Genomic DNA, 57,671 nt, shown 5'->3' with positions numbered 1-57,671 from the left:
CTGATCGTGGCATTGAATGCCTGGAATCGGACATGGGCGAGTACATCGTCCAGCTCGACCACGAGAAGCCTTCACACATTATTATGCCGGCGATCCACAAGAATGCCGGTCAGGTCGCGTCCTTGTTCCACGACAAACTTGGCGTGGAATACACCAAGGACGTTGACCAACTCATTCAAATCGGTCGCAGAGTCCTGCGGCAGAAATTCTTCGAAGCGGACATCGGCGTCTCCGGCGTCAACTTCGCAGTGGCCGAAACCGGCACCTTGCTGCTGGTGGAAAATGAAGGCAACGGGCGCATGTCGACCACCGTGCCGCCGGTTCACATCGCGGTCACCGGCATAGAAAAAGTCGTCGAAAACCTGCGCGACGTTGTCCCGCTGCTGTCCTTGTTGACCCGCTCCGCCCTCGGCCAGCCGATCACCACCTACGTCAATATGATTTCCGGCCCACGCCAGGATCATGAACTCGACGGCCCGCAGGAAGTGCACCTGGTCTTGCTCGACAACGGTCGCAGCCAGGCCTTTGCCGACAGTGAGTTGCGCCAGACTTTGAACTGCATCCGCTGCGGCGCCTGCATGAATCATTGCCCGGTCTATACCCGAATCGGCGGTCATGCCTACGGCGAGGTCTACCCGGGTCCTATCGGAAAGATCATCACCCCTCACATGGTCGGGCTGGCAAAAGTTCCGGACCACCCCAGTGCCTCGTCACTGTGCGGCGCCTGCGGCGAAGTCTGCCCGGTAAAAATTCCTATCCCAGCCTTGCTTAGGCGCCTACGGGAAGAGAACGTGAAAGCCCCGGATACGCCCCATAAAGTGATGCGCGGCCAAGGCAGCAAATATTCACGCAAGGAACGGTTTATCTGGAATGCCTGGGCAAGGCTCAATAGCTCGCCGACGCTCTATCGGCTGTTCGGTTTCTTCGCCACACGCCTGCGCGCGCTGGCGCCGAACAATGTCGGGCCCTGGACGCAAAACCACAGCGCACCCAAACCCGCCGCCCGCTCATTGCATGACATGGCCCGCGCGCACCTGGCCAAACAGGGAGACCGTTGATGAGCGCCAAGCAAAACATCCTCGCCAAATTGCGCAACAGTCTGACCGGCACCACGCCGGTGGCTGACAACTTCGACGTCGAACTGGTGACAGCGCCTTACACCTACGCCCCCGAACAACGCATCGCGCAACTGCGCAAACAGATGGAAGCGGTGCACACGGAAATCCACCTGACTTCAGGTGCCGAGTGGCCGACACTGCTCGCGCAATTGCTGCAGGATCGTCAATTACCGAGCCTGTTGATCGCACCCACGACGCCCCACGGCGAACGTGTCACTCAGCACTGGGCGAACAATCCCACGCTTCCAACGCTCAAAGCCTACGACCGCCCGGTCGAGGAATGGAAAGCCGAATTGTTCAACGACACTCCGGCCAGCCTGACCACTACACTCGGTGCAATCGCTGCCACGGGCAGCCTCATTATCTGGCCGACGCGAGAAGAACCGCGCTTGATGAGCCTGGTACCGCCGGTGCATTTCGCCCTGCTCAAGGCCAGCGAAATCCGCGACAACTTCTATCAGGTGCAGCAAGAGTTCGAATGGGCCAAGGGCATGCCGACCAACGCGCTGCTGGTGTCCGGCCCCTCGAAAACTGCCGATATCGAACAAGTGCTGGCGTACGGCGCGCACGGGCCGAAAGACCTTGTGGTGCTGATCCTGGAGGATCAATGAGTTTACCGACGGCTTTCCTGCGAGATACGCAGCAACTGATTCCCCAGGACCGGCGTTTCGATGATCCGCTGTCGACCCTGGCCTTCGGCACCGATGCCAGTTTCTACCGATTGATTCCGAAACTGGTGATCCGCGTCGAATCCGAAGATGAGGTGGTGGCGCTGCTTAAACTGGCGCAACGGGATCAGGTCCCGGTGACGTTTCGCGCCGCAGGCACCAGCCTCTCCGGCCAGGCCATCAGCGACTCGGTATTGATCGTCCTCGGGGATAACTGGAACGCGCGCGAGATCCGCGGCGAGGGTCTGCAGATCCGCCTGCAACCGGGCGTTATCGGCGCGCAGGCGAACGCCTGGCTGGCCCCCTTCGGACGCAAGATCGGGCCGGACCCGGCGTCGATCAACGCCTGCAAAATCGGCGGCATCGTTGCCAACAATGCCAGCGGCATGTGCTGCGGCACTGCGCAAAACACCTACCACACGCTGGCTGGCATTCGTTTGGTGCTGGCAGACGGAAGCCGTCTCGACACCGAGGATGCAACCAGCGTTGCAGCCTTTCGCACAAGCCATGGGCAATTGCTGGAACGTCTGGCAACCCTGGGCCGTGAGACACGCGCCAATACCGAACTCGCCGCACGAATTCGCCACAAATACCGTCTGAAAAATACCACTGGCCTGTCACTCAATGCCTTGGTCGATTTCGATGAGCCTGTGGATATCTTGAGCCATTTGCTGGTCGGCTCCGAAGGCACCCTTGGCTTCATCAGCGCTGTGACCTACGACACCGTCATCGACCACCCAAACAAGGCGTCGGCGCTGATCGTGTTCCCGGACGTGGAAACCTGTTGCAACGCTGTCACCGTGTTGAAAACCCAACCGGTGTCCGCCGTGGAACTGCTGGACCGGCGCAGCCTGCGCTCAGTGCAGGAAAAACCCGGCATGCCCGCTTTCGTACAACAACTGTCGAATAATGCCTGCGCCCTGTTGATCGAATCCCGCGCCGCATCGTCCTCGCTGTTGCAGGAACAGCTCGGGCAAATCATGGCGTCGCTGGCCGGTTTTCCCGTAGAGAAGCAAGTCGATTTCACTGAAGATCCGGTCGAAAACGCGCGCCTCTGGGCGATCCGCAAAGACACCTTTCCCGCCGTTGGCGCCGTACGCCAAACCGGCACGACGGTGATCATCGAAGACGTGACGTTCCCGGTGGAACAACTCGCGATCGGCGTGAACCGCTTGATCGAGCTGTTCGACAAGCATCACTACGACGAAGCCATCCTTTTCGGACACGCACTGGAAGGTAATCTGCACTTCGTCTTCACCCAAGGCTTCAACAGCCCGGAAGAAGTCGCACGCTATCAGGCCTTCATGGACGACGTCGCACAGCTGGTTGCAGTGGAATTTGGCGGTTCTTTAAAAGCCGAGCACGGTACCGGGCGCAACATGGCCCCCTTCGTCGAACTGGAATGGGGCAGCGACGCCTACCAGTTGATGTGGCAACTCAAACGTCTGCTCGATCCCCATGGGATTCTCAACCCCGACGTTGTGCTCAGCAACGATCCGCAAATTCATCTCAAGCACTTGAAGCCGCTGCCGGCCGCCGATGAGATTGTGGATAAGTGCATCGAGTGCGGCTTCTGCGAACCCGTCTGCCCGTCGAAGGGCCTGACTTTGAGCCCGCGCCAGCGCATCGTGATATGGCGCGATATTCAGGCGAAGAAGCGTGCCGGCGTGGACACTACCGAGTTGGAAGCGGCCTACGACTACCAAGGCATCGAAACGTGTGCCGCCACCGGGCTGTGTGCGCAGCGTTGTCCTGTAGGAATCAATACCGGCGAGCTGGTGAAAAAGCTCCGCAGCCGTAAGGCGACGCATACGAAAACTGCCAACTGGCTTGAAGGTAATTTCGCCACGGCACTGCAAGGGGCGCGTTTTACCCTGCACGTCGCCAATGGTGCACGAATGATGCTGGGGGCGCCGCGTCTGGCAAAGCTGTCGGCGACACTGAACCGCTTATCCAAAGGCCAGGTCCCGCAATGGACCAGCGCCATGCCGCAACCGGAAAAAGCCATTCGCTTCAGCCCGACCGTCTCGGACGAGCGCCCTCGGGTGGTTTATCTGGCGGCATGTGTTTCGCGAGTCATGGGACCGGCAGCCGGCGATAACGAACAAATGTCGCTGTACGACAAAACCCGTGGGCTGCTGGAAAAAGCCGGTTACCAGGTTGTCTTTCCGGACAATCAGGACAACCTCTGCTGTGGCCAGCCCTTCGCATCCAAAGGCTACGCAGAGCAGGCCGAGCACAAACGCCAGGAACTGATCGGCGCGCTGCTGCACGCCAGTCGAGGTGGGCTCGACCCCATCTACTGCGACACCAGCCCCTGCACCTTGCGCCTGGTCCAGGATGTGGGCGATGTGCGCCTGGACCTATACGACCCGGTACGTTTCATCCGCACCCACCTGATGGATCGCCTCGACTTCACCCCACAGGAAGCGCCGATCGCCGTTCACGTCACGTGCAGCACCCAGCACCTGGGCGAGAGCCAGGCGCTGATCGATCTGGCGCGCAAGTGCAGCAAAACCGTGGTCATTCCCGAAGGCATTCACTGCTGTGGGTTCGCCGGCGACAAAGGCTTTACCACCCCGGAGCTGAACGCTCATTCACTGCGAACGCTCAAGGATGCGGTGCAACAATGCAGCGAAGGGATTTCCACGAGCCGCACCTGTGAGATTGGTCTGACACAACACGGTGGAATTGACTACCACAGCCTGGTCTATCTGGTGGACCGGGTGACACGGTCGAGGTCACCTGAAGAAAAAATAGAACCCTGACGCGCCGCTGTAGTCCACAGATTAAGCCCGGACATCGCCGGGCTTCCCCCAATCGGCAGCCCGTCCTGATGGCCAGCAAATGCCTGGACCCTCAGCTCAAGGAGATACACATGAAACGTTCTGTACTGTTAGGTCTATTCGTTACTGCTTCCATGATGGCGTCCACTTCGTTCGCAGCCGAAGACCTCTGTGCGGTCAATTTGAAAACTATCGAAAATGCCAAGTCGCAAATCTCTCCGGAGATGACTGAACAGGTGCAGGCGTCCGTCGAAAAAGCCAAAGCTGATCACGCGACGGGTACCAAAAAAGGCACGGAAGATTGCATCGCCGAAACGACCCAAACGATTCAGGATATTCAGAAGTCCAGTGATGGCGGCAAGCAGTAGTCCCGACAAGGCCAACCTTTGGGATGGCCTGCTTCGCAGACGCTGATGTAAATCACACAGGCTTGTTGCTCATCTCGATTGACAGAGCAACAGGCCTGTCGTCGTTCACGATTCTCTAAAACCGAATTACTTTGCAGTGGCGTGGTCTTTTGAGTAGGCCTCAAGCATCGCGGCCGGTCGATCGACCTCGGCCGAGCCCGCTCATGCGATAGCACCGAGACCATCATTCTTAGGAGATATCCATGAAACGTACCGCACTGGCTGGTCTGTTCATGTCCGCTGCAATGTTGACCTCTCCCGTATTTGCTGCGGATAACAACCTGTGTACGAGCAAGCTGCAGGAACTCGAAGCCAAAGTGAATTCGCTGCCAGCGACCTCCGCCAACGCACCGGAGATCAGGAGGTTGCTGGCCAGCGCCAAAGCTTCACAGGCTGCCAATGATGAAAAAAAATGCGCCACTGAGGCCACCCAGGCATTGTCGATGGCAAACTGAGCAGCGAGCACATAATCACTCGCGGCCAACCTTCGGGTTGGCCTTCTGAGTCGCGTTGGCGTACACTGCGCAGGTCTGTTGCTCACTTGATTCACCGAGCAACAGACTCGGGGCCGTTTAGGATTCGACGCCGGTTGCGAAACTTTAGGTGCATGCCGAGTTGGTAACAGAACTCGTAAATCCACTGTTGCAACTACTTATAGTTGCCAATGACGAAAACTACGGCCAGGAATTCGCTCTCGCTGCGTAAGCAGCCTTAGCCCTGAGCTTCTGGTACCTTCGGGTCCAGCAATCACTAGGGGATGTCTGTAAACCCGAAGTGATTGTCATATAGAACAGAATCGCCGTGCAGTACGTTGTGGACGAAGCGGCTAAAACTTACACAACTCGCCCAAAGCACCCTGCCCTTCGGGTCGCTGAGGGTTAACTTAATAGAAACGGCTACGCATGTAGTACCGACAGCGGAGTACTGGCGGACGGGGGTTCAAATCCCCCCGGCTCCACCAAATACGAAGCACCAACAAAGCCCGCCCAGTGCGGGCTTTGTTGCATCTGGAGGTTTCTAATCCTGGGGCGTCCCTGCCTTCGAAGAGTCTCTGGACGTCCCGACACATCGGGACCTATGCTTCAGATCCACCTGCAAGGATGCTGTCATGACCCTCAAAACCCTGACCGCCGCGCTGATTTTTTCGATGGCCTCCGGCTGCGCGCACTACAACGACCGCACGGCCGACACCAGCAAGGGTGGTCGTATCGCTTGTGATGCTACCCCCGCCAATCAGCCTGGATGCTATGTGAAGCAATCGAAGGAGTGGAATTGGGGCGGGCTGAAATTCGGGCTTGGTGCATCCAAGTAACCAGGTGAGCCGTCCTTTAAACTGACTGTCGACCAAACACTACCCGAACGTGAGTGCGAAAGGTGCTGCCGCTCGTTGAATTGCTCCCACTACATTAGGCGCCTGCTCCCGATACTGGGGGTAGCGCTCTAGCACCCCTTCAACAGCCGTAAGCAGGTGCTGAATTCGCTCCTGAGGTCGCTCGACCTCGCATGTCTGCGCGAACTCCAATAGCCCCTGGCGTGAGGCAAACAGTGATTTGTTACCCGCCAGATCCAGCGCCAGGATATCCTCCGGGATGTAGGCCGTTGTGTTGAGGATGTCATAAGCCGGCGCCAGTCGCGCGTCGCGTTGGGTCGGCTCGGAATAGAGCAAGCCATAATTTTTCAAATGCGCATCACCATTTCCGACAATACAACTCAACGCGACGCTATCGAATAGCTGGTCCAATGACGATCTGATGTGCACCGCCGGGCAAAATACTCGGACTGCCTTGGCAATCGCTGCGTAGCTTTTGCTGTACTTTTGATCGGCTGAAAGCCCCATCAGCGCTGCCATGTCCTCGAATCCAATCGGGTTGAGCTGATCGTCACGATCAAATCGACGCATGACAAAGAGCTTGGCGTTTTCCGAAAGGTAAAACGGCGGGACGGGGATGCCCGCCTCCTTAGCCATCGACATACAGAGGAACTCGTTGATTGCCAGCCCGGGAAACTCATCACGGCCACTTTTAATAATCAAGTCAGAGGTTTTGGAGGTGACGCGTGGCAAGTCAACTCCTTGATATTCAGGAACCATGACTTTTGGCTGAACACCTGAAATGCCTGCCCGCAGAATGTAGCGATCCAGCAGGTCGGCAAAAATATCTTCCGTGCCGTCCCACGTCAGAATCTCTTCGAGATTTTCCCCGGCAAATCTCTGCTCCCCCAGCAGCGCATCAACTGCTTGTGAGCGCACGTGAACCCGACCAATGGGTGCACTGCTACCGGAAAGCGCGAGCAACAGAAACGGATCAACATTGGTTGTTTTAGCCAGGCGATTACGCAACTGCTCCAGCACATACCCTTCCGGCAAGTTCATCTGGAAAACAGGATGCAGATCCCGCCGACGGAAATCGTCTAGTCGCACAGGCATCGACAAGCTGATCGCACTTTCGGAGCGCGCATCGTCGTCGTAGCGGAACACAAAATCTGCTGCACTGGCGAAGACCCTCCCGCTATTGCCTTCGGGAGTACTGACGTTCAGCGAGGTCATTTTCATTAGAACATGTCCCCCAGTTCTTCTAGAGTGGGCATGCGGGCTGGAACCACCTCGAACTCACAATCCAGCGCACCCAACACCCGGGCAAACGCGAGCATGCTCACCGACAATGTACCCTTCTCTACAGCAATGACTTTCTGCCGTGTCAAACCGGCGAGTTGAGCGACCTGTGCCTGAGTCAAGCCGCGATTGATGCGCTTTTCGCGTATCTGTTCGCCGAGACGATCTACAAGAAGAGCGTAATCCATGTTCAGTATCCTTAACATTTGCCAATAAATGTACCGCATACATAACATTCGCGCGACCTAAAGATTTTATCCTGGGTAACGCCCTATTTCCTGCCCTGACATTCCTGTGACGGGTCAACAGGCGCATGCGACCGACCATTTGCCCGAGCAATCAAACACCGCCCTTGCAGCCACACCCGGCCGATCTATATGATAAGTATTATCATTTGTGATATTTACTCATCCGGCGCTATCAGACCATGTCCTCACCCTCTCAAACCGGCTTTTGCGACGTGGCCGTGCTGTATCGACAACAGCACAGTTGGTTGCAGAACTGGTTACGGCGCCGGCTCAACTGTTCGCAAAGTGCAGCTGACCTGGCACAGGACACCTTTATGCGACTGCTGGCCAAGGAGCAGGTGCCGGAGTTGCATGCGCCACGCACGTTTCTGGCGAAGGTGGCACAAAGCGTTTTATCCAATCATTACCGCCGGCAAAAACTTGAACGCGCTTATCTTGAAGCACTGGCAGCCATGCCAGAGCTCACCGCACCCAGTCTTGAAACGCAGGCCATCCTGCTGGAAACCCTGATCGCCCTCGATGCCGCACTGGAATGCCTTGAGCGCCCGGTTCGCGAGGCCTTTCTGTGGTCGCAGGTGGATGGGCTGAGCCATGGCGAAATCGCTGATCGGCTCGCCATTTCCATCACCACCGTCAAGCGCTACATCGTCAAAGCGGGCGCCCTGTGCATCATGTTCGATGACAGCCTGGATTTGCAGTGAAGCCGCCCATCCCCGGCGACGTCGCCGAACAAGCCATGCACTGGCATCTGGAACTGCAGGAACGCGACGTCAGCGAAGACACCCTGGCTGCGTGGATGAACTGGCGCCAGGCACACCCCGTTCACGAGCACGCATGGCAGCGTGCCGAAGCATTCTCTCAACGCATGAGCGATATCCGCTCCCCGAACCAGCGCCCGCTGGCCCACGCCGCCCTTCGCCCGACGATGTCGCGGCGCATGGCGATCAAGCAACTCGGTGTATTGATGGCAGCAGGCGCGGGGGCCTGGAGCATGAAAGACGCCGCGTTCCTGCAGGACTTGACCGCCGATTACCACAGTCGAATCGGCGAGCAGCGGCGTATCGCGCTCGCGGACAACACACACGTACAGCTCAACACCGACAGTGCGATCAACGTGGTGTTCGAACGAGAAGTACGACGCATCAAACTGCTGCGCGGGGAGATGTTGGTCACCCGGGACAAGATTACCGATGGCCGCCCACTGTCGATAGCAACCGCCGAAGGTCGTCTGGATGTGGCGCTGGCACGGTTCAGCGTCAGGCAGCGCTCGGGTATTACACAGGTCAGCGTTTACCAAGGCTCGCTGGTGATCAATCCGTTGGCACAACGCCAACTGGCAATGACTTTGCAGGCGGGCGAGCAGCTCAGTTTCAACGCCCAGGGCCTGATTACCCGTCAAGCCGTGGCACTCACGCCTCCCGCCTGGAGCCAGGGCATGCTGGTTGCCCAGGGGCAGCCACTCCAAGACTTCCTCGGAGAACTGAGCCGCTACCGGCGCGGACATCTGGCCTGTGATCCGAGCCTGGCCGACGTACGCGTATCAGGCACATTTCCCCTGGCCAACACCGAGCGGATCATTTTCGCCGTCGCCGACACCCTGCAACTCGACGTTCAGCAATTCACCCGCTATTGGGTCACGCTGAAACCCCGGCTGACCTGACACCACTTTTTTTTGCGATTGGGTGGTCCGTTTTCGAATCTCGCGAGACTTAAACCCCAGACACTTACATTCAATGGGGAACAACTCGTGGATTTCACCGCTCGCAACGGCCAGCTCTGGCACTTATCCCTCAAACAAAAACTGGCCGGCGCAGTGGTTCAAGGTATCGCCTGCATGACGGCGACCACATCGTTGATGATTGCCCCGAACTGGGCGCAGGCCGCCGAACAAACGTTGCAGTCGTTCGATATTCCAGCCGGGCCATTGGCACCTGCCCTGACGCGTTTTGGTCAAACGGCGCACATCCTGCTGTCCTACTCCACCCCGTTGACCGAAGGCCAGACAACGCCAGGGCTCAACGGCCAGTACGACGTGGACCAAGGCCTGGCGATGCTCCTGGCGGGCACTGGCCTGGAAGCCAGCCGTGGCGCCAACGGCAACTATTCGCTGGTGGCCAGTTCCGGCGATGCGTTGCAGCTGAGCGCGGTGTCCATTTCCGGCAAGGCGCCGGGGTCGACTACCGAAGGCACCGGTCTATACACCACCTACTCGTCCAGCAGTTCGACCCGGCTCAACCTCACCCCGCGTGAAACCCCGCAGTCGTTGACGGTGATGACCCGCCAGCGTCTGGATGACCAGAACCTGACAACCCTGACCGACGCCATGGATGCCACCTCAGGCATCACCGTCGTTCGTGACGGCCTCGGTGCGGAGACTGACACCTACTATTCCCGCGGCTTCGTTATCCAGAACTACGAGATCGACGGCGTGCCCACCAACACGCGTCTGGACAACTACACCCAGAGCATGGCGATGTACGACCGCGTCGAGATCATTCGCGGCGCCACCGGCCTGATCAGCGGCATGGGCAACCCCTCGGCGACCATCAATCTGATTCGCAAGCGCCCGACCGCCGAGGCCCGGGCCAGCATCACCGGTGAAGCCGGTAACTGGGATCGCTACGGCAGCGGCTTCGACGTGTCCGGCCCCCTGACCGAAAGCGGCAACGTGCGTGGGCGCCTGGTGGCGGACTACAAGACCCAGGATGCCTGGATCGACCGCTTCAACCTGCAATCGCAACTGCTCTACGGCATCAGCGAATTCGACCTGAGCGAAGACACCCTGCTGACCATGGGCTTCAGCTACCAGCGCACCGACGTCGACTCGCCGCTGCGCACGGGCTTGCCCTCGCGCTTCAGCACCGGCGAACGCACCGACCTCAAGCGCTCGATCAACGGGGCGCCGGACTGGTCCTATAACGATCACGAACAGACCACGTTCTTCACCTCCATCGAGCAGCAATTCGCCAACGGCTGGAGCGGCAAGATCGAGTACACCCACGCGGAAAACAAATTCGATGAAGCCTTCAACTATGTGATGGGCGATCTCAACAAGGACGGCAGCGGCACTTCACAATTGCCCGTGCGGTTCTCCGGTACGCCAAGGCAGGACAACCTCGACCTGTACGTCACCGGCCCGTTCGGACTGTTTGGTCGCGAGCATGAGTTGATCGGCGGGATGACCCTTTCCAAATACAAGGAAAGTGTTCCGGGCTGGGGCGGCTGGCAATACGACTACGCCTCTTCTGCGGGAGGCGCGATCGACAACCTGTTCACCTGGGACGGCAACTCACCCAAGCCCGACTTCATCGAAAGTGGCAAATCGTCCATGGACGAAACCCAATACGCGGCCTACCTGACCTCACGTTTCAGCGTGACCGACGACCTGAGCCTGATCCTCGGCAGCCGACTGATCGACTGGAAACGCGACACCACGGACCGCCCGTATGGCGCACCCGAAACCGAGGTCAATCGTGAAGAGAACGGCGTGTTCATTCCTTACGCCGGCGTGGTTTACGACCTCAACGACACCTGGTCGGTGTACGCCAGCTACACCAGCATTTTCAGCCCGCAAGCCTCGTGGGTCACAAACGAAGACAACAAACCCCTCGACCCGATGGAAGGCAAGGGCTACGAGATCGGCCTGAAAGGCACGCACCTTGACGGCAAGCTGAACTCCAGCGTTGCGCTGTTCAAACTGGAGCAGGACAACCTGGCGATCTGGCAACACGACAACGTGTACAGCGCCGAGCAGGACACCACGTCCAAAGGCATCGAGCTGGAGCTCAACGGTGAACTGGCTGAAGGCTGGCAAGCGTCTGCAGGCTATGCCTACTCGGTGACCACCGACGCGGACGACGCCCGCATCAGCACCATGATGCCGCGCAACAGCGTCAAGACGTTCACCAGCTATCGCCTGCACGGCCCGCTGGACAAGCTGACCCTCGGCGGTGGCGTCAACTGGCAGAGCAAAACCGGCATCGACTTGCACACCTTTACCCAAGGCAGCTACGCGATTGCCAACGTGCTGGCGCGCTATGACATCACCCGTAACCTGACGGCGTCGGTGAACGTGAACAACGTGTTTGACCGCGAGTACTACAGCTCCCCAGCCCTGTCGGCCAACTACGGCGCACCGCGCAATATCATGACCAGTTTCAAGTACGACTTCTGATAGCGGCCAACGGGAATGAGCGAGCGCATTGTGAAAACAGTGCGCCGTGCAGATGAATTTTTCTTCACCCCATCGCGCCTCGTCAAACGGTACATTGCCCTCGCTCATTCAAGAAACTACGGTTTGCCCGCCCTCCCGCGGGCTTTTTTTTGCCTGGAGAAAACCAGCTCGTCATTTGAGTTTTACAACCGCTTAGGCAATTCTGGGGCACCCCTCACTTGCGGAGCGCTCCATGTCACTGCTGACCCTCCCCTGCCAACGCCTGACGCTGGCGGTGCTAAGCCCCGACCAGGCAGACCTGGAAAGCGACTTCTACCAACGCAACCAAAAACACCTTGCACCCTGGTCGCCAATTCGTCCGACGGACTATCACTGCGCTGAAAAAACCCGCGGACGTCTTGAAATTCAGGCCAGCGCGTTCAAAGCCGGCCTGGCGGTGCATTTCGCTGTACTGAACAACGACGGCAACCAAATGATCGGGGCCTGCAACTTCAGCAGTATCGTGCGTGGCGCTTTTCAGGCCTGCTACCTGGGTTACCACATCGACGTATCACACGAAGGCCAGGGCCTGATGCGCGAAGCCTTGGTCAGGGCTATCGATTACATGTTTGATGAACAAAACCTGCACCGGATCATGGCCAACTACATCCCCGGCAACGAGCGCAGTGCGCAACTGCTGGAGCGCCTGGGCTTTGAACGAGAGGGATACGCCAAGGCTTTTTTAAGCATCGCCGGGCGTTGGCAAGATCACGTGCTGACCGCGTTGGTCAATCAGCGTTTTGAAACACCGGATCAGCGCTGGACGCGACGTCTCGCCTGAGCATTACCGGCTTGTTCGACGAACCCTTCTTGCGCAACACATCTCTACCGTGGAAGTGCGCCTGCTTGCGATAACGCATGACCAGCAGAGTGCACGGATGCGTGCTCCACCGGCAGCTCCAACCGTGCTCTCCCGTAAAACGCCAGCGCCGTCAGCAAACACGCCAGCCACACAAAGATCCCGGCCCAGAATGTGTGGGACATGTAGTGCCAGCCTTGCAGGACACGTGTGGTGCCGTAGACGAAGCCCAGCGCCAGCGAGCCGTACATCAGCGCTTTGGAATAGCGCCAGCGATAGCGACGCGCGACGAAGTACAGCGCCAGCATGGTGAAGCCACCCGAGGCATGTCCGCCCGGCCAGCAGCGCCCGTCACCCGCGACTTTCAGCAAGTCGAAATTCTGATACCACTCCTTGTGCTCGATCTTCCCACCGTACTGCGTCGTTTCAATGGGGCAATACACGCTGGTGTGACCCTTGAGGTAGTGGATCACGCCGGTACTGATGGAGAACGCGAACACCACATACAGAAAGTCCCGACGGTGTCTGGTGGCAAACCGCAGCACCGGGCCAACGTTGATCTTCTCCAGGAACGCGATGATTTTCGAATGCTTCTCAGCCTTCAGGCGCGGCCATAAAAACGACAGCAAGGCACCGATGATGGCGATTTCGCCGGTCCAGTTCGGAATGATGCGCGCCCACTTGTGGGTGATTTTTTCGAACCAGTGCACATGGTCCAGCGGGAATGTCTGCGTGACCGGGTCATAGAAAAGATCGTTGAAGGCGATGTCGATTCGGGTCAGGTCGAACAGCAGGAACACCACGACGGCGAGCGCCAGCGGAATACCGAAATTGAAGCCATAGAAGCGCATGGATTTGCTCATTGAGTGGACACCGATTGCCAATCCGACGCTTCAACAAAACCGAGCATGCGCGGAGCTTTGAACGCTTCAGCCGTGATGAACAAAGACGCGCCATAACCGAGTGTCGAGGCCGGAAGTTTGAGGTCTTTTTCCAGTTGCGACATGCATTCACTGTGGGTAACCAGAATGAGATTTCGACCCGGCACTTTGTGCTTCAGCGCATCGCGCAGCATGGTGCCCCGGCAATTGATCAGCCAGTCTTCGCCCACGCCCACTTTATTGAACATGTACCCGGCCGTTTGCGCCGTGCGCAGCAACGGGCTGTTGTAGACATCGGCTTTTTCCAGCCCCAACTGCTCGAACCGCGCCCCAACGCTCACTGCGACGCTGCGGGAGCGATCAGTAATGCCGTCGTCACCATTCAGGCACACGGCGCTGGAGTGATCGCAGCGTTCGACGTGGCGCACCAGCACGATCATGTCGCCTTTGGCCCACCCGTCGACCAATGCCCGGGCGCCCGCGACGTTACCGTGGGACAGGTCCGGCACGGCAGCCGGCGCCAACAGCCATATCGTCAACGGGATGACCAGCAGCGCCGAGGCCAGCACTACGGCGGTGTTTCGATAACGGCTCAGCCAGCCCACATCAATCGAGCGTTTTATCCCGAACAGACTCAGTCTTAATTCCACATCAAGCCGCCCCGTCGGCATGCACCACTTTCATTCGATGCCGCGAGGGTAGAGAGGGCCGCGTCGGCGGGGAGTGAAACGGTTGTGAAAAAAAGCTTAAAGATCGCAGCCTCGTTTCACTCGACAGCTCCTACATTGGGAGCGCGTACCTCTGTAGGAGCTGTCGAGTGAAACGAGGCTGCAATCTTTTGATCTTCAGTTACCCAACGTGCGGCCGATACACACCTGCTACCCATTTTTGCTGGCTCTCAAAAACAACAATCTTCCAGCCAACCGACGATCAAGACAGACAACGTTCCTGGAGGAATTTGATGAATAGCTGGTTCGGTAACATCAGCGTCAACCTGAAACTGGGCCTGGGTTTTGGCCTGGTCCTGGCGCTGACCTGCGTCCTCGCTCTGACCGGCTGGACCAGCCTTGGCGGGCTGATTGACCGCAGCAACTGGATGAGCGATATCACCCAACTCAACGCCGGCCTGACCAAGCTGCGTGTGGTTCGCCTGCAGTACATGCTGACCAACGGCGACGAAACCGCCGCACAGAATGTACAAACCACGCTTGATGCGTTTTCCGCCCAGCAACAAGCGCTGCTGGCGAAATTCAAGAGCCCGGAAAACCTCAAGTTGCTCAGGGAGCAAGGCGCCGAGATCGATGCCTATAAGACGTCCCTGAACAAAATGCGCAGCGCCTACCGCACCGGCAACAGCGCCCGCGACGCCATGGGCGCCAACGCTGAAACCGCCAACACGCTGATCAACACCCTTTACACCCACGTGCAGCAAATGCCGCTGAGCGATCAGCGCTTCGAACAATTCCTGGCCATCACTGCCGCCAAGGAAGCATTCCTGCTGGCTCGTTACGAAGTGCGCGGCTACACCGCGACCACCAATGCCGAGACCGAACAAAAAGCCGTCACCCAACTGGACGCGGCGATTGCCAGCCTGAAATCGCTGAATGTGCATTTTGCCGACACCCAACTCGACGCCTTGCGTCAGCTGGAGACTGCGCTGGGCAACTACCGCAGCTCTTTGCTGGCCTATAAAAATGCCAGCAACGATGCCGTGCAGGCGCGCAAGGAAATGACCGACCAGGGCGCCGCCATCGTGTCCCTGAGCGATCAGCTGTATCAGATCCAGCTTGACCGCCGCGACATCGAAAGCGCACAAGCCCGCACCCTGCAACTGATCAGCACCTTGCTGGCGTTGCTGGTGGGCGTCATTGCTGCAGTGCTCATCACCCGCCAGATCACCGGTCCGCTGCGGGACACCCTGGCCGTGGTAGAGCGCATCGCCAGCGGCGACCTCTCCCAGGACGTCAAGGTCACGCGCCGGGACGAACTCGGTGTGTTACAGCAAGGCATCGCACGGATGGGCGTGACCCTGCGCGACTTGATCAGCGGTATCCGCGATGGCGTCACGCAGATCGCCAGCGCCGCTGAAGAATTGTCCGCCGTGACCGAACAAACCAGCGCCGGTGTAAACAGCCAGAAAATCGAGACCGATCAGGTGGCCACGGCCATGCACGAAATGACCGCCACGGTGCAGGAAGTCGCGCGCAATGCTGAACAAGCCTCCCAGGCGGCAGCGGCTGCTGACGGCGAAGCGCGTGAAGGCGACAAGGTGGTCAGTGAAGCCATTGCACAGATCGAACGCCTGGCCACCGAAGTGGCGCGCTCCACTGAAGCGATGAGTGTGCTGCAGCAAGAGAGCGACAAGATCGGCAGTGTCATGGACGTGATCAAGGCCGTCGCCGAACAGACCAACCTGCTGGCCCTCAACGCCGCCATCGAAGCCGCCCGCGCCGGTGAAGCCGGTCGTGGTTTCGCCGTGGTGGCCGACGAAGTGCGGGGCCTGGCCCAACGCACACAGAAATCCACCGAGGAAATCGAAGGCCTGGTCGCCGGTTTGCAGAACGGTACCCAGCAAGTGTCGACTGTGATGCACAACAGCCGCACCCTGACCGACAGCAGCGTCGCACTGACGCGCAAGGCCGGCCTGTCACTGGAGAACATCACCCGTACGGTGTCGAATATCCAGTCGATGAACCAGCAGATCGCCGCGGCTGCCGAACAGCAAAGCGCCGTCGCCGAAGAGATCAGCCGCAGCATCGTCAACGTGCGCGACGTCTCCGAACAGACCGCCGCCGCCAGCGATGAAACGGCAAAGTCGAGCGTTGAACTGGCGCGTTTGGGTGGTCAGTTGCAACAGATGGTGAGCCACTTCCGCGTCTAATTTTCATCAACGTGTGAAATCAGCGGCATGCCCGCAAAATTCAACACGTCATGTAGGAGCTGCCGCAGGCTGCGATCTTTTGATTCTCGCTTTGAACAATCAAAAGCAAGGTCAAAAGATCGCAGCCTGCGGCAGCTCCTACAGGGATCGCGTTCACTCACAAATCACATGTCGAAGCGGCGCTGCGTGTGAGTGCGTTTAAACGGACGGCATTAACCTTCATGCATCCCACGGATTGATCACTTCGACTCCGGAAAACTCGAAGTCCCGCACATTACGCGTGGCAATCGAAGCGCCATGACTCAGGCAAATGGCGGCAATTTGCGCATCAGCCATGGCCGCCGTTCGACGCTTTGCTTCGGCGCCTGCGGCCAGCGTCGCGTATTCGACGGCAGCATGAGCATCAAACGGCAATATCCTTCCCGCGAAGTCCTCTTCAAACATTGCCATCGCATGAGACTCAAGCTTCTGTTTGCGCTTGCCGGACGGCAGACGCGCGATGCCGTGAAGAATCTCAGCCACTGTGATGGCGCTGATCGCCAGTTCCAGCGTCGGTTGCGCATCGACCCAATCCAGAACCTTTGCATCGGGTTCAACGCGCATGAACTCAGATAGAACATTGGTATCGAGCACTATCATTCAGAGAAGTCCACCGCAGCAGCCTTTTCTGATCGCTCTGGCAGCTCGAGGTCCAATCCACCGACAGCGCTGAATCTGTTGTGGATCCGGCTTCCAAGTCCACCGGAGCGATCAACAGTTGCCAAGGCCCGGCCAAGAATCAGGCGAGCCTCTTCTTCCATGGAATGTCCGTTATGCGCCGCCGTGATACGCAATTGCTCCTTGAGCGCCTCATCAAGGTTTCGAATGGTGATGCTGGCCATAACGCCTCCTGCAATCAATGAAATCATTGATTGCAGGCTAGCACAGCCTCTCTTGCCAATATCGGGCAATCTCCCGAACGGCCAGTCTGCTTTTAGCGAGTCCCGCGCTGGCGCAACGCCGACGGCATGAAATACGCGTCCTCCGGAATCGGCTGGGCGAAATCCACGGTGGCGGGTTCTTCGTTATCCAGGTTCTGCACGTAGTAGCGGCGCGCCTGCAAGTCGTGGAACACGTCCAGTGCACTCCAGGTGGTCGGCAGGTCGTAGAAGTTTTTCAGGTAACCCATCGACACCCGCCACAACTCCCCTCGTCCGTCGTATTGATCCACCAGGGCAGCGCCCCAGCTGTCTTCGTCCAGAAACAACACACGCTTGGAATAAATGTGCCGCGAGCCGGGCTTGAGCGTGCCTTCGACCACCCAGACCCGATGCAGCTCGTAACGGGTGTATTTCGGGTTGAGATGGCCGGGTGTCAGCAATTCCGCGTATTTCACATCAGGACTGCCGACCTTGTAACTGTTGTAGGGAATGTAGATCTCTTGCTTGCCCTTGAGCTTCCAGTCGTAGCGATCCGGCGAGCCGTTGAACAGGTCGGTATCGTCGGCGGTACGCAGGCCGTCGGACGAGGCGATCGGTGTGTCATACGCGAGGTTCGGCGCACGGCGCACCCGGCGTTGGCCGGCGTCGTAGATCCAGGCCTGACGCGGGTCCTTGAGCTGGTCAAGAGTCTCGTGGATCAGCGCCGCACCACCGGCAAGACGGGCCGGGCTCTTAACGAAAGCCAGGTAGTAAAAGAGGATGTTTTTCAGGTCCGCAAATTGCCCGCCCGGACGGTAGTAGTTGAACAGCGCTTCCTGCTGCGAGGTCACCAACGCGAAGCTGCCATTGCGCTGCACCGGTGCTTCGGACGCGCGGCGGACCACGTAGATGCCGCGATAGCGGGTGATGTGGTTCCACAGTGCTTCAACCCCATCCTTGGGCACCGGAAACGGCACGCCGCCATAGGCATCGGCAAAACCGGTGCCGCCGTCGAGCAGCTTCGCCGACGTAGCGTTCTTGAACGTGTTGTCGTACAGCCACTGCGGCGCCGAGCCCGAACGGCGAGAGGGGTAGATCGGCATCTGGAAGGTGTCGGGGTAACTGTTGAACAGCGCAATCTGGCCGGCGCTGAGATGGGCTTTGTATTGCTCCAGGTTGGCCTTGGTGATCGTGAACAACGGCTTGTCTGCCGCATACGGATCAAGGTGATGCTTGCCAGGCGTATAACCCTTGGGCGCCTGGGTAATGCCACCCTCCCACGCCGGAATGGTGCCGGCCGCGTTGCCCACGCGTTCGGCGCCCAGCGGGGTCAGCGTGGTTTTCAGTTGCTGCGCTTCCTGGGGCGTAATCGCCGCCAGCGCGCTGCCGGCCGCCAGACTCAGGACCAGTGACAGTGTGGTTTTAATCAGTCGTGACGTAGGAAACATGAACGTTCTCCGAAATGGAAACCTGTGGGAGCGTGCAGCCGTTACAGGAAGTACTTGAGGTTGAAGCCGACGTTGTCTCGGTCGCGAATACCGTTGTTCTGGCCACCGCCGTAGAACTCGGTGTACTGCAGCTCGGCTTCCAGCTTGTTCTGGTAGTTGGCCTTGATCCCGAGGGTGTAAGCCTTGCGCCCCTCGATGGTGTTGCCCGCCTGATAACTGTTGCCCTTGAAGTCGTCCTTGTAGACGACATACGGAGAGACGTTGACCCCGGCGTACACATCGTTCCAGGTGCCGTTGACCATCGCGGTATAGCTGTAGGAATCGCGGTTGACCTGATCGCCACGATCACCGCCGGACACGTAGGAATAGTTACCGGTGCCCGCGTAGTAACGAGTGCTGCCGTCATACGCGGTGTAATGCAGGCTGCTGCCGCGCAGGTGCTCGGACGCCAGTTCGAACACACCGAACATCGAGTCGAACGACAAGCCCGGGCCGAAGTTGTAGATGGTGCCCAGGGAGGTGTTGAACGCCTCGACCCGCTCCGCGTTGTTGATCTGGCTGTCGAGCGTGACCATCTGCCCGCCAATGTTGATGGTCTGCCCACCAGCCGCTGCAGCAGCGCCATTGGCCAGGTCGCCGATCAGGTCATTGGTTGCCGCGACACCGATAGGCAGGTTCGGCCGATAAGCCACTTCACCGAACACCGACGCCTGACCCACCGTGGTGTTGAAGCTGAAGCCATACATGCGAATGTCTTCGGCATAGCGGCGATGCGCCTGAATATTGCCCAGCACATCCGCCGTCGCCAGACCGTTGGCGAGTTGCCCGGCCTGACTGCCGGCGACACCGGACAACAGGTTGGTCAGGGCGGCCATGTCGATCCCCTGATAACCGCCCAGATCGGCGGAGATGGTCGGTTCCTTGGCGTGGTAATTGACCATGTACAGACCGAACTCGGTGCTGTTGAGTGCTTCCGCGATGTAGCGAAAGGCAAAGCCGAACTGGCCGTCGTTACGGGCGTTGTAGTCCTTGCCCACCGAGGCGACTTTGAGGGTGTTGCCGAAGGACGGGGTCACGCCGTTGGCGTACAGGCCAGTCGTGCTCAGGGCCTGGTTAAGCAATGGGTTGTTGCCCAGCGCGGTGTACAGATCGATCACATTGCCGAAGCCCGGTACCGGTGTGTCCAGTGCGGTGCCGGTGAAGTTGTTGTAAGCGGTGTTGCCGCCATCGGCGAACAAGTCGGTCTGGGAATAGAACGTGCCGACCGGATCGATGCGGGTCTCCTTCCAGTTGGTCTGGTAAAAACTTTCCACCGTCAGGGAATCGGTCAGGCCGATATTGAAGCTGAGCGCTTCCACCGGTATCAGCACTTCCTTGACCTCGGCGCCCGGCAAGCGGTACTTGGCGGCGTCCACCGGGTTCGTCGTGTTGATCCCGCCGCGGTAGAAAATGCCCTCGCCCCAGTTGAACACCTGGCGCCCGACCCGCGCCGTGACCGGCATCGACGCTACGTCCCAATTGCCATAGAGGTAGGCGTCGAGCATCTCAATCCGGTTACCGGCGATGTCGCGGGTCTGGTCGGTGAAATGGTTGTCCTGCGGGTAACTCTGGCTCGGCTGCGAAGGGCTGTTGTTGCGGTAATAATCGTTGCGCTTGTCCATCAGCTGGGTGTCGTAAAACGCCGTGCCACGCATGAACAACCCGTAGTTCTGGTAGTTGGCTTCCAGCTCCGACGTGATCTTGTACACCTCGGAAACCAGCCCGGTATCGAAGTTGCGATTGCCGTCGTTGGTGTTGACGTCATCATTGGTCTTGTCCCGCCCCTGCACCCGCCACAAGCGCCCGTAAGACAAGGTACTGTCGAACGAGCCGGTGACCTGCTGGTCCAGCACGCTGAACTCCACCGCCTGCACTCCTTCGACCGCGCACAGTTGCAGCAGTCCTGCCAGGCCCACGCCGGGTATTGCCGCGCCGGACAGGCGCAGTCGAGTCCTCATCATCTTTCTCCCTTCCCTGATCTTGTTTTTGTTTGCCTGGACAGCGACGCCGCAACGACTACGGCACCAGTCCCGCGCTGACGTAAATCCGGCTGTGCGCACCGAAATGCCCGAGTAACCTGAACAGCTGCTGATTGAGAGCCGGATGGTTGTAGTCTTCGCGCTGGACCTGATTGCCGGCGCTGAAATCGGTGGTGACCGGCGCTGTTTCCAGCCACTGCCCAATGGCCTCATCAAACGCAGCGGACTGTTCAGCGGACTGTGCGCTGACCACCTCGCGCAAGTAATCCACCGAGTAAGGCGGGTAACTGGCGTCCTCTGTGAGATTGACGTAGGCCTCCAGCATCGGGTGTGCCTGACCGGCCCGCAGCAAACGACGGAGCCAGGCGGACTGATACTTTTCCACTTCCATATGGCGGGTGGCGACGCGCTCGATGGCCGCGTGTTTGTCGCTGTCAAAACCCGCCAGGGCTTTGCCTTCCATCAACAGCATGCTGGCGAGCTCTACGCCTGGCAGCGGTTTGGCGTGATACGGCTGGGTCAGGTCCTGAATGTGGTGCAGGCCCCAGCCGAGAAAGCGATAACCCCAATACGGATGACCCGTGGCGAACGCCAGGCGCGCCAGGCCCATGTACTGGTAGGCACGCCAGTCCGGCCAGCTGCGCTGCAGGAAATCGGCGGCGGCGTACACCACCGGGTTCTCATGGAAAAAGCCCATGTGGAAGGGCGCCTGAGAACTGTATTGAAAACGCGGATCACCGAAAGGCTGTGGGCCGAAGCCATACCGCCCGGCGACCTCACCGGGGTTATCACTGAACAGGTTGATGTCGTGACCGTAATCCGGCTCATCGGCGGCGCTGGCGAGCACCTCCAGGGCCGATACTTTTTCGCCGTGTGCCACGCGGATAAAACGCTGGCGATTCCAGGGCGAGAGGGTCTGCTCGACCATCACCTGCTCGGCTTTCAAGTGTTCGCGTTCTGGCAAATCCTTGCCCGGCATCGGCTGGATAACCATAGCCAGATGAATCTTCGGGTTGATGCGCATGGCGTTGAGGAATGCCTGTTGCAGATGGTCCCCTGGCACGGCGGGCAGCTTGAGGCTGTCGGGGCGTGCCGGGTATTGAGCGAAGTGCTGACGGGCGAAGCGCTCCTGTTCTTCCAGCAACTCGGCTACCGCGCCATATTGCTGAGCGAGAAACTGTTCCAGGGTTTCGACGTCCACCTGGGGTGCTTCGCGCAAAGCGGGCAGGTCTTGCAAGGCCAGGTAGCTGCCCACGGTGTGATTGGACCAACCCCAAGCCGCCGGAGCCGTTCCACACAGCAGTAGCAGGAAAAATGTCAGCTTCATCGCTTTTAATTCTTATTGGATGTGCAGTGGGTTGAGCCTAACAACCGCCCCCACCCCTGACACTGTCCAATCTCGCCAAAAAACCTCTCCGATAGCGCCACGCCCTGTGGCGCAAAAAACCACCTTTCCTTCGAAGGCGATGATGCATGGAAACAATCAGATCACCTGTGGAAGCAAGCCCATGTGGCGAGGGAGTTTACTCCCGCTCGGCTGCGGAGCAGACGCGAAGCTTTTGGGGCCGCTTCGCGACCCAGCGGGAGCAAGCTCCCTCGCCACATGGGCTCCCACAGTATTCGGTGATGCGTGCAGGCAGGTACTTCAGGCGGGATAGCCGGTGATTTCCCGGATGCTCTGGTACAGGGGTTTAAGCTGACGGTACATGCGCAAATACACGTCCTTGTACAGGCGTTCGTAGGTCTGATGCGCTTCGGGCTGAGGCATGAAGACCGCGCCGACCCGGGTCATCGCGGCGATCGCCGAAGGGAAATCGGCGTGCAGGCCAAGGCCGACGGCGCAGCAAATCGCGGCGCCAAGACCGGACGCTTCGTAGACATGCGGACGTTCCGCCGGCAGGCCGAAAATGTCTGCCGTGAGTTGCATGGCCGCATCGCTTTGCGAACCGCCACCGGCAATCCGCAAACACTTGATGGGAGTTTTCGAGCGCTTCTCGATGTTCTCCATGCCCTGACGCAAGGCATACGCCAGGCCTTCGAGAATCGCCCGATAAATGTGCGCGCGGGTATGCACGTCGCCGAAGCCGATCATCGCGCCTTTGGCTTCCACACCCGGCTCGCGGATGCCCGGTGACCAGTAGGGTTGCAGCATCAGGCCCATGGAACCCGGCGGCACGGCGTTCACCAGGGCATCGAACAGTTGCTCCGGTTCCACGCCCTGCTCTTTGGCCTGCTGCATTTCCCGCAGGCCAAATTCGTTCTTGAACCAACTGACCATCCAGTAGCCGCGATAGATCATCACCTCGCAGTTGTATTGATCCGGCACCGCCGCCGGGTAAGGAGGAATCAGCGGGACGATTTCCAGATAGCGCGACCGGGTGCTGGTGATCGTGGCTGTGGTGCCGTAGGACAGGCAGACCGTGCTGGTGTCGACCACGCCGGCCCCCAACACCTCACACGCCTTGTCGGCACCGGCGGCAATCAAGGGCAGTCCTTCGGGAATGCCGGTGTGACGGCTCGCTTCGGCACTGATGTAGCCCAGGGTCTCACCCGGTTTGAGCAGTTTAGGCAATTGCTCGGGGCGCACGGCCAGCGCCTGCCATTTCCAGTCGGAGGGCGCGGCCCAGCGCAAGCGCTTGAAGTCGAAAGGCAGATAGCCCACGCAGCAGCCCACCGAATCGACAAAGCGTCCGCACAATCGATGGGTGAGAAACCCCGAGAGCAGCAGGAATTTGTCGGTCGCTGCCCACACATCAGGCTGGTGGCGAGCAATCCAGTTAGCCTCGGCCTGGGCGCGAAAATAATCCACAGTGGCTTGGGCGCCGACCAATTTAAACAACCAGCCCCAAGGGCCTTTGATGCCGCCTTCGACCTCGGTCTGACGTTGGTCGAGCCACAGGATGGCCGGGCGCAACGCTTTGCCCTCGGAGTCGACGTTGATCAGCGTGCCGCGCTGGGTGGTCAGGGATACGCCGGCAATCTGTGTGCGATCGATCCCGGTTTGCGCCCACACCTGCTGGCACGCCTCCCCCAATTTCGCCCAGTAATAATCCGGGTCCTGTTCAGCCCAGCCGGGTTGCGTGGAGTAATAGGCTTGCAGCTCGACCTTGCCTTTGCCCAGCAGATTGCCCTGAAGATCGAACAGCAACGCGCGCACGCTTTGGGTTCCATTGTCGATGGCCAGCAGGTAACGCTTGTTCGAGTGGTTATCCATGGAGCTCTCTTCAATGGGCATGGGTGACGCACGTTCCTGAAATGCTTGATGCGTAGGTGCTGTTGCAACTCACTTGTCTGACTCGCCTGACAGACCTGGCACCTGTAGCAGCTGAGGAGCGAAGCGAGGCTGCGTTCGGCTGCGAAGCAGTCGCCAAATTATGGATGGCGAGGACGTTGTCCTCGAACGCAGCCTCGCTTCGCTCCTCAGCTGCTACAGGTGACATAGATTCAACCGGCGCAATGCTCCTACCCGTCCAACCACGGGCTGCCGGGCAGGCCGTGATGGCGTTGCCACAACGTCTGGTAACGCTGTTCCTCCTGATGCCATCGCTCATCGTCCCAGCCCAACCGGGGCTGGCAGAGGTGGCGAATGGCGGGCATGAAATCTTCGCCGCCTCGGGCCAGCAAAAGGCCCAGGCGGGTACGACGCAACAGCAGGTCATCCAGGTGCAAAATCATCTCTGTGTCACAGGCAAAGGCCAGTTCAGCCCACAAGGTGTCCGTCGCGCCAACGGTGTCATGACCCAACGCTTCGATGAGTCGCGCAAGCCTCGGCAGGTCACGACCATGACGCCCGGCCAGGCGTCGCCACTGGCTGCCACTGAGCCCCGGAATCAACAGATCAGGGACGGCGGCGAACACCGGTGCGCCGTCATCCTCGAAAGGTCGTTCGAGCATCAACGCGCACGCCTTGAGCACTTCGATGGCCTGCGGGCGAAAGGTCGTCAACTTGCCACCGGCCAGCGTCACGCAACCGGGCTCCTGCCACAGCACATGCTCGCGGGTTTCATTCGAGGGTTTGCCTTGGCGCTCACCTGCGGCGCTGCCCACCACCGGGCGCACGCCCGACCAGGTCGACAGCACATCGGTGGCGATCACTTGGGCCTGTGGAAACTGTTGTGTGCAGGCGGCCAGCAGGTAGTCGAGTTCCTCAGCGCTGATGCTCGCGCTCTGGTCCAGGTCTTCGTGATGGTCCAGGTCCGTGGTGCCCACCACCGTGGCGCCTTCCCAAGGAAAAACAAACACGGGGCGACGGTCGCTGTCGTGCAAAAAGGTAAACGCCTGAGCCACCGGCAAGCGCCAGCCCGGCAGCAACACATGGCTGCCGCGCAACGGACGCAACTGGCGAGGGACGTCGGATGGGCGAAGACGTTCGGCCCAGGCGCCCGTCGCCACAGCCAAGACGCGACAACGCAGCTGCATCGATCCGCCGCCTTCACAATCCTCGACCTGAACCCCGCACACCCGCCCTTCCTCACGTACAACCTGCTGCACCCGCAGGCCGTTAATCACCGTAGCGCCATCGGCCCGGGCCTCGCTCAGGACACGCATCACCAAACGCGCGTCATCGGTGAGGGCATCGACGAAACAGGTGCCGCCCAACAGGCCATCTTCCCTCACACCCGGTGCTAGATAACGCAGCTGTTGCGCAGTGTGAAAACGATGGTCACGTCGCCCGGCCAGCGCGTCGTAGACGGTCAACAAACCGCCCATCACCCGTGGCCCGGGAAAGCCGCCACGGTAATGCGGCATCATGAAACTCATGGGCTCCACCAGTCCTGGCGCTTCGTCGAGCAAGCGCTGGCGTTCATGGACCGAGTCACGGGTCAGGCGCCACTGCCCCTTGGCGATATAACGCAAGCCGCCGTGGACCATTTTCGAAGAACGGCTGGAAGTGCCCCAGGCGAAATCGCGCTGTTCCAGCAGCAGGCAACGCCAGCCACGGCGTGCGGCCTCGCGCAGGATGCCGGCGCCGCTGATGCCACCGCCGATGACGATCAGGTCCCAGGTTTCATCCCCCAGTGTCGGCAGCACGCGCTGTCGCCACGCGGCATTCCAGTCATGGCTCATGCCGTCACTCCTGCAACAGCGTGCCAGGGTTCAACCGCCCGGCCGGATCGAAATGCCGGCTCAGGGCCTGCAACGTGTCCATCGCCAGAAAACCCTTCTCCCGCAGCAAATACGGCGCGTGGTCCTTGCCCACGCCATGCTGGTGACTGATGGTGCCGTGGTTGTCGACGATCGTCTGGCTGGCCGCCTGTTTGAGCGCCTGCCAACGTGCGAGCGTGGCCGGGTAATCCGCCGCCGGGCGAAACACGTAAGTGGTGTAGATGCTCGAACCTTCGCCGTAGACATGGGACAGGTGAGTGAACACATGCACACGCTCGCCTTCAGCGGCCAGGGCATCGCGCAGGCTGGTTTCGATACGGTTCAGCAGGTTGTCGACATTGCTCCAGTCGGTAGCGGTTTCCAGGGTGTCCACCACATAGCCGGCGTTCCACAGGTTCTCGCGCAGGTACGGGAAACGAAAACGGTTTTGCGCCCACTTCTTGCCCAGCAAGGTGCCCGTGAACACCCCGCCGAAGGCTTTCAGGTGCTGCCGGGCCTGAGTGAGGGACAGCGCATTTTGCCGCCGATTGCCGGTCACGCCGAACGTCAGCAGGCATTTGCCTGCAGCGGCGCCTCGCAGAGCCAAATATTTTTCCAGCCAGGCAATTTGCTGTGGGTGACCGGCCAGTGCCAGCTGGGTTTCGGTCTCCACGGCATTGGACAGGCGCAGCATCGACAGCGGAACGCGCGCCTGAGCCAACTGCCGGATCGCCTGCAGCGCCTGCGGCCAGTCGGGCAAAAACACCCCGTAGAAACGCTCATCGGCGGGCAGCGCACTGACCCGCACCTTGACCTCGGAAATGATCCCGAAGCGACCTTCACTGCCCAGCACCACTTCGCGCATGTCGGGACCGGCAGCCGAGGCCGGGAACGTCGCGATCTCCAGGGGGCCGGAAAACGTTTCCAGGGTGCCACCGGCAAAGAGTTGCTCGATTCGCCCATAGCGCAGCGATTGCTGGCCGCTGGAGCGGCTGGCGACCCAACCGCCTAATGTCGACAGCTCCCACGACTGCGGAAAATGCCCCAGGGTATAACCACGGGCACGTAGCTGACTTTCCACTTGCGGGCCAGTGGCGCCGGGACCGAAGGTGGCCAGCAAGCTCTGCTCATCAAGGTCGGTCAGGCGATTCATGCGGGCCAGGGACACCGTAACCACGGGCCGCGTGGAGCTCGGAGGGTTGATGTGCCCGGCCACCGACGTGCCCCCGCCATAAGGAATCAGGCACAGGTCCCGGGTCTCGGCGAGTGTCAGCAACTGGCGGATCTGTTCGGCACTTTCAGGGAACGCCACGGCGTCGGGATAAATCCCCGGTGCTCCTTCGCGCAACGCCAGCCAGTCCGGCAGGCTCTGGCCTCGGGCATGCAGCAGGCGATCATGCGGTTCGACGCTGTAGAGCCCGTGCGCCGCCAATCGCGAGACCGGCACCCTGGCCAGTGCTGCCTCAAGCGTTGCATCGGGCAATGCACGACCGGCACCCACTCGCTCGGCGAGAAATCCCGCGCCCTGAGCCGGCAGCTCGACCACCGTGGTTGCATCTCCCCAGCCGTTCCAGCGTCGCATGCGTGTGTCCTTTTATCGTTTTTATCAGTGATCTTTCAGGCCCCCATACTAGCCAGCCGCTGGAAAGTGTCACGGTCGTATCCGGCCAGTTCGAGTAGCCAATTGAGTCAAACCCGCGCCGGTTTAAGTCATTTACTTTAGCTGTGGTTTCAAACTACCTTTCAGGGCATTCATCCGCGCAAGCGGGCCTTGATCAAAGGAACACGATCATGCAATCCCTCGGCTTCACTTCAGTTCCCCCGTTGCTCAAGTACCTGCGCTACGCCGAGCAGCTGGGCGTTGCCATTGAGCCTGCGCTGACGGCCGCCGGGTTGCAGTCGCACCAGTTGAGCGACAACAGCCTGCGATTGCCGGGCGAGGTCCATGAACGGTTGCTCGATTATTTCTGTGAACACTCGAATGACCCGCTGTTCGGCCTCAATGCAGCGCGTTTTGTATTGCCCAACTCCTGGAGCGTGCTGGGCTACATCACCATGAATTGCGCGACATTGGGCGACGCCATGAGCCGCATCATGCCGTTCGAGAAACTGGTGGGGGACATGGGCGTCAGCCGCGCCGAAGTGCAAGACCCACACGTGCACCTGATCTGGACGTGCCGCCATCAACGCCCGCGAATCCGCCGGCACCTGGTGGAGAATGTCCTCGGTTCGTGGCTGCAATATGCGCGCTGGATTGCCGATACCCAGCTGTCTCCGGCTGCTGTCTGGCTTGAACATTCACAGCCCCACGACACAACGCTGGCGCAGTACGAGGAATTCTTCGACTGCCCCGTGTTGTTCGAGCAGCCCTATTCGGCGCTGATTGTGCCGTTGCCCTATTTACAGCTGCCATTGCGCCAGGCCGATGCGCAATTGCTGCGCACCCTGGAAGAACATGCGCAGGGGTTGATGGCCACGCTGGAAGACGCGTCGCTGGAGCAACGCGTCAAAAGCATCCTGCGCCAGTTGCTCAAGGAAGGGCTGCCACGCAAAGAACAGGTTGCTGAACAGTTCGCCGTGTCAGTTCGCACGCTGCAACGCCAGCTGCATCAGGCGGGCACGTCGTACCAGCAGATCCTCGATGATTTGCGCCAGGAGCTGGCCGAGCACTACCTGCTCAATAGCGCCCTGCCGATTCAGGACATTGCCCAGTACTTGGGGTTTACCGAACCGCGCTCATTTCATCGCACGTTCAAGAGCCGTCGCGGGATACCGCCGGGGGAATTTCGGCAGACTCATCGGGTGGCGGTTGATGACTGAAACTTTCAAGCAGCGGACGGCAGGAATTTTCCGTTTGATACGTAGGATGAATCCGGGTGTGGGTCAGCATTATGTGGCTTGCCTGATTGATTGAGTTGGCTGTTCGGGCCTCATCGCCAGCAGGCTCGCGCTCACAGTTGGGCATGTGTGTTCTGGAGCGCGCGGGGCTTGTTTAATCGGTGTCAGCTTCACGTCTTGAAAGCTACAGTTTCTTGCGCGGATACCTACAGGTACGCCAGAATCCGCCGGCTTGTGCGCCTTGGGGCGGGTCGGTAACTTGGTTCGGGTCACTGATTTTCAGTGATCGGGTTTAGTCGCCCGGATAGTTCCCAACGGTTGCACACGTGTCATCAGTCAGGCATCTACCTGCACTTGATGGTGGCTGTGCGCGAGGCGTCTTCGGATGCGCCGGATTTGGGTTCTTTACCGGTCGACTAACTTGCGCACAGCCGCCTCCCTTTCGTTTAGTCGCGAGACGGTTACGGCCTACTAAAGGAAAGATCCCATGGTCAAAGTTACCCCCAATCCGCCAGACGCAGATCCGGCAGCACCATCAGACGAACCCGTCTCAGATACTCCAAACAACACACCCTCGTTCGCCGACATCAAAGCCACCCCACACAAACTCTGCTCCCTCTTTACGGTCAATCCCGAGGCCGATACCGAAACCCTGCTGGCCTATGCCTGCGAGTCGCTGGCGTCGGCCAATGTCATGGCCACTGATCTGGTGGATCATCTGGAGGGGACGTCGCGTAATGCGCTGTTGGGAATTGCGCAAGTCATCATGCTGGGCGAGCTGGCGGTGAATCGGGTGCTGGATCGCCTCGAATCGCCGGCATGACAGTGTAAGTAGAAGATCAAAAGATCGCAGCGTGCCGCAGCTCCTACGGGGATCGTGGACAACCGGCTGGACCCGGTCAATGTAGGAGCTGCGGCACGCTGCGATCTTTTGACTCCACTGCGCTTATTTAAAACCCACCCGCAGGTCTCCTTCCCGCGCCAAGAACCGCCCTTCCCTACGGCCATTCGCCTGGCCGTCGTGATAGCTCAACACACCGTTGACCCACACCCCGTCAATCCCTTGCGCCGCGCGTTGCGGATCGTTGAAATCCGCGACATCGCGAACGGTCAAAGGATCAAACAACACCAGATCCGCCCAATAGCCTTCAAGGATTTCACCCCGCTCCTTCAAGCCGAATCGTGCGGCGGACAGCCCGGTCATTTTGTGCACCGCAGTGTGCAGTGGGAACAATCCGACGTCGCGACTGAAATGCCCGAGCACCCGTGGAAAAGCGCCCCACAAACGCGGATGCGGAAACGGGTCTTCCGGCAATCCGTCAGAGCCCACCATCGACAGCGGATGCGCGAGGATTCTGCGCACATCGGCCTCGTCCATTCCGTAGTACACCGCACCCGCCGGTTGCAACTTGCGGGCGGCGTCCAGCAGTGGCACACCCCAGTCGGCAGCGATGTCCATCAGGTCGCGACCACCCAGCTCCGGATGCGGCGTCGACCAGGTGATGGTGATGCGATGGGCGTCGGTGACTTGCTTGAGGTCCAGGGTCGAAGAGCTGGCCGCATAGGGATAACAATCGCAGCCCACCGGGTGAGTCTTCGCCGCCTCTTCAAGCGCTGCCAACAGTTGCGGACTGCGTCCCCAGTTGCCGGCGCCAGCGCATTTTAGGTGGGAGATGATCACGGGCGTTTTTGCATGACGGCCGATCTGGAAGGCCTCGTCCATGGCGTCCAGCACCGGTTCGAATTCGCTGCGCAAATGGGTGGTGTAGACGGCACCGAAGGCGGTCAGTTCTTCAGTCAGTTGCATCACTTCATCGGTGGAGGCCGAGAAGGCGCTGGCGTAGGCCAGACCGGTGGACAAACCCAGGGCACCGGCTTGCAGACTTTCACGCAGCTGTTCGCGCATGGCGCTGATTTCATCCGGCGTGGCGGTGCGGAACAGGTCGTCGAGGTGGTTGCTGCGCAACGCGGTGTGGCCGACCAGCGCGGCGACGTTCAGCGTGGTTTGCGCCGCTTCGACGGCGGCTCGGTAATCGCGAAATGTCGGGTAAACAAACGCTGATGCGGTGCCGAGCAGGTTCATCGGATCGGGCGGATCGCCGCGCAAACTCACTGGCGAGGCGCTGATCCCGCAGTTGCCGACGATCACCGTGGTCACGCCCTGGCTGAGTTTTGGCAGCATCTGCGGCTGGCGGATGACCACGGTGTCATCGTGGGTGTGCACGTCGATGAATCCTGGCGCCAACACCCGACCTGCCGCGTCGATTTCTTCGTTGGCCGAGTCGTGTTGCAAGTCACCGATGCGCTCGATGCGCCCGTTCAGAATCGCTACGTCGGCGGTGTAGCCAGGGCTGTTGCTGCCGTCGATGATCAGGGCGTTGCGAATCAGCGTGTCGTACTTCATGTCAGTCTCCCAGCGGCAAATGGTCATCGCCGCCGCGGTAATCGTCCAGGGCGAGTTTGATCCGCCGCAGACGCTCTTGATTGTCTTCAGGATTGGCCAGTGCCACCTCGGTGGCGAGCACGTCGATGGCGAGCAACATGCCGTAGCGCGCTGCGGTGGGTTTGTAGATGAATGAAGTTTCAACGCCTTGCAGCGGTATCAGCACATCGGCCAATTGCGCCAGCGGCGAGTCGGCCCGGGTGATGGCAAGAATCCGCGCGCCGTAGTTGCGCGCCAGTTCAATGGCCTCGAGTAGTTCGGGGGTGATGCCGGTCAGGGAGCAGGCGATAACCGTATGTTCCGCACCCAGGCTGGCGGCGGTGACGCGCATCATCACCGGGTCGTGGCACGCCGCGATCGGGTAACCGAAACGCACCAGGCGAACTTGCAACTCGTCACAGCACAAGGTCGAACAGCCGCCCATGCCGAAGGCGTGAATCATCCGCGCCTGGCCGAGCAACTTGACCGCATCAGCGAAGCGCGACTCGTCGAACGCCGACAAATGTTGGCGCAGCGTCGACTCGATGTCGCCGACGATTTGCCCGTAGAACGCCGACTGTTCAGGCGTGCCCGCCGGGTCGAGAAAACGGCTGCCGACGCCGCTGGCCTGGGCCAGTTGCAGGCGCAAATCACGCAGGTCGCGACAGCCCACCGTGCGGGCAAAACGAGACAGCGTCGCGGTGCTCACTTCGGCGCGTTGCGCCAGTTCATCGAGGCTGGCGGACGCGGCAAACCCTACGTCATCGAGCATCAGCCGGGCGATGCGTCCTTCGCCAGCGCTGAAGGAATCCTGACGGGCTCGGATGTGGTAGAGGATGTCCATGGCGGGCGACTCCGGTTAAAGCAGGTAGGAAAGACCCACGGTCAGACCGAAAGCAACCACCGAGATGATGGTCTCGAGCACGGTCCAGGTCTTGAAGGTCTGGGCGACGGTCATGTTGAAGTATTCCTTGATCAACCAGAAGCCGCCGTCGTTCACGTGGGAAAAGATAACCGACCCCGCGCCCGTCGCCAGCACCAACAACTCCGGATGGGGATATCCCAGACCAATGGCCACCGGGGCAACGATGCCCGAAGCGGTGGTCATGGCCACCGTCGCCGACCCCGTGGCAATGCGCATCAGCGCTGCAAACAACCAGCCCATGAGCAGTGGCGACAGATGAAACTCCTGGGCCAGGCCGACGATCTGGTCGGTGACGCCCGCGTCCACCAGAATCCGGTTAAGGCCACCACCGGCGCCGACCAGCAGGGTGATGCTGGCGGTGGGTGCCAGGCATTCGTTGGTGAATTTGAGGATCGATTCGCGGCTGAAGCCCTGAGCGATGCCCAAGGTCCAGAAACTCAATACGGTCGCCAGCAGCAGGGCGATCACCGAGTTGCCGATGAACAGCAGAAACTGGTTCAAGCCGCTGCCTGGCGTTGAAATCAGGTTCGCCCAGCCGCCGATCAGCATCAGGACCACCGGCAACAAAATGGTCGCCATGGTGATGCCGAAACCCGGCAGACGGTCCCGCGGTTCGCGGTCGAGGAACTGGCGCTCCAGCGGATTATCCGCCGGCAGTTGAATGCGCGGCACAATGAATTTGGCGTACAGGGGACCGGCGATAATCGCCGTCGGAATACCGATGAGAATCGCATAGAGCAAGGTCTGCCCCACGGACGCCTGATAAGCCTGTACCGCCAACATGGCGGCCGGGTGCGGTGGCACCAGGGCGTGCACCACGGACAAGCCGGCAACCATCGGCAAGCCGACCATCAGGATCGACACGCCCACACGCCGCGCTACGGTAAAGGCGATCGGCACCAGCAAGACAAAACCGACCTCGAAAAACAGCGGCAGTCCGACCAGGAACGCAATGCAGACCATCGCCCAGTGCGCGTTTTTCTCGCCAAATCGATCAATCAGCGTGCGCGCCATCTGCTCGGCGCCGCCGGACTCGGCCATCATTTTGCCGAGCATGGTGCCCAGCGCGACCACCAGCGCAATGTGCCCCAGGGTTTTACCGACGCCGGCCTCGTAAGCGCCGACCACACCGGAAGGTGGCATCCCGGCCAGCAAGGCCAGGCCGATAGACACCAAGGTGATTACGATGAAGGGATTAAGACGGTAACGGGCGATCAGAACGATCAGCGCGATGATGGCGATGGCGGCGTAAACCAGCAGCCAATAGCCGAAGGACGGTGTCATGCGGTACTCCTCGAAAGGGTCACGTCGAATGGGTTGTGAAACTCTTAAATCATTTCGAGACGTGATTTTCAAACCGTATGAAAGTTATTTTCGTTCAGGGATATGGATTGTCGTTTAGAGGCATGCGGCGTCGCAGGTAATGAAAATACGCGGCGCGTATTTTCATCGTTTCTCCCAGCCGGGCTTTGCAGGTTCACCGCGTAATGTTCATCGCGAGCAAGCTCGGCTCCCACAGGGTGTGTGGCAGCCGCGTCAGGTGAGTTCGGCGCCTTCGCGCTTGAGCATTTGCTTGCAGCGTTCCGAGAGGTGAAACACGCGCAGGTGTTTGCCGGCCTTGGCGTAGCGTTCCCGCAGGGTTTTCAGTGCGGCGATCGCCGAGTAGTCGACGAATCTCAGGTGACGGCAATCGATCGTCACCACGGCCGGGTCATTGGCGGGATCGAACTGATTGAGAAAGGGCGTGGTCGAGGCGAAGAACAGGGTGCCGTGCAGGTGGTAAAGCTTGCTGCCGTCGGCCTCGATGTGCGCGTCGGCGTACAACTCGCGGGCCTGCTGCCAGGCGAAGTTGAGTGCTGCGATGACAATGCCGCAGAGCACGGCGGTGGCAAGGTCGGTGAACACCGTAATGACCGTCACGGCGATGATGACCAGCACGTCGTTCAGCGGCACTTTGTTCAGCACCCGCAACGACGCCCAGGCAAATGTTTGCTGCGACACCACAAACATCACGCCCACCAGCGCGGCCAGCGGAATACGCTCGATCAGCGGCGACAAAAACAGAATGAACAACAGAATTAGTACGCCGGCCACGACCCCGGACAACCGCCCACGTCCGCCGGAACTGAGGTTGATCACGGTCTGCCCGATCATTGCGCAACCGCCCATGCCGCCGAACAGCCCGGAGACCATATTGGCCGCACCCAGCGCCACGCATTCGCGATCCGGGTAGCCACGGCTCTCGGTGATTTCATCGGTGAGATTCAGTGTCAGCAGGGTTTCCAGCAGCCCCACCATGGCCATCAATAGGGCGTAAGGGGCGATGATGCGCAGGGTCTCGAGATTCCAGGGAATGTCCGGCAGCGCGAAGGTCGGCAAGCCGCCGGCAATGTGGGCCATGTCGCCGAGGGTGCGGGTCGGCAGGCCCAGCAGATAAACCGCAAGCCCCACGCCCAGAATCGCCACCAGCGCGGGCGGCACGCTGCGGGTCAGACGCGGCAGCAGGTAGACGATCGCCATCGTCGCAGCCACCAGGCCGGTCATCAGGTACAGCGGCGCGCCACTCAGCCAGGCTTCACCGTTCTTGAAATGCTCCAGCTGCGCCAAGGCAATGATGATCGCCAGGCCGTTGACGAAGCCGAGCATGACCGGGTGCGGCACCATGCGCACCAGCTTGCCCAGCTTGAGCAGACCGAAGGCCAGCATGATCAGCCCACCCAGCAGCACGGTCGCCAGCAAGTACTGCACGCCGTGTTGCACCACCAGCGCGACGATGACCACCGCCATCGATCCGGCGGCTCCGGAGACCATGCCCGGCCGGCCGCCGAACAGTGCGGTCAGGGTGCAGATGATGAACGCGCCATACAGGCCCATCAATGGGTTGAGATGAGCTACCAGCGCGAAGGCGATGCATTCAGGCAGCAAGGCGAACGAGGTCGTGAGTCCGGCCAGGACATCGGCGCGCAGATGTTGTGGTTTCATGGGTTACCCAGACTGTACGGGCCGCAGGACGTGGCCGGAAACGAGGGTGGGGATGTTACGGAATTGGGGGCAATTCGGCCAGTTGCGGGGAGGCTGAAAATGCCATCGCCAGCAGGCTGGCTCCCACATTTGATCTCTGCCGAACACAGATTTTGTGTTCAACAAAGCCCCCTGTGGGAGCTAGCTTGCTAGCGATGAACGATGACGCGGTCTACAGCGCACTCACACCATTTCGTCACGAATCCATTCAACCACCGACGTGCGTTTCGGTACCCAGCCCAGCAATTCGCGCGCATGTTTGCCGCGCACACGGCTGTTGGAGCCCAGGCCATAGTTGGCCATTTCATAGCCCCATTCGGCTTCGGCGTCCTTGAGCGGCCAGTCTTGCGGCGCGCCCAGTTTCAACGCTTCGGCCATCGCCGTGGTCATGTCGATGAACGACGCTTCACCACTTTCGACGAAATAGAACGTACCCGGAACGTTGTTGGTCAGCGCCAGCAAATAAAGGGCCACCACGTCTTCGATGTGTACGTTGGACCAGATGTTCTGACCGCTGCCGACGTGACGCACCACACCGCTTTTACGCGCCTGTTTCAGCAAGCGCGGCAATTGCACGCTGTCACGATTGACGCCCAGGCTGTGGCCGTAGATCAGGGTGTTGCAGATCACGGCCGAGTTCACGCCGTCTTTCGCTGCCGCGAGGATCAGGTTGTCGATGGCCACGCGCGCCGCCTTGTCGACGGTAGGCTCCGGCAGGTTGTCTTCGAAGTAAATGACGTCGCTGGATTTGCCGCCCGACGCATCGCCGACGATGCTCGAACCGCTGGTGTGCAGGAACACTTTGTTGGAACCGCGCAGCGCGTCGAGCAAGGCTTGCACTGCGCCGCGATGGTCGCTACTGGCGGCATTGATGACGGCGTCGGCCGCCTGGGCTTGCTCGGTCAGCAGTGCGCTGTCATCAAGCGTCCCGATGACCGGAGTGATCCCCAGCGCCTTCAACTCATTGGCTTGTTCAGTGCTGCGAACCAGCCCCGTGACGGTATGACCAGCCCGGACCAGACCGGTAGCGATAGAACCGCCGATAAAACCTGCAGCGCCGGTAACGAATACGTTCATGGAGAAACTCCCTGCGTGAATAAGTGATGTGTCCAGTATTGAGGACCTGGCCCCCTGGAAACAGACGGTGCAGCCCAAATCACTCTTGCGCAGGGATCACGAATCAGCCGTTGAAATCTGCAAGTGCGTACGCGGCCAGTTTCCCCTGGATGAAGTCGAGGAAGCACTGAATCCGCAGGGCCAGTTGCGAGTTGCGGTAGTACACGGCGTTGATCGGCTGGCGATAGCCGCTGTTGAAATCCGCCAGCAGCACATGCAGGCGACCGGCGCGAATATCCTCGATGGTCATGAAGTGCGACAGGCAGGCGATGCCCTGACCTTCCAGTGCCAGCTGGCGGATCGTCTCGCCGCTGGAGGCGCTGATCGAGGCCTGGATCGGCCAGCGGTCACCATGCACGTAGCGCAACGGCCATTGGTTCAAACCTTCGTTCTGGGTGAAGCCCAGCAGGTTATGTTCGGTCAGGTCCGCAACCGCCAAGGGCGCGCCGTGCTGTTCCAGATAAGCCGGGCTGGCGACGATGTGCAGCGGGCTGCAACCCAGGGAGCGGGCGTGCAGCGTCGAGTCGGCCAGGGTGCCGATGCGAATGGCGATATCGGTGCTTTGTTCGAGCAGGTCGATGATCAGGTCATTGCTGTTGAGCTCAAGCTGGATGTCCGGGTAGAGGCGGCGGAATTCGTCGATGTACGGCACGATCGCGTGCAGCATGAAGGGCGACGCGGCGTTGATGCGCAGACGCCCGGACGGCGTTTGTTGGCGGGAGGTCAGCCGTTCTTCGAGTTCGTCCATCTGATCGAGAATGCGCTTGGCATGCTCGAAGAAGTACTTGCCCTCCTCCGTCAGGTCCATGCGCCGCGTGGTGCGGTTGATCAAGGTGGTGTCGAGCTTGGCCTCCAGCCGCGACAGTGTGCGGCTGACGGCAGAGGGCGTCTGCCCGACCTGCTCGGCGGCAGCGGAAATCGACCCGCATTCAATCACGCAGACGAAAATCTGCAGTTCATCGGATCTGGCTTTCACGTGTGTCCTCTCAGCGTTGCACTTATCGCCAAAATCGCAGCCTGCGGCAGCTCCTACAGGGAAATGATCACTCTGTAGGAACTGCCGCAGGCTGCGATCTCTTCAATCGTTGCGACCGATAGTAGCCTGAAACACTTAGGCTGACAGGCCAAACACCTCGGCCAGATGCTGTTCATAACGCGCCACATCGGCCTCGATGTTGGGGCGTTTCATCACGTCAACGCAGAGGAACGTCGGCAGGCGGGTCATGCCGAGGAACTCGTTGGCTTTATGGAACGGGAAATACACCGCGTCCACACCCTTGGCTTCAAAGAAGTCGGTCGGGTCGTCGAACGCTTGCTGCGGCGCGTTCCAGGTCAGCGACAACAGGTATTGCTTGCCGTGCACCAGGCCGCCGCTGCCGTATTTCTGCGAGGCATCTGAACGGGTACGACCGTCGCTGGCATAAAGGCTGCCATGGCCTTCGGTGAACACTTCGTCGATGTATTTCTTGACGGTCCACGGAGCGCCCATCCACCAGCCTGGCATCTGGTAAATGATCACGTCGGCCCAAAGGAATTTAGCGACCTCTTCGGCGACGTCGTACCCCTCATCGATGTAAGTGGCTTTGACGTCGATGCCGCCGCGGTCCAGCACGCTCAGTGCGGCTTCATGCAGGGTGGTGTTGTAGAGGCCATCGGAGTGAGCAAATTTTTTACCGCCATTGAGCAACAGGACTTTTTTCATGGGGAGTTCTCATAAGGTCTGGAATTCGATGGCGGCAGAATATCGACCGGCCTCGCGCGGAGTAACCGCTGAATTCGCAAAACTCATTTGACCTGTACGCACGAATCGACCGCGTATTGTTGCTTTAGACTGGCACTCATTCTTAATCGAGGATTTTTTAGTGAGTGAGATTCAAGGCTTCATCCTGCAGGCCAAGACCCGTCCGGAAAAGGCGGACGCGTTCGAGGCGCTTTTCAGCGGCTATGTGCAAGCGAGCCGCGCCGAACCGGGTTGCATCGAGTACCACATGCTGCGCGATAAACAGGACCCGACACTGTTTATCTTCTATGAGATCTGGCAGTCCCAGGCTCACCTCGACGTGCACTCGAACCTGCCGCACATGGCGAAGTTTCGGGAGATGCGCATGGAGTATCTGGAGCGTGATTTCGATATCCGCGCCATTGATATGCTCAGCCCGTCATCCGCTAGCCGTTAATCAGCAAATGGCCGCCGAGCACGCCGAGGCCAATGAAGAAAACACGCTTGAACAACGGGGCGCTGATGCGCTGGCGTAACCATTGACCCAGCAGCATGCCGGCGACTGCCGGGATCAACGCCAGCAGCGACGCGCTCAACTCGCCTCCACCGAGGGCGCCGCGCCACAGCAGGCCGCTGGCCAGCGCGAGGGTCGAGACGGTGAATGACAGCCCCAGCGCTTGCACCAACTCATCCTTGTTCAACCCCAGCGCTTGCAGATACGGCACGGCTGGAATCACGAACACGCCGGTGGCCGAGGTGATGACGCCCGTCAGTACGCCACAGAGCGGACCCAGCCAGCGCTCCGTGCGCGGGGCGACGTGCAAGGTCGGCAGCAACAAGCCGCTCAACGCATACAGCAGCAACGCTGCGCCCAATCCTCGTACGACCCAATGCCCACCGGCCATGCCGATCCACAGCGTGCCCGCGCCCGTGCCGATGAAAATCGCCAGCAACATCGGCCACAACCGTTTGATCAATCGATGCAGATGACCACCGAATGCCAGTTGCCAGACGTTGGTCAATGTCGCAGGAATGATCAACAGCGCAGCAGCCTGCGAAGGAGCCATAGCCAGACCGAGCAAACCCATGGCGATGGTCGGGAGGCCGAGGCCGATCACGCCTTTGATCATGCCGGCCAGGAGGAAGGTGGCGATGACCATCAGCGACAGGGCCAGGCCGAGATTCTGGTAGAACGCGACGAGAGTATTCATGGGGTTATGGTGGAGATGGGCGGGGAAGTTGAAAAGCTGGCTTATACTGAGGTTGCCTCTTGATTTGATTGAGGCTTTGATTTTCTGTCTAGCTAATGACGCCATCGCGAGCAGGCTCGCTCCCACATTTGATCGCATTCCACTGTAGGAGCGAGCCTGCTCGCGATAGCGACAGCTCAGGCAACATAAACTCATGGAAAAACCATGCACTTCGACCTCACCGACCTGCGCCTCTACCTGAACGTCCTAGACACCGGCAACATCACCGCCGGTGCCGCGCGCACTCATTTGTCCCTGGCGGCGGCGAGTGCACGGATTCGCGCCATGGAGGCGTCACTGGGGATTGATTTCCTGCAACGCGGTCGCCGGGGTGTCACGCCGACCGCCGCCGGTAAAGCACTGGCGCATCACGCCCGGCTCCTGCTGCAACAGGCCGAGCGCCTGCAGCAAGACTTGGCGGAGTACGCCAAGGGCGTGAAAGGCCAGGTTCGATTGTTGTGCAACACCACGGCAATCACCGAGTACCTGCCGGAATTGCTCGCGGATTTTCTGTGCACCCACCCCAACCTCGACATTGACCTGCAAGAGCTGCCCAGCGCCCGCATTACCCACGCCTTGCGCCAGGGCGCGGCGGAGCTCGGAATCATCTCCGACGCCGTCGACACTCATGACTTGCAGACCCGCGCGTTTCGTGACGATCCGCTGGTACTCATCATGCCCCTCACCCACCCCTTGGCCGACCTCGAAGCCTTGAGCTTCAGCGACACCTTGCAGCACGATTATGTCGGTCTGAATGCCGGCAGCGCTTTAGCGATTTACCTGGAAGAACAAGCCCTGCACAGCGGTTCACGCCTGCAGATCCGCATCCGTGCCGATGGCTTCGACGGTGTGCTGCGCATGGTGGCTCGCGGCGTCGGGTTGGCGGTCGTGCCTCGTGCCGCCGTCACCCGCTGGACAGGTGAACGCCCCTTCAAAAGCGTCCCGCTGCAAGAACCCTGGGCCCAGCGCAAACTGCTGCTGTGCGCCCGGGATTTTGCGCTGCTGCCCGGATACGCGAAGGCGCTGCTGAACGCCTTGACTCTCCCCTGAGGGGCAGACTTTACCCTTGCGCTTTCCTCTTCAAGGACGGTGACAATGGGCAAGCGTATTCTGGTGATTCTCGGCCATCCTTCCAGCAACAGCTTCTGCGCGGGACTGGTCGAGCGCTACACCCAATCGGCGTTGAGCGCCGGACATGAAGTGCGCCAGTTGTTTCTGGGTCAACTGGATTTCGATCCGGTACTGCGGGAAGGCTATCAACAGGTCCAACCGCTGGAAGCCGGCTTGCGCCAGGCCCAGGCGGACATCCTGTGGGCGGAACAACTGACGCTGGTTTATCCCATCTGGTGGGGCGGGATTCCGGCTTTGCTCAAGGGTTTTCTCGATCGGGTGTTCCTGCCAGGTTTCGCGTTCAAATACCGCGAAGGCAAAGCATTTCCCGACAAGCTTCTGCGCGGCCGTAGCGCGCACTTGCTGGTGACCATGGACACACCGCCCTGGTACTACCGCTGGTTCTATCGCATGCCCGGCCTGCATCAGATGCGCAAGACCACCCTGGAACTCTGTGGCATCAAACCCACCAAAACCCTCACCTTCGGTCCGATCCTCGGTTCCAAGCCGACGCAGCGCGAGCGGTGGCTCAGGCAAGCCGAGGCTATCGCCTGCGGCTGAGTCTGCCGATAATGCAGCCGACTCGATAAAAGGGATTTTTCATGTACATCGGCCAAGCGGCGCAACGTTCCGGCACCACGATCAAAAGCATCCGTCACTACGAAGCAATCGGCCTGCTGCCTGCTCCCCAGCGTCAGGGGAAATACCGCGTGTATGACCAGCAAAGTATCGATCTGCTGATCTTCATCAAATGCGCTCAGCAACTGGGCTTCAAGTTGAAGGAGTTGCAAGCGGTCTTCAGCGGCCATCAAGGGCAGGAAGTGCCTTGGGCATTGGCGCATCAGGCCATCGCGAGCAAAAAGCTCGAAATCAGCGAACGGATCGAGGTGTTAGGGCGGCAACATGCTCAATTGGTCGCGTTCGAACACAGCATCGAACAGGCCAGAGCCGATTGCCCGCTGGAGAGTCTTTAAGGGTACTGCGCGTTTCTGGACACCCCGATGTCGAGCACAGACAACTGATCGTGCGAGGGGCGCTATAGGGTGCGACTTCGTTCTTGCATCCATTGCCTGGAGTCCACATGACCGCACCTATTACCGTTCTTCGCGACACTCACCCGCTGCCGGTACTCGACGCCTGCAAATGGGAAAAACTCGAAGGCGATCCGCACACCGTCAACCTCAACGCCTACACCAGCGAAGACGGCAGCAAGATCATGGGCACCTGGATCTGCACGCCGGGCAAATGGTATGTGGAATACGTGAAGTGGGAGTATTGCCATTTCCAGGAAGGCTACTGCGTGATTACCCCGGAAGGCATGGCGCCGATCCATCTGCGCGCGGGTGACATTTTCGTGGTCGAGCCGGGCATGAAAGGCACGTGGGAAGTGGTTGAGACCGTGCGCAAGTATTTCGTGTTTGCTTGATGCAAAAAAACCGGGAGATCACTGGACGTGGTCTCCCGGAAAATTGGTTATTTAGGATTGATAGATCACCCTGTGGCGAGGGAGCTTGCTCCCGCTGGGGCGCGAAGCGGACCTGGCATTTGCGAGTGCTGCGCACTCGAGCGGGAGCAAGCTCCCTCGCCACAAAAGCTCCCCTGCCACAACAACCCTGATTAAAACAGCAGCTGCTTTATTGCGGCTTGCGATAGCTATTGATGATCGCCGAGAAGTCCTGGCCACCCTCACCGCGCAAGCTCATCGCCTGATACAACTGCTGGGCCACCGCGCCGAGTACCACCGGCTGGTGTGCCTGACGTGCCGCTTCAGTGGCCAGCCCCAGATCCTTGAGCATCAATTCGGCTCCGAATCCGCCGGTATAGCCGCGCGAGGCTGGTGCGGTTTCGACCACGCCTGGCCACGGGTTGTACATCTCCGAACTCCAGCAACGCCCGGTGGAGCTGTTGATGATGCCGGCCAGCACGCCCGTGTCGATACCCAGCGCATCACCCAGGGCCATGGCTTCGCTGACGCCGACCATGGAAATGCCGAGTAGCAGGTTATTGCAGATCTTGGCGATCTGACCGGTGCCGACTTCGCCGCAATGGACAATGTTGCGGCCCATTTGCGCCAGCACCGGTTGCAAGGTGGCGAACAGCTCAGGCGTGGCACCGACCATGAAGGTCAACGTACCGGCAGCCGCACCACCCGTTCCGCCGGACACCGGCGCATCGGCCATCGCCACGCCTTGCTTGGCGGCGGCGGTGGCCACTTCACGCGCAGTCTGCGGATCGATGGTGCTGCAATCCACCGCAGGCACGCCTTTGGCAATTCCCGCCAACACGCCGTCTTCACCCAGCCACACGCTGCGCACATGCACAGCCGCCGGCAGCATGGTGATCACCAGTTCTGCACCTTGCGCGGCCTCACGGGCCGAAGCGCTGATGCTGCCGCCCAGTTGCTCCAGCTCGGCCAGCACGGTTTTGTTCAGGTCGACCAGGTTCAGCGAATGGCCGGCCTTGATCAGGTTGCGCGCCATCGGCGCGCCCATGTTGCCAAGACCGATAAAAGCAATTTTCATGTCCGGCTCCTTAACGCAAGTTGATGGTGGTGTTCACACCGTCGTTGACGCTGTTGTCATCGAACCAGCGACTGGTGACAGTCTTGGTCTGAGTGTAGAACTGCACCACTTGCTTGCCATAAGGACCGAGATCGCCGAGTTTGGAACCGCGCGAACCGGTGAAGCTGAAGAACGGGACCGGCACTGGAATCGGGATGTTGATACCCACCTGGCCAACGTCGATTTCGTTCTGGAATTTACGCGCCGCCGCACCGCTTTGGGTGAACAGGCCCGTGCCGTTGCCGAACGGGTTGGCGTTGACCATCGCAATGGCCTGGTCGAGGGTGTCGACTTCCAGCACCACCAGCACCGGGCCGAAGATTTCCTGGGTGTAGATCTGCATGTCGGTGGTCACACCGGAGAACAGGGTCGGGCCGACAAAGTTGCCTTGCTCGTATCCCTTGACGCTGATGTCACGACCGTCCAGTTCCAGCGTGGCGCCTTCCTTGATGCCGCTTTCAATCAGATCAAGAATGCGCGCCTTGGCACGCTTGGAAATCACGGGCCCCACATCAGTGCCTGGCTCGCTGCCGGCATTCACCGTGAGTTTCTGAGCCAGTGCTTTCAGATCCGGCAGCCATTGCTTGGCCGCGCCCACCAACACCACCACAGAGGTCGCCATGCAACGCTGACCGGCCGCGCCGAAACCGGCACCGACCAGGGCGTTGAGGGTCTGCTCGCGATTGGCGTCCGGCAGTACCACCGCGTGGTTCTTCGCGCCCATCATCGATTGCACGCGCTTGCCGTGTTTGCCGGCAAGGTCGTAAACGTGAGTGCCCACCGCCGTCGAGCCGACGAAGGAGACAGCCTTGATGTCCTGATGGGTGCACAGCGCGTCCACCACGTCCTTGCCGCCATGCACGACGTTGAGGACGCCCGCCGGAACGCCGGCCTCGAGTGCCAGCTCAACCAGGAGCATGGTCGACAATGGATCTTGCTCGGAAGGTTTCAGGACAAAAGTGTTGCCGCAGGCGATAGCCATCGGGAACATCCACAGCGGAATCATCGCCGGGAAATTGAACGGGGTGATGCCGGCGCACACGCCGATGGGCTGGCGCAAGGTGTAGGTATCGACGCCGCTGGCAACGTTTTCGGCGAACTCGCCCATTTGCAGGGTGCCAATGGAGCAGGCATGTTCGACCACTTCCAGGCCGCGGAAGATATCCCCTTCAGCGTCGGCGATGGTTTTGCCCTGTTCGCTGCTCAGCACCACGGCGATACGCTTGGAGTGTTCGCGGATCAAGGCCTGGAGCTTGAGCATGATGCGCATGCGTGCGCCGATCGGCGTCAGCTTCCAGGTCTGGAAGGCGCGATGGGCGGCGGCAATGGCGGCGTCGACTTCGGAGGCGGTGGCAAATGGAACCCTGGCCAGCACTTGCTGGGTCGCCGGGTTGACGATGTCGTGCCATTCGGTGGTCTGGGATTCGACCCACTCGCCGTTGATCAACAGCTTGACCTTTTGCACGGTGGTTTCGTTAGGCGTGAGCGATGCGTTCATGTTGGGTCTCCTGGACTTGTTGTTATCAGGGAGCCAAGGCGAGAAAGTCGCCTTGAGATGAGGCGTGTGTCGCGAATTGGTGATCGGACGGTTTTTGGAGTATAGATGTGCAAACTTCTAATAAGAACGCACATAAAAGCCGGTCCATCATGCAAAAAAACATCACGTCATTAGGTTCGTTGAACTGGGATGACCTCAAGTTTTTCCTCGAAGTCGCCCGCACCCGCAAGGCCAGCACCGCCGCCAAGCGTCTGGCGGTGGACTACACCACCGTCTCGCGGCGCATCAGTTCGCTGGAATCGGCATTGGGCACGTTGCTGTTCGAAAAGTCCCGGACCAGCGGTTTCGTCCTGACCGCAGAAGGCCAACGCCTGCTGGGTTACGCCGAATCGATTGAAAGCACCCTGCACATGGCGTGCGAGCAGGTGTCGGGGTCGGGCGTGGCGTTGTCGGGTCACGTGCGCATGGGTTGCACCGAAGGGTTCGGCAGCTTTTTCATTACCCCGCAGCTCAGCCACTTCGTCGATGCCTACCCGGCGATCTCGGTGGACATCCTGCCGCTGCCGCACTTCATCAGCTTGTCCAAGCGCGAAGCAGACATCGTCATCGCCCTGGAACGACCGGAGCACGGTCCTTATGTGTGCTGCAAACTCTGCGACTATCGATTGCAGCTTTACGCGACCCAGGACTATCTCGACAAACACCCACCGATACGCCGCCCGGCAGACCTGAGCAAGCATGCCTTCATCAGTTATGTGGATGATCTGGCGTTCAGTTCAGAGCTGTTGTATCTGGCGAACGCACTGCCCGGCGCCAGCGCCAACCTGCGCAGCACCAGCGTGATCGCGCAGTTCGTGGCAGCGCAGCAAGGACGGTCACTGGCGATTCTGCCGTGCTTCCTCGCAGCCCAGGATCCACGGTTACTGCCGGTGTTGCCGGAAGAAATCAACATCACCCGGCAGTTCTGGATGTACTGCCGGGAGGATTTGAGGAAGCTCAAGCGGATCACCCTGTTGTGGGATTACATCCGCGCGGTGACTGAGAAGAATCAGGGCTTGTTGATGGGTGACAGTCGGGAAACGCTGTTCGCCGATTAGTCGGCGGACACGACGATCGCTACGCGGCGGTTCTCGGTTCGGCCAGCGGTGGTGGTGTTGGTGGCGACCGGGACACTGCTGCCCAGGCCGCGTAATTGAATGTTTTCTTCCTTCATGCCGACGGTGGTCAGGACCTTGGCGACGCTTCGCGCGCGACGCACGGAAAGCTGTTCGTTATAGGCCTCTTTGCCCGATGCGTCGGTGTGGCCGTCAACCCGAACCCGATTGATTCCGACGCCTAGAAGCGCCTTGCCGATGCGCTCAACGATGTCGGTGCTGGCGCTATTCAAACTGTCGTCGTCACTGCCAAACAGCACTTTGCCGGACAGACCAAAGGCCCAACCCTCGTCGGTCAATTCGAACCCTTGTTGTTTCAGTACCGCAATCTGCGCAGGTGTCAGGCCTTTCTGGGGTGCCGTCTGGCAACCGGTCAACGCCAATACCGCCATGAACAGCGTAACGGTGAAAAAATGAAGGGATCGTTGGGTCATTGAGAACACGGGGGTTAGCTCCTGGTTTGAACTGCGACGGCAGAGTGCTCCGACTCTGCGGTGTGTTGCGCGCCTCGGGAAAGGCGCTTGGCTTGATACATGGCGGCGTCGGCGGCATGCAGTAGCGCACCCGGCGAGACGCCATGATCGGGGAAAACGGCGACGCCAATACTGAGGGACGTAAATACGTGGGCATCGCCCGGAATCAGGATCGGCTCTTCCATGCTGGCGAGGATATTATCGGCGATCCGTTCGGCGTCTGCGGTTTTGTGCAGCGGCGTCAACAGGACGGCAAACTCGTCACCCCCCAGACGCGCGACCAGATCGTCTTCGCGCAGCTGCGCACGCACCCGGTTGGCGACGGCCACCAGTACCGCATCGCCCGCGGCGTGGCCGAAGTTGTCGTTGATTTCCTTGAACCGGTCACTGTCGAGGAACAGTACGGCGACGCGCTCGTTGAGCTTGCTGGCGTTGCGCAGTGCGCGCATCAAGCGACCTTCGAAAAAGGCCCGGTTGGGTAATCCGGTGAGGCTGTCATGACTGGCCTGATGGGCGAGGGTTTCGTTCTCGCTTTGCAAATGGGTTTGCCAGGATTCGAGTTCATCGAGCAAGGCATTGAAGTCGTTGCCCAGGTCGTCGAGTTCGGCAATGTCGGCCGGGGGGACGCGCTGGTCGAAGGCGCGTTCGCTGCGAGCCGCGTGCGCCACAGACGCCAGGCTGCGTAATGGACCGGTGATCCCGCGCAGTTGCCGACGGGCAAGATAGAGCGCCACCCACGCACTGACGGCGGTGCACAACATGATGCCCATCAGGCCACTGAGCAGGAACCGCAACAAGCTGCCGCCATGACCGGTGAGTTCGATGCTGCCGACCTCCCGGCCTTGATGGACGATCGGCATGCTGATCGGTTTTTCCAGGAAGGTCTTGGCAATCTGGACTTCCAGCTCGGAAAACAGACCTGTTTCAGGTCGCTGCCAACGCGCCAGCAACCGACCGTGACTATCCAGCACCTGAGCATCGGCGACTTCTTCGGTGGAGGCTATCAACGCCAGGGCTTCGGTGGCTGCGGCCTTGTCGTTGAACACCACGGCCGCCTCCACGGTGTAATTGATGGAGCGTGCGATCAGGTGCAGGTTGTGGTCGGCATAGACCCGCAAGGCCAATACACCGAGCAGGGTCAGGGAGACGCTGGCCATGGCCAGGGCCACCAGCGCGACAACCAAATGACCGCGGCCAATGACCGAGCGCAACGTGGGACGGGTGTCAGCTTTAAACAGGCTCATGGCGCCGCCGATTTGCGGCGCGACAGTTGCAGCACGCTCGGGTGAATGCGTACACCGCTTCGGGCGACGGAGTCGAGGTTGACCTCGAAAGACACTTGATCATCGCTGACCCGCAGACAGAACAAAATGCCAACGGTGCATGGATCGTCGGCTTCGCTGATGCTCAACACCGCAAGCCCGGCCAGCGAAGCAAACAGCCGACTGCGTTCGTCGCTGGTCAGTTTGCCGATGTAGACGGCATTGCATTCAGTAGCGATGGACGGATTGGCGGCGAGTAACCGGCGCACGGCAACGGGACGGCCAGTGGCTTGAGTGGTGCCCTTGACCAGGTCGTCGGTGTACTCGGTGGGGCCTACGATGCACAGGCGCAGTTGCGCAGGTTCAACCGGCCAGCGGGCATAGCTGAGGATGCCCAGCACGACTTGAGTAACGGCGCTGGCCCGTTGGTCTGCCATGCTTACCGGTGCTTGCGGCTGTGCGAAAGCGAGATTGGTCAAGAAACAGAGAACCCCGGCGAGCAACAGATGCTTGCAGACAGCGACGCGTCCTGTCGTCCAGACAGCCAGCTTCATGATGCGGGGATTCTCGTGATGTAGCGAAATGATGCCGCAACGATAGCACAGTGCCCTGTTGCCAGCGAGGGCAAGCGCTGCGCCACATCGGACAGATTCCGTTACGGGTCAATCGTTTGGGTTGGCCTCTCTTCCAGCTCCAGCATCAAACCGCTCAAGCGCTTGACCTTGCGCCGAACCGCTTCTTCGAACACGCCTGTACGGGGCTCGATCAACGTGAACCAGTTTTTGGCTCGGGTGATCCCGGTGTAGATGAGCTCTTTGGTGAGCACGGGATTGAGGGCGTCCGGCAAGATCAACGCGGTGTGAGCAAACTCCGAGCCCTGGGATTTGTGCACGGTCATGGCGTACACGGTTTCGACATCATTGAGCCGGCTCGGCAGTACGAATCGCACACCGCCCTGACCGTCATTTCGCGGGAACGCCACGCGCAGCACCAGTGCTCCCGCCTCGGGTCCGTCACGTTCCGGCAGCTTGAGGGCGATGCCGATGTCGCCGTTCATCAACCCTAAACCGTAGTCGTTGCGCGTCATCAGCACGGGGCGGCCTTCGTACCATTGGTGATCACTGTCGATCAGTCGAGCCTTGAGCAGCGCTGACGTCACTCGCTGATTCAAACCCTCCACGCCCCAAGGACCTTTACGCACAGCACACAGCAACTGAAATGCGTCGAAGGCTTCCAGGACCTGGCGAGCCCATTCGGTCCAGCACGAATCATCAAGTGGCCGGCCAAGTGCCGGGCGCTGGGTGCGCAGAAGACTCAGGTAATGCCGATAACCTAATGGACCATCGCCATGACCTTCGAGTAGCAGGCGTTCCAGTGCACGGTCCTGCTCGCCCTTGAGCGACAGCGAGAACACGTCGTCATGGCTACGCGCGGTCAACAGCTTGCGCGCCTCATCAGGCTGTTGCTGATTGACCCAGCGCGCCAATTGACCGATGCCGCTGCCCTCGCCGAACCGTCGGGAGTGGCGCAGCATCACCACCTGCTGGGCCAGCGGATGAGTGCCGTGGGCGTCTTCGTGCAAACCGCTGCCCGCCAGGCTTTCACCACTGACCGCTTCCAGCCACTGGCGAGTCTGTGGGCTGTACCAGCCGGCCTCTGCATCGCGGCACAAATCGCCGAGCACGGCGCCGGCCTCTACCGACGCCAGTTGATCCTTGTCGCCGAGCAGCACCAGGCGTGCGTGGGCTGGCATCGCATCGAGCAGATTGGCCATCATTTCCAGGTCGATCATCGACGCTTCATCCACCACCAGCACATCCAAAGGCAAGCGGTTGCCAGCGTGGTGACGGAAGTGCCGGGTACCGGGACGGCTACCGAGCAGTCGGTGCACGGTGGTGACGTCCGAGGGGATTTTCTCCCTGACGGCTTCGCTAACTTTGAGTGTTCGAACTTGCTGGCTGATGGACTCGGTCAACCGTGCAGCGGCTTTGCCCGTGGGTGCGGCGAGACGGATGCGCAGCGGTTTTCCCGCCTCGACCGCGGGCGCCTGCAACAATGCCAACAACCGCACGACCGTGGTGGTCTTGCCTGTTCCGGGACCGCCGGTGACGATGCTGAACGCGCTGCGAGTGGCCAGCGCACAGGCGAGCTTCTGCCAGTCAATGACGTCATCCGGTTTGGCGGGACCGAACAGCCCCGTGAGACGCTCGGACAAATCACTCGGCGTTGTTTCGTGCTCGGCCAGACGCTGGCGCAACGACTGGTCGATGCGTCTTTCATAAGCCCAGTAACGGCGCAGGTACAAGCGTTTGCCCGACAGCACCAGAGGTCTTTGCTGCGCCGTTTTACTACCATCGGCCGCCAGTGCGACCAGCTGACTGGCAGCCAGCACCTTGCACCAATGCGCACCGTCCAGCGCCTCGAGCAACTGCGAGGGCAAGACCATCGCACCGCCTTGCAGATCACCTTCCGGCGGCAGCGACAGGGCAAAATCCGGCTCTTTCAAGGTTTCGAACAAATCAAGGCACACATGACCATGGCCCAACTGGTGGCTGGTCAACGCGGCAGCCAGTAGCACCAAGGGATCGTCATCGGGCGCCAGTTCATGCAGAAAGGCCACAAACGCTTTGTCGAGCGCGCGTAACCAGCCGCGTTCGACCCAGCGCGTGAGCAACAGGAGCAAGTCATCGGCCCGACGGAGCGGATCAAGTTCCGCGAGACTGTCTGCTGCCAGTGAGGTGGGCAGCAGATCGGCGAAGGTGCGGCTCATAGCAATACTCCCTGTTCCCAAGCGGGCTCGGCCTTGGGCTCTGGTTTGCCCTGGAACAGACGATCCAGTCGTTCAATCAGCTCACGGGGCGGTCGTGCGAAAAATACACCTTGGCTGGACGCACGCGTGCCGCGCAGGAACAGGTACAACGCACCACCGACATGCCGGTCGTAATCGTAATCGGCAAGCCGCGCCTTGAGTTGGCGATGCAGGGCCAGCAAATACAGCACGTACTGCAGGTCATATCGGTTGTCGAGAATCGATTGCTCCATGGCCTGATCGGTGTAGGCCGTGTCATCGACACCGAGCCAGTTGGACTTGTAATCGGCGACGTAATAGCGACCCTCGTGTTCGAACGTCAGGTCGATGAAGCCTTTGAACATCCCGTTAAGCATCACCGGTTCAGCCGCCACCCGCGCCACACCGTTGTGGGTGTATTGGCGCACCAGCTCATCGAGTTTAAGCACGTCGACTTTATGGCTGGCGAACCAGAACTCCATCTCGACGCGATACTGCGTCAACTGCTCGAACACCACCGGCGATTGCCCGGCGCCAAGGTGCAGCGGCGATTTGAGCAGGTGTTGCAGCCAGTCGCTCAGCGTGATGATCCAGCCTTCCCAGCCTCGTCGATTGCAGCGACGCCCAATCGCATCCTCGACCGCTTGCGGGCTGACAGAAAAACCTTCATCACCGGCCCATTCCAGCAAACCATGGAGAAAGGTGCCGGGGCCTGGACCACGGGGGAATCGATGGATGTCCGCGCCACCGGCCGCCACTTCTCGTGGTGCGTTCGGATCCAGGCGTTCGTCGTCGAAGAGTTTTTGCGCTTGCGGGTTTTCGGGCGCTTCGTCGCTGCCGATGCTCAGGCTGTCGCCAATGCGCAAAGCACTGTAAGAGGCAATCCACCAGTTTTCACTGGCCTTGCGCTTGGGAATCAGCGGAGCGAGCAAGCGTGCATCGTTGCGCGGCGGATGATAATGCTCGGCAGTGGCCTCGGGCATCTCTGCATAGCGGAGTGCCGGGCAATCTTGCTGAAGGTCTTCCAGCCAGCGTTTCAAGCCGGCGGATTCGGCCAGTACAGCACCGCCACCCAGCAGATAGCCCAGTGCCGACAAGTGCAGCACCGAGCTGTTGTTATTGCCGCGTTTGAGATCGGTCACGCCAAGCCAGCAGGCATGTTGCGCCCTGGTGAGCGCCACGTAGAGCAACCGCAAGTCTTCGGCCAGACGCTCATCATCCGCCAGCGCAATCAATTCGGCGGTTGGCTTCAACGTCACCTGTGCCTTGCCGTTGGCGTCGTGGTAGTGCAACGGCAGACGACTGCCGTCCACCGGTTTGGCCGAGCAAATGAACGGGAGGAACACCAGGGGATATTCAAGGCCCTTGGACTTGTGGATGGTCACGACCTTGACCAACTGTTCATCGCTCTCCAGGCGCAGGATCTGTTCCTCTCCCGCTTGGCCGGACAATGCCAGATGCTCGGATAAATGACGGATCAGCGCCTGCTCGCCATCGAGCTCGGCGGCGGCTTGTTGCAACAGTTCCGACAGGTGCAGCAGATTGGTCAACACCCGCTCGCCGTCGCTGCGGACGATCAATGCCTGAGGCAATTTGAAATCGTGCAGCAATCGACGCAGCATCGGCAGCACGCCTTGCTTGCGCCACAGCTCGCGATAACCGCGGAACTGCATGACCCGCGCTTCCCAGGCCAACTCGTCCTGATTCAATCGCTCGAGTTCTGCCAGGGACAAGTTCAGGGTGATGCAGGCCAGTGCGGCACGCAGTGGGCGCTCGACATCCGGTTCGGCACAGGCCTTCAGCCAGGCCAACACGTCGTGCGCTTCCTGGGCGGCGAACACCGAGTCCTTGTCCGACAGGTAAACGCTGCGCACGCCACGCACCGAGAGTTCAGCACGCACGGCCTGGGCTTCTTTGCCGTCGCGCACCAGGATTGCGATGTCGGCGGGCAGCAGACCTCTGAAGTCTTTACCTTCCTGGACAAATCCCGCCTGTCCTTGTTGCCCGCCGTTGAGCAACGCGGTGATCTGACTCGCGCAAGCCGAGGCCAGATGCTGCCGGTAAACCGCACCGGACAGTGGTTGTTCGGCAGGAAGGTGCCAAATGTTCAAAGCGGGAACGCCTTCGCCATCGACGAACAGGGTCTCTTTACGTCCCTGGGATTCCACCGGCAGGAAGGGCACCGGATTCGTGCCATCTTTTTCACGGAACAGGAACGCGCCGCGCCCGGTCACGCGCGACTCCGCACGCTCGAACACGTGATTCACCGCGCCGACCATGCCATGGCTGGAGCGGAAGTTGGTACCCAGGGTATGCAGCCGGCCAGTCGTGGCCTGGCGGGCGCGCAGATAGGTGTGGATGTCGGCGCCGCGGAAAGCATAAATCGCCTGCTTCGGGTCACCGATCAGGAACAGGCCGCACTCAGGGTTGTTGTCTTCGATGCGATAAATGGTTTCGAATATTCGATACTGCACCGGATCGGTATCTTGAAACTCGTCGATCAAGGCCACCGGAAACTGTTCGCGGATCAACGTGGCAAGACGCTCGCCGCCTTCAGCTTGCAAGGCTGCATCCAGACGCAGCAGCATGTCGTCGAAACCCATTTCTGCCCGGCGACGCTTTTCTTCCTCGAACCGTGCACCGACCCAATGGGCGGCGTGTTGCAGCACAGCTGCGTCAGGTGTCGGCAATCCATCGAGGCTGGCCTTCAAGCCAGGCATGGCGTCCAGCCCCGGATGACGGGGGGCTTCGCCCTTCCACGCTTCGGCCATGCCGTCGGGCGTCAGCCGCGTGAAGCCGGTGCCAATGTCCAGCTGTTCAGCCAGTTCGTCCTCGGCCCACGTTTTGATTTTTTCAAACCAGGGCTCGAAGTAACGAGCCTGCATCTTGCGCCCATCGACGCTCTTGCTTGCAACGCCTTGGTGACAGATCGCGAGCAACTCGTCCGCCCATTGTTGCCATGGCATCTTGAGCTCGAGCAAGGCAGCGCGACGTTCCTGCAAACACTCGATGATCAGCTCGGCAGGTTCCTTGCCTTCAGCGCTTTCACGCTCGCTGGCAAACAGACCTCTTAAGCGAGGCAGAAGCGCGGCCGGCCCTCCCCAATTGCCGCGCACCCAACTCAATGCATCGCCCTGCATCGGATAGCAAAACAGCCGCCAGTAATCGCGCAGGACTTCGCCGAGCAAATCGCTGTGATCCGTTTCCAGGGTCTGGGTAAACAGGCTGCCACTGTCGAAGGCATGCTCGCGCAACATCCGCTGGCACCAACTGTGGATGGTCGAGACGGCCGCTTCGTCCATCCATTGTGCGGCGATGTCCAGACGATTTGCACAACCAGCCCACTGCTGTTCCGAGTACTCATCGCGAAGCTCGGCAATGAGCGTATCGGGAGCGGTTATTTCGTCACGGAAAAACCTTGCCGCTTCCGCCAGACGCGTACGGATACGTTCGCGCAGCTCCTTGGTGGCTGCGTCGGTGAAGGTCACCACGAGTATTTGCGGCGGCAGCAATTCGCGGCCGAAACCGCTGGCTTCGCCACCGTGACCAAGGACCAGGCGCAGGTAAAGGGCAGAAATAGTGAAGGTCTTTCCGGTCCCGGCGCTGGCCTCGATCAGTTGACTGCCGCGCAACGGGAACGCCAGGGCGAGGGGTGGTTTTGTGCTCATGAACGAGCCTCTTCGCTGGTCAATGATCGCCATGGAGCTTGCAGCAGTGGCCGGTATAACGCTTCGCACCATCCGGGGAATGACTCGTCGCCGATCAGGGCGTCGTAGTCGGCAAACTGACGAGCCAACGCCGGGCTCTCACGACGTTCGCCATCAGTCGTCAGGCCATCACCTTCATAGGCTTTGCGAGCGGCAGCATCCGCTTTGACGGGATCGGTTTGCCCGAGCCAGGCGAAGGCTGTTTTCACCGCAATCGGCAGAGGTTGGCGCGTACCGTTTTTCCAGGCGAGCAGCAGGTCTTCGAGCAATCGCACTGCTTGCGTCTCCTCCAGAGGGGCGAGCAGCAGGCTGTCATCACTGGCCACCAGAGCGGTGGTCATCGGCAGGCCACTGGCGCAAGCGACCAGATGATTTACCCAAGGCCGTATGAGGCGATGCCATTTGCGCGACTTGATCGCGCCGATGCTGTTGGGAATTGTGGTGACTGAAAGCAGCCCACCGTCTGCGCGCTGATGAAGACCGCTGAGCCAACCTTCCAGTCGCATACCTTGCAACTCCAGATTGACCGGCAGCGCACTGGTGAGCGGGGTTGGCCACAACGTCAGAAGTTGCTGATAGCGCAGCAGCAGATCCGGCAGGGGTTCGATCAGCTCTCGTTGCAAGTATTCACCAAAGCCCGCCATCGGCAGCAGCCCACTGTTTTGCAGGCGAATAGCGTGCGCCACCAGTGTCTGATCAGACTGATCGGGCTGGCTGAGCGCGGCATCGAGCAAACTGCTGCTCAGGCTGTAGCGCTGCAAAGCGTCGAGCACGAACGGCTCTTCATCAGCCAGGGGTACTTCGGCGGCTTCGAAGAAGACTTTCAGGCGCTGGCTGAAGAAATGTCGCACGGGGTTTCGCAGGAAATCCTGCAGCTGGCCAAGGCTAAGCGGTTCGTCCAATGTGTAGGCTTCAAGCACTTCGACATCGGAGACTTGTTCACGGGCTTGATGGAGCGCCTGCCATTCGTTGGCGTAGCTGTATAGCTCATCGCCTTCCAGGAAGTAACGGGCGCTGAAGGGTTGCAGTGGGTGTTCCTGAGTCAACGCTTCGAGCAGGTTTTCCCGGTCATCTTTCAGTCGCCACCCACTGGCAAGATGATCACGGAGTTGGCCAATCAGCACCGAAGCCGGACGTTCGCTGTTATCGCGAATGCTGCGGCCGACCCAGCTGATATAGAGCTGATCACGCGCCGACAGCAGCGCCTCTAGAAGAAGATAGCGATCATCTTCGCGCCGGGACCGATCGCCAGGGCGGTAATCACTGCCCATGAGGTCGAAGTCCAGGGGCGGTTGGGCGCGCGGGTAATCCCCGTCATTCATTCCAAGCAGACAGACCAGTTTGAACGGGATCGCACGCATGGGCATCAGCGTGCAGAAGTTGACCGCGCCCGCCAAAAATCGCTGGGATAAACGGCCTTGATCAAGACCGGCCAGCCAGGCTTCGCGAACGACGGTCAGCGGCAACTCGTCATGCAGGCCGACGGACTCACACGTCTCCAGCCAAGTTTCACGCAACTCTTCAAGCTGGCCCAGCAGGTAGTCGTCATGCTCGTTACTGGCCTGGAAAAACAGTTGCAGCAGCGCTTGCAAACGAACAGCCCATTGCTGAGGTGCGACGGGTTGGGTGAGTTCATGATGAGCGATTTCAAGCGCATCCAGCAGTGCGACCAGCGGGCCAATGAGCGCGGCGTCCAGACCGCCGATTTCGTCATAGGGCTCGATGGTTTCATAGGCACTGGCGCTTCCCACGGCATAACCGAGCAACATCCGTCGCAGGCCGAAACGCCAGCTGTTCTGTTCCAGTTCCGTGGGCAGACCGAGGCCTGCTCTCTGTTCGGCATTCATGCCCCAGCGGATTCCGGCGCCTTCGATCCAGCGATGCAGGGTCGGCAAGTCGCGCTCTTCAACGCCGAATCTCGCACGCAGCGCGGGAACGTCGAGCAGATCAAGAATTTCGCTGACGGGGAAACGGCTGTCGGGGAGTTTGAGCAGATGCTCGACAGCGATCAGCAGCGGATCACGGCCGCGTTGCCCCTGGTCTGCGAGCGTGAACGGGATGAAGCGCTGGTCTTTATGTTCAAGTTGAGCAAATACGGCGCGGATATGCGGCGCGTAGCTGTCGATGTCCGGCACCATCACGATGACGTCCCGCGGTCTCAAATCGGGATCAGCACTGAAGCGTGCGAGCAATTGGTCGTGGAGGATTTCCACTTCACGCTGGGCGCTATGAGCAATGTGAAAACGGATCGACTTGTCATCATCAAGATCGACAGATGGCCAACGCTCGCGTGTTTCGTTCAGAGGACGTAATTCGAGAATATCGTCCTGCAACTGATTGAGCATGTTCAGGGGGTGAATGTCACTGAACAGGTCAATCCGGCCCTCTCGGAAAGCAGATCGATAACTGCTGGGATCGTCGTAGCTGTCGAGGAGGTTGATGTAGTCACGCCCCTGCTTGCCCCATGCAGCCAGCAGCGGATGAGCGTGTTGATGGAGTGTCTGCGGATCGAGCACAACCGGCATGCCACTCTTACGAGCCTGACGCTTGTATTGGTGCCGCAAGAGGTCTTTATCGGCGACGATGTCAGCCCAATGGTGACGACATGGGTTATGGACACACAGCAGAACCTGGCTGAAACGGGCCAGTCCGGCGAGTGCTTCCAGGGCTTGGGCCGGAAGCGAGGAAATCCCGAAAACGATCACCCGTGAAGGCAATCCGGCGGGGGGCGCTGCTTCGAGGCTGTTGATGCGCTCAATGAACCGTTGGTGGACGCCTGCCCGGCTCTGCGCCATGCCTTGCTCACCCACATCGAGCAACAGTGCACGCCACAACTCCGCTTGCCAACAGTTGGCAGGGGCCAGCGGCGTTGCTTCGCCTCTGACATTTCGCAGCTGATGACGGCCCTCTGCCCAATCTTCAAGCCAATCGGCCCGGTAGACCTGGTATTGGTCGAACAGGTCCGCCAGACGCTCAGCCAGTTGATAGCGTTTTCGCAAGTCGGTGTCATGGGTCAGGAAGCGTTGAAGGGGCTCAAAATGTGGCTGATTGATCACCTGTGGAAGCAGGCGCATCAACCGCCAGGTCAGTGGGGCTTTATCAAGCAAGGACTTGGCGGGAATTTCATCGCGCCCAAGAACTATGCGATAGAGCTGCCACATAAAGCTGCCGGGGAGCTGCACGTCAATCGCAGCGGCGATTCCGCAGCCACCCATATCATCTTCTTCAGGGTCTTCAGCCAACGCCAGCTTCAGCCATTGGGCGATGCCGTTGCTTTGTACCAGGGCTATTTCGTTTTCCAAGGGAGCCAACGGGTAACGTCGCATCCAGCTCACAACCAAGCTGCGCAACTCGTCGAGGCGGTTCCCATGAACCACCATAAAACCAGCATTGAGGGACGTCGCGTCCGGCATAAAGGCTTCCTTGGAAAAATACAAATGCTAGGGGCAGACCTTAGCATTGTCGGCAGGCGGTGACAGCTTGAAGGCTATAAGGTGATGCTGCGGCCACTTTCCTGCGGACAAAACAAAACCCCTGTTCGCGTTAGCAAACAGGGGTTTCGGAATTTAATCTTGACGATGACCTACTCTCACATGGGGAAACCCCACACTACCATCGGCGATGCATCGTTTCACTACTGAGTTCGGGATGGGATCAGGTGGTTCCAACGCTCTATGGTCGTCAAGAAATTCGGGTACCGAGTCGTGGCCAAGTGGCCGCGCTTCAGCAAATTGGGTATGTGACAGCTTTCGGTGTTTTGTGAA

Annotated in this window: 47 protein-coding genes, 1 rRNA gene and 1 other RNA gene (1 of these 49 running past the window's edge); 20 read left to right on the top strand and 29 right to left on the bottom strand. The window is 59.9% G+C overall.

Annotated features, from left to right (window positions below; all coding sequences use genetic code 11):
- The 7 genes from GBC55_RS13205 to GBC55_RS13175 form a co-directional block, all read left to right on the top strand.
- Positions 1-1,058, top strand: partial view of a LutB/LldF family L-lactate oxidation iron-sulfur protein gene (locus GBC55_RS13205; RefSeq protein ID WP_162437886.1) — the 3' portion only. Its footprint begins 397 nt before the window's first position; the window shows 1,058 of its 1,455 coding nt (coding positions 398-1,455); its start codon lies off the left edge, out of view; it ends in the stop codon at positions 1,056-1,058.
- A complete protein-coding gene (locus GBC55_RS13200) occupies positions 1,058-1,729 on the top strand; it encodes a lactate utilization protein (RefSeq protein ID WP_162437885.1) in 672 nt (223 codons plus the stop codon). The genes GBC55_RS13205 and GBC55_RS13200 overlap by 1 nt, the downstream gene beginning before the upstream one ends.
- Positions 1,726-4,554 carry an FAD-binding and (Fe-S)-binding domain-containing protein gene (locus tag GBC55_RS13195; RefSeq protein WP_162437884.1) on the top strand — a complete coding sequence of 943 codons (2,829 nt, stop codon included), beginning with the start codon at positions 1,726-1,728 and terminating at the stop codon, positions 4,552-4,554. The genes GBC55_RS13200 and GBC55_RS13195 overlap by 4 nt, the downstream gene beginning before the upstream one ends.
- 110 nt (positions 4,555-4,664) lie before the next feature.
- Positions 4,665-4,940 carry a hypothetical protein gene (locus GBC55_RS13190; RefSeq protein WP_162437883.1) on the top strand — a complete coding sequence of 92 codons (276 nt, stop codon included), beginning with the start codon at positions 4,665-4,667 and terminating at the stop codon, positions 4,938-4,940.
- Between the two features lie 242 nt (positions 4,941-5,182).
- The gene (locus tag GBC55_RS13185; protein ID WP_162437882.1) at positions 5,183-5,434 is read left to right on the top strand and encodes a hypothetical protein; all 252 of its coding nucleotides are present in this window, start codon (positions 5,183-5,185) and stop codon (positions 5,432-5,434) included.
- A gap of 109 nt (positions 5,435-5,543) precedes the next feature.
- Positions 5,544-5,940: a transfer-messenger RNA gene (gene ssrA, locus GBC55_RS13180) on the top strand.
- A gap of 147 nt (positions 5,941-6,087) precedes the next feature.
- Positions 6,088-6,291, top strand: a complete 204-nt coding sequence (locus tag GBC55_RS13175; protein ID WP_162437881.1) for a hypothetical protein — start codon at positions 6,088-6,090, stop codon at positions 6,289-6,291.
- A gap of 39 nt (positions 6,292-6,330) precedes the next feature.
- Here GBC55_RS13175 and GBC55_RS13170 read toward each other — a convergent pair whose 3' ends face one another.
- Together GBC55_RS13170 and GBC55_RS13165 are read right to left on the bottom strand one after the other, a co-directional pair.
- Complete coding sequence (locus tag GBC55_RS13170; RefSeq protein ID WP_162437880.1) at positions 6,331-7,530, bottom strand: type II toxin-antitoxin system HipA family toxin; 1,200 nt, start codon at positions 7,528-7,530, stop codon at positions 6,331-6,333.
- The gene (locus tag GBC55_RS13165; RefSeq protein ID WP_162437879.1) at positions 7,530-7,778 is read right to left on the bottom strand and encodes a helix-turn-helix transcriptional regulator; all 249 of its coding nucleotides are present in this window, start codon (positions 7,776-7,778) and stop codon (positions 7,530-7,532) included. Before GBC55_RS13165 ends, GBC55_RS13170 begins: the two co-directional genes overlap by 1 nt.
- 239 nt (positions 7,779-8,017) lie before the next feature.
- On the opposite strand from GBC55_RS13165, the gene GBC55_RS13160 reads away from it, so the two are divergent.
- From GBC55_RS13160 to rimJ, 4 genes are all read left to right on the top strand, one after another.
- Complete coding sequence (locus GBC55_RS13160; protein WP_162437878.1) at positions 8,018-8,539, top strand: sigma-70 family RNA polymerase sigma factor; 522 nt, start codon at positions 8,018-8,020, stop codon at positions 8,537-8,539.
- Entirely contained in the window at positions 8,536-9,498 is a 963-nt protein-coding gene (locus GBC55_RS13155) for a FecR domain-containing protein (protein WP_247266904.1), read from the top strand. The genes GBC55_RS13160 and GBC55_RS13155 overlap by 4 nt, the downstream gene beginning before the upstream one ends.
- 174 nt (positions 9,499-9,672) lie before the next feature.
- Positions 9,673-12,012: a TonB-dependent receptor gene (locus GBC55_RS13150; RefSeq protein WP_162437919.1), complete on the top strand. Its 2,340-nt coding sequence runs from the start codon at positions 9,673-9,675 to the stop codon at positions 12,010-12,012.
- Positions 12,013-12,244: 232 nt separating this feature from the next.
- Complete coding sequence (rimJ, locus tag GBC55_RS13145; protein ID WP_162437877.1) at positions 12,245-12,832, top strand: ribosomal protein S5-alanine N-acetyltransferase; 588 nt, start codon at positions 12,245-12,247, stop codon at positions 12,830-12,832.
- Between the two features lie 44 nt (positions 12,833-12,876).
- On the opposite strand, the gene GBC55_RS13140 is transcribed toward rimJ, so the two are convergent.
- Complete coding sequence (locus GBC55_RS13140; RefSeq protein WP_247266903.1) at positions 12,877-13,713, bottom strand: phosphatase PAP2 family protein; 837 nt, start codon at positions 13,711-13,713, stop codon at positions 12,877-12,879.
- Positions 13,710-14,381, bottom strand: a complete 672-nt coding sequence (locus GBC55_RS13135; RefSeq protein WP_162437876.1) for a histidine phosphatase family protein — start codon at positions 14,379-14,381, stop codon at positions 13,710-13,712. Before GBC55_RS13135 ends, GBC55_RS13140 begins: the two co-directional genes overlap by 4 nt.
- 311 nt (positions 14,382-14,692) lie before the next feature.
- On the opposite strand from GBC55_RS13135, the gene GBC55_RS13130 reads away from it, so the two are divergent.
- The gene (locus GBC55_RS13130) at positions 14,693-16,612 is read left to right on the top strand and encodes a methyl-accepting chemotaxis protein (protein WP_162437875.1); all 1,920 of its coding nucleotides are present in this window, start codon (positions 14,693-14,695) and stop codon (positions 16,610-16,612) included.
- Between the two features lie 219 nt (positions 16,613-16,831).
- Here the strand turns inward: GBC55_RS13130 and GBC55_RS13125 are convergent, their stop codons facing one another.
- The 8 genes from GBC55_RS13125 to GBC55_RS13090 all read right to left on the bottom strand — a co-directional run bounded on the left by GBC55_RS13125 (position 16,832) and on the right by GBC55_RS13090 (position 27,644).
- The gene (locus GBC55_RS13125; protein ID WP_162437874.1) at positions 16,832-17,251 is read right to left on the bottom strand and encodes a type II toxin-antitoxin system VapC family toxin; all 420 of its coding nucleotides are present in this window, start codon (positions 17,249-17,251) and stop codon (positions 16,832-16,834) included.
- Positions 17,248-17,493: a plasmid stabilization protein gene (locus tag GBC55_RS13120; RefSeq protein ID WP_162437873.1), complete on the bottom strand. Its 246-nt coding sequence runs from the start codon at positions 17,491-17,493 to the stop codon at positions 17,248-17,250. Before GBC55_RS13120 ends, GBC55_RS13125 begins: the two co-directional genes overlap by 4 nt.
- Before the next feature lie 92 nt (positions 17,494-17,585).
- Positions 17,586-18,959 (bottom strand): DUF1329 domain-containing protein, encoded by a 1,374-nt coding sequence (locus GBC55_RS13115; RefSeq protein ID WP_162437872.1) that lies wholly within the window; start codon positions 18,957-18,959, stop codon positions 17,586-17,588.
- Between the two features lie 41 nt (positions 18,960-19,000).
- Positions 19,001-20,959 (bottom strand): DUF1302 domain-containing protein, encoded by a 1,959-nt coding sequence (locus GBC55_RS13110; RefSeq protein ID WP_162437871.1) that lies wholly within the window; start codon positions 20,957-20,959, stop codon positions 19,001-19,003.
- 55 nt (positions 20,960-21,014) lie between these two features.
- Positions 21,015-22,304, bottom strand: a complete 1,290-nt coding sequence (locus GBC55_RS13105; RefSeq protein ID WP_162437870.1) for a phospholipase — start codon at positions 22,302-22,304, stop codon at positions 21,015-21,017.
- 318 nt (positions 22,305-22,622) lie between these two features.
- Positions 22,623-24,191 (bottom strand): FGGY-family carbohydrate kinase, encoded by a 1,569-nt coding sequence (locus GBC55_RS13100; RefSeq protein WP_162437869.1) that lies wholly within the window; start codon positions 24,189-24,191, stop codon positions 22,623-22,625.
- A gap of 248 nt (positions 24,192-24,439) precedes the next feature.
- Positions 24,440-26,044: a glycerol-3-phosphate dehydrogenase/oxidase gene (locus GBC55_RS13095; protein ID WP_162437868.1), complete on the bottom strand. Its 1,605-nt coding sequence runs from the start codon at positions 26,042-26,044 to the stop codon at positions 24,440-24,442.
- A gap of 4 nt (positions 26,045-26,048) precedes the next feature.
- Positions 26,049-27,644: an FAD-binding oxidoreductase gene (locus tag GBC55_RS13090; protein ID WP_162437867.1), complete on the bottom strand. Its 1,596-nt coding sequence runs from the start codon at positions 27,642-27,644 to the stop codon at positions 26,049-26,051.
- A 209-nt stretch (positions 27,645-27,853) separates the two neighbouring features.
- Between GBC55_RS13090 and GBC55_RS13085 the strand changes: the two genes are divergently transcribed.
- Positions 27,854-28,882 carry an AraC family transcriptional regulator gene (locus GBC55_RS13085; protein WP_162437866.1) on the top strand — a complete coding sequence of 343 codons (1,029 nt, stop codon included), beginning with the start codon at positions 27,854-27,856 and terminating at the stop codon, positions 28,880-28,882.
- A gap of 505 nt (positions 28,883-29,387) precedes the next feature.
- Positions 29,388-29,723 carry a DUF6124 family protein gene (locus tag GBC55_RS13080; RefSeq protein ID WP_162437865.1) on the top strand — a complete coding sequence of 112 codons (336 nt, stop codon included), beginning with the start codon at positions 29,388-29,390 and terminating at the stop codon, positions 29,721-29,723.
- 123 nt (positions 29,724-29,846) lie between these two features.
- Here GBC55_RS13080 and GBC55_RS13075 read toward each other — a convergent pair whose 3' ends face one another.
- The 7 genes from GBC55_RS13075 to GBC55_RS13045 all read right to left on the bottom strand — a co-directional run bounded on the left by GBC55_RS13075 (position 29,847) and on the right by GBC55_RS13045 (position 38,086).
- Positions 29,847-31,304: a D-aminoacylase gene (locus GBC55_RS13075; protein ID WP_162437864.1), complete on the bottom strand. Its 1,458-nt coding sequence runs from the start codon at positions 31,302-31,304 to the stop codon at positions 29,847-29,849.
- 1 nt (position 31,305) lies between these two features.
- Complete coding sequence (locus tag GBC55_RS13070; protein WP_162437863.1) at positions 31,306-32,166, bottom strand: MurR/RpiR family transcriptional regulator; 861 nt, start codon at positions 32,164-32,166, stop codon at positions 31,306-31,308.
- 15 nt (positions 32,167-32,181) lie between these two features.
- Entirely contained in the window at positions 32,182-33,531 is a 1,350-nt protein-coding gene (locus tag GBC55_RS13065; protein ID WP_162437862.1) for a gluconate:H+ symporter, read from the bottom strand.
- A 252-nt stretch (positions 33,532-33,783) separates the two neighbouring features.
- Positions 33,784-35,229: a SulP family inorganic anion transporter gene (locus tag GBC55_RS13060; RefSeq protein WP_162437861.1), complete on the bottom strand. Its 1,446-nt coding sequence runs from the start codon at positions 35,227-35,229 to the stop codon at positions 33,784-33,786.
- A 222-nt stretch (positions 35,230-35,451) separates the two neighbouring features.
- Positions 35,452-36,345, bottom strand: a complete 894-nt coding sequence (locus GBC55_RS13055; RefSeq protein ID WP_162437860.1) for an NAD-dependent epimerase/dehydratase family protein — start codon at positions 36,343-36,345, stop codon at positions 35,452-35,454.
- 103 nt (positions 36,346-36,448) lie between these two features.
- Positions 36,449-37,360 carry a LysR family transcriptional regulator gene (locus GBC55_RS13050; protein WP_162437859.1) on the bottom strand — a complete coding sequence of 304 codons (912 nt, stop codon included), beginning with the start codon at positions 37,358-37,360 and terminating at the stop codon, positions 36,449-36,451.
- A 135-nt stretch (positions 37,361-37,495) separates the two neighbouring features.
- Entirely contained in the window at positions 37,496-38,086 is a 591-nt protein-coding gene (locus GBC55_RS13045) for an NAD(P)H-dependent oxidoreductase (RefSeq protein WP_162437858.1), read from the bottom strand.
- A 160-nt stretch (positions 38,087-38,246) separates the two neighbouring features.
- On the opposite strand from GBC55_RS13045, the gene GBC55_RS13040 reads away from it, so the two are divergent.
- The gene (locus GBC55_RS13040; RefSeq protein WP_162437857.1) at positions 38,247-38,561 is read left to right on the top strand and encodes a putative quinol monooxygenase; all 315 of its coding nucleotides are present in this window, start codon (positions 38,247-38,249) and stop codon (positions 38,559-38,561) included.
- Here GBC55_RS13040 and GBC55_RS13035 read toward each other — a convergent pair.
- Complete coding sequence (locus tag GBC55_RS13035; RefSeq protein ID WP_162437856.1) at positions 38,551-39,315, bottom strand: sulfite exporter TauE/SafE family protein; 765 nt, start codon at positions 39,313-39,315, stop codon at positions 38,551-38,553. The genes GBC55_RS13040 and GBC55_RS13035 overlap by 11 nt on opposite strands.
- A 204-nt stretch (positions 39,316-39,519) precedes the next feature.
- On the opposite strand from GBC55_RS13035, the gene GBC55_RS13030 reads away from it, so the two are divergent.
- The 4 genes from GBC55_RS13030 (at position 39,520) to GBC55_RS13015 (ending at position 41,890) form a co-directional block, all read left to right on the top strand.
- Positions 39,520-40,404, top strand: a complete 885-nt coding sequence (locus GBC55_RS13030; protein WP_162437855.1) for a LysR family transcriptional regulator — start codon at positions 39,520-39,522, stop codon at positions 40,402-40,404.
- A gap of 45 nt (positions 40,405-40,449) precedes the next feature.
- Positions 40,450-41,025 (top strand): NAD(P)H-dependent oxidoreductase, encoded by a 576-nt coding sequence (locus tag GBC55_RS13025; protein WP_162437854.1) that lies wholly within the window; start codon positions 40,450-40,452, stop codon positions 41,023-41,025.
- Between the two features lie 41 nt (positions 41,026-41,066).
- On the top strand, positions 41,067-41,438 hold the full coding sequence (locus GBC55_RS13020) for a MerR family transcriptional regulator (RefSeq protein WP_162437853.1): 372 nt from the start codon (positions 41,067-41,069) through the stop codon (positions 41,436-41,438).
- 107 nt (positions 41,439-41,545) lie between these two features.
- Positions 41,546-41,890 (top strand): cupin domain-containing protein, encoded by a 345-nt coding sequence (locus GBC55_RS13015; RefSeq protein WP_028624747.1) that lies wholly within the window; start codon positions 41,546-41,548, stop codon positions 41,888-41,890.
- Between the two features lie 208 nt (positions 41,891-42,098).
- On the opposite strand, the gene mmsB is transcribed toward GBC55_RS13015, so the two are convergent.
- Complete coding sequence (mmsB, locus tag GBC55_RS13010) at positions 42,099-42,986, bottom strand: 3-hydroxyisobutyrate dehydrogenase (RefSeq protein WP_162437852.1); 888 nt, start codon at positions 42,984-42,986, stop codon at positions 42,099-42,101.
- Positions 42,987-42,996: 10 nt separating this feature from the next.
- On the bottom strand, positions 42,997-44,523 hold the full coding sequence (locus tag GBC55_RS13005) for a CoA-acylating methylmalonate-semialdehyde dehydrogenase (protein ID WP_162437851.1): 1,527 nt from the start codon (positions 44,521-44,523) through the stop codon (positions 42,997-42,999).
- A gap of 149 nt (positions 44,524-44,672) precedes the next feature.
- Between GBC55_RS13005 and GBC55_RS13000 the strand changes: the two genes are divergently transcribed.
- Entirely contained in the window at positions 44,673-45,620 is a 948-nt protein-coding gene (locus GBC55_RS13000; protein WP_162437850.1) for a LysR family transcriptional regulator, read from the top strand.
- Here GBC55_RS13000 and GBC55_RS12995 read toward each other — a convergent pair.
- The 7 genes from GBC55_RS12995 to rrf form a co-directional block, all read right to left on the bottom strand.
- Positions 45,617-46,111, bottom strand: a complete 495-nt coding sequence (locus tag GBC55_RS12995; protein WP_162437849.1) for an OmpA family protein — start codon at positions 46,109-46,111, stop codon at positions 45,617-45,619. The two genes, GBC55_RS13000 and GBC55_RS12995, sit on opposite strands and share 4 nt — an antisense overlap.
- Before the next feature lie 14 nt (positions 46,112-46,125).
- The gene (locus tag GBC55_RS12990) at positions 46,126-47,394 is read right to left on the bottom strand and encodes a diguanylate cyclase (RefSeq protein WP_162437848.1); all 1,269 of its coding nucleotides are present in this window, start codon (positions 47,392-47,394) and stop codon (positions 46,126-46,128) included.
- Positions 47,391-47,966: a YfiR family protein gene (locus GBC55_RS12985; protein WP_162437847.1), complete on the bottom strand. Its 576-nt coding sequence runs from the start codon at positions 47,964-47,966 to the stop codon at positions 47,391-47,393. The genes GBC55_RS12990 and GBC55_RS12985 overlap by 4 nt, the downstream gene beginning before the upstream one ends.
- A 101-nt stretch (positions 47,967-48,067) precedes the next feature.
- On the bottom strand, positions 48,068-50,182 hold the full coding sequence (gene recD, locus GBC55_RS12980; RefSeq protein WP_162437846.1) for an exodeoxyribonuclease V subunit alpha: 2,115 nt from the start codon (positions 50,180-50,182) through the stop codon (positions 48,068-48,070).
- Positions 50,179-53,868, bottom strand: coding sequence for an exodeoxyribonuclease V subunit beta (gene recB, locus GBC55_RS12975; RefSeq protein ID WP_162437845.1), 3,690 nt, complete (start codon positions 53,866-53,868; stop codon positions 50,179-50,181). The genes recD and recB overlap by 4 nt, the downstream gene beginning before the upstream one ends.
- Positions 53,865-57,320, bottom strand: coding sequence for an exodeoxyribonuclease V subunit gamma (gene recC, locus GBC55_RS12970; protein WP_162437844.1), 3,456 nt, complete (start codon positions 57,318-57,320; stop codon positions 53,865-53,867). The genes recB and recC overlap by 4 nt, the downstream gene beginning before the upstream one ends.
- Before the next feature lie 157 nt (positions 57,321-57,477).
- Positions 57,478-57,593, bottom strand: a 5S ribosomal RNA gene (rrf, locus tag GBC55_RS12965).
- Positions 57,594-57,671: the final 78 nt, after the last annotated feature.

The organism is Pseudomonas sp. TNT3 (assembly GCF_010095445.2).
Classification (GTDB): domain Bacteria; phylum Pseudomonadota; class Gammaproteobacteria; order Pseudomonadales; family Pseudomonadaceae; genus Aquipseudomonas.
This window is presented reverse-complemented; position numbering and strand designations above follow the sequence as displayed.

Bases quoted from the DNA above. Each gene is read 5' to 3' on its own strand.
- GBC55_RS13200 (WP_162437885.1), top strand. From the start codon at position 1,058: ATGAGCGCCAAGCAAAACATCCTCGCCAAATTGCGCAACAGTCTGACC.
- GBC55_RS13195 (WP_162437884.1), top strand. From the start codon at position 1,726: ATGAGTTTACCGACGGCTTTCCTGCGAGATACGCAGCAACTGATTCCC.
- GBC55_RS13190 (WP_162437883.1), top strand. From the start codon at position 4,665: ATGAAACGTTCTGTACTGTTAGGTCTATTCGTTACTGCTTCCATGATG.
- GBC55_RS13185 (WP_162437882.1), top strand. From the start codon at position 5,183: ATGAAACGTACCGCACTGGCTGGTCTGTTCATGTCCGCTGCAATGTTG.
- GBC55_RS13175 (WP_162437881.1), top strand. From the start codon at position 6,088: ATGACCCTCAAAACCCTGACCGCCGCGCTGATTTTTTCGATGGCCTCC.
- GBC55_RS13170 (WP_162437880.1), bottom strand. From the start codon at position 7,530: ATGAAAATGACCTCGCTGAACGTCAGTACTCCCGAAGGCAATAGCGGG.
- GBC55_RS13165 (WP_162437879.1), bottom strand. From the start codon at position 7,778: ATGGATTACGCTCTTCTTGTAGATCGTCTCGGCGAACAGATACGCGAA.
- GBC55_RS13160 (WP_162437878.1), top strand. From the start codon at position 8,018: ATGTCCTCACCCTCTCAAACCGGCTTTTGCGACGTGGCCGTGCTGTAT.
- GBC55_RS13150 (WP_162437919.1), top strand. From the start codon at position 9,673: ATGACGGCGACCACATCGTTGATGATTGCCCCGAACTGGGCGCAGGCC.
- rimJ (WP_162437877.1), top strand. From the start codon at position 12,245: ATGTCACTGCTGACCCTCCCCTGCCAACGCCTGACGCTGGCGGTGCTA.
- GBC55_RS13140 (WP_247266903.1), bottom strand. From the start codon at position 13,713: ATGAGCAAATCCATGCGCTTCTATGGCTTCAATTTCGGTATTCCGCTG.
- GBC55_RS13130 (WP_162437875.1), top strand. From the start codon at position 14,693: ATGAATAGCTGGTTCGGTAACATCAGCGTCAACCTGAAACTGGGCCTG.
- GBC55_RS13125 (WP_162437874.1), bottom strand. From the start codon at position 17,251: ATGATAGTGCTCGATACCAATGTTCTATCTGAGTTCATGCGCGTTGAA.
- GBC55_RS13120 (WP_162437873.1), bottom strand. From the start codon at position 17,493: ATGGCCAGCATCACCATTCGAAACCTTGATGAGGCGCTCAAGGAGCAA.
- GBC55_RS13115 (WP_162437872.1), bottom strand. From the start codon at position 18,959: ATGTTTCCTACGTCACGACTGATTAAAACCACACTGTCACTGGTCCTG.
- GBC55_RS13110 (WP_162437871.1), bottom strand. From the start codon at position 20,959: ATGATGAGGACTCGACTGCGCCTGTCCGGCGCGGCAATACCCGGCGTG.
- GBC55_RS13105 (WP_162437870.1), bottom strand. From the start codon at position 22,304: ATGAAGCTGACATTTTTCCTGCTACTGCTGTGTGGAACGGCTCCGGCG.
- GBC55_RS13100 (WP_162437869.1), bottom strand. From the start codon at position 24,191: ATGGATAACCACTCGAACAAGCGTTACCTGCTGGCCATCGACAATGGA.
- GBC55_RS13095 (WP_162437868.1), bottom strand. From the start codon at position 26,044: ATGAGCCATGACTGGAATGCCGCGTGGCGACAGCGCGTGCTGCCGACA.
- GBC55_RS13090 (WP_162437867.1), bottom strand. From the start codon at position 27,644: ATGCGACGCTGGAACGGCTGGGGAGATGCAACCACGGTGGTCGAGCTG.
- GBC55_RS13085 (WP_162437866.1), top strand. From the start codon at position 27,854: ATGCAATCCCTCGGCTTCACTTCAGTTCCCCCGTTGCTCAAGTACCTG.
- GBC55_RS13080 (WP_162437865.1), top strand. From the start codon at position 29,388: ATGGTCAAAGTTACCCCCAATCCGCCAGACGCAGATCCGGCAGCACCA.
- GBC55_RS13075 (WP_162437864.1), bottom strand. From the start codon at position 31,304: ATGAAGTACGACACGCTGATTCGCAACGCCCTGATCATCGACGGCAGC.
- GBC55_RS13070 (WP_162437863.1), bottom strand. From the start codon at position 32,166: ATGGACATCCTCTACCACATCCGAGCCCGTCAGGATTCCTTCAGCGCT.
- GBC55_RS13065 (WP_162437862.1), bottom strand. From the start codon at position 33,531: ATGACACCGTCCTTCGGCTATTGGCTGCTGGTTTACGCCGCCATCGCC.
- GBC55_RS13060 (WP_162437861.1), bottom strand. From the start codon at position 35,229: ATGAAACCACAACATCTGCGCGCCGATGTCCTGGCCGGACTCACGACC.
- GBC55_RS13055 (WP_162437860.1), bottom strand. From the start codon at position 36,345: ATGAACGTATTCGTTACCGGCGCTGCAGGTTTTATCGGCGGTTCTATC.
- GBC55_RS13045 (WP_162437858.1), bottom strand. From the start codon at position 38,086: ATGAAAAAAGTCCTGTTGCTCAATGGCGGTAAAAAATTTGCTCACTCC.
- GBC55_RS13035 (WP_162437856.1), bottom strand. From the start codon at position 39,315: ATGAATACTCTCGTCGCGTTCTACCAGAATCTCGGCCTGGCCCTGTCG.
- GBC55_RS13030 (WP_162437855.1), top strand. From the start codon at position 39,520: ATGCACTTCGACCTCACCGACCTGCGCCTCTACCTGAACGTCCTAGAC.
- GBC55_RS13025 (WP_162437854.1), top strand. From the start codon at position 40,450: ATGGGCAAGCGTATTCTGGTGATTCTCGGCCATCCTTCCAGCAACAGC.
- GBC55_RS13020 (WP_162437853.1), top strand. From the start codon at position 41,067: ATGTACATCGGCCAAGCGGCGCAACGTTCCGGCACCACGATCAAAAGC.
- GBC55_RS13015 (WP_028624747.1), top strand. From the start codon at position 41,546: ATGACCGCACCTATTACCGTTCTTCGCGACACTCACCCGCTGCCGGTA.
- mmsB (WP_162437852.1), bottom strand. From the start codon at position 42,986: ATGAAAATTGCTTTTATCGGTCTTGGCAACATGGGCGCGCCGATGGCG.
- GBC55_RS13005 (WP_162437851.1), bottom strand. From the start codon at position 44,523: ATGAACGCATCGCTCACGCCTAACGAAACCACCGTGCAAAAGGTCAAG.
- GBC55_RS13000 (WP_162437850.1), top strand. From the start codon at position 44,673: ATGCAAAAAAACATCACGTCATTAGGTTCGTTGAACTGGGATGACCTC.
- GBC55_RS12995 (WP_162437849.1), bottom strand. From the start codon at position 46,111: ATGACCCAACGATCCCTTCATTTTTTCACCGTTACGCTGTTCATGGCG.
- GBC55_RS12990 (WP_162437848.1), bottom strand. From the start codon at position 47,394: ATGAGCCTGTTTAAAGCTGACACCCGTCCCACGTTGCGCTCGGTCATT.
- GBC55_RS12985 (WP_162437847.1), bottom strand. From the start codon at position 47,966: ATGAAGCTGGCTGTCTGGACGACAGGACGCGTCGCTGTCTGCAAGCAT.
- recD (WP_162437846.1), bottom strand. From the start codon at position 50,182: ATGAGCCGCACCTTCGCCGATCTGCTGCCCACCTCACTGGCAGCAGAC.
- recB (WP_162437845.1), bottom strand. From the start codon at position 53,868: ATGAGCACAAAACCACCCCTCGCCCTGGCGTTCCCGTTGCGCGGCAGT.
- recC (WP_162437844.1), bottom strand. From the start codon at position 57,320: ATGCCGGACGCGACGTCCCTCAATGCTGGTTTTATGGTGGTTCATGGG.